Here is a 55879-nt window from a genome sequence, read left to right on the forward strand (position 1 = left end):
GTTTTTAACAAACTTGACTGATTTACTGCGCAGATAAAAACTGTATGAAAACTCATTCTGAATGTGTGTGTATACCGTAGAATCGCGCGACCGGTTATTGCTGTAATAATAATCGGGGAATACGTTATAGGTATCAACACCGCTCTCGATATAGTTATACCTGCCATTTTTGATGTTCAGCGTATGTGCCACGCGCTGTGTAGGTAAAACCTTGGAGTTTTCCTTACCCTTATTTAGGCTATCAATACGGCCCAGGTAGTAAAACTGCTTAATGTATATGCCCTTATCGTTCCAGTTTTCGTAACTGTTGGGTAAACGGACAGGAGCGTTTGCTTTAAAAAATACGGTGCCTTTAGCGCTGGTGAAAACAGAATCGGTCAATATTGATCCGGTTTCAGGGGCTTTCAGGTTGTTAAACGTGGCATTTGCCAGCAGGTTATAACGTTTGCTTTTCGACTCGTACCAGGTAAATATAGCCGCGTTTAAACCGCTTACGTTTTGCCCCAATACACTGCTGCTACTATAATAGCCTTTGGAGCCATTAAAATTTAAATTAAAACCAACGTTCCAGTTGGGCTTAATGTTTTGGGTATGGATCACCTTAAATAGCTGCTCTGCCGAACTGCCAAAACCATTGAAAAGCGACAGGTTGGAGTAGGCTACCCGCGTATTATAATAATTAATATCCTGTGGTTGAATGGTGTAAATGTCCAGAGCATGCAGGCCCATGTCAAAACCAATAGTTTTAACAGGCTCAAACAGCAGGCTTCTTTGCGAAACCCCGGTATAGCCCAGGTGTATGCGTGGATTGCGGGGATCAAGCAGCGGGCTGTAGTTTTCAAAACGGCTTATACCGGTATCAATAGCAAATGTTTGGGTACTGTCGTTAAGCAACTGCTCGTTGGTTACGCGGATGAATTTTGAATTGTAAATTACAGAATCGTGCTTATTCTCTTCCTTTTTACGCAGGCTGTCCAGTAATTCGTCATCACTCACCTGCCTGGTTTGTTTGAGTGTATCCCGGGTAGGTAAGGGACGTTGCCGGCCGGTTTGGTTATATTGCGCAAAAGCGCTATGTGCCGATATGAACAGCAGGAACAATAAAATATATTTAAATGGCTTACGTCGCTCAAGAGTCAGGATGTTAGAGTCAGGAGTCAAGATAAAAGCGCGCTCATTTAAACTATGGTGCTGTAATGGCTTGCCGAAATATTTTCTTTTACAGGATTTATTCACTTTGAAACTCTTTTCTTGACTCTAATATCTTGCCTCTTGGACCTGGTTTCTAACTACCAGCTATCAGCTCTTTAAGTATTAATGTTAGTTTAGGTTCTGCTTCTTCGGCAATTTTTATAATATCTTCAACAACTACCGGTTCAAGCACATCAGTAAAACCTTCGTCGGTTAATACCGATATCGCGAATACGGGCAAACCCATGTGGTTTGCCACTATAACTTCGGGCACGGTACTCATGCCAACGGCATCGCCACCAATAATTTGTAAATACTTGTATTCTGCCTTGGTTTCCAGATTTGGCCCGGTAACAGCTACATAAACTCCTTTATGGCAAATAATATTGTTTGCTTTGGCTATTGTTAATGCTTTATCAATCAATGTACGCTGATAAGGCTGACTCATATCCGGAAAACGTGGTCCCAGTTCATTATCATTACGCCCCACCAATGGGTTTTGCGGCTGCAGGTTAATATGATCGGCAATGATCATCAGTTCGCCTTTTTTAAATTTTGGATTAAGCGACCCGCTGGCATTGGATACAAACAACGATTTAATACCCAGGTACTTCATCACCCTTACCGGGAAAGTGATCTGCTGCATGCTATAGCCTTCGTAATAGTGCAAACGGCCCTGCATGGCCACAACCTTTTTACCGGCCAGTGTGCCAAAAATTAATTTTCCGGAGTGAAATTCCAGCGTGGAGATCGGAAAATCGGGGATGTTGGAGTACATCAATTGTTTTTCGACCTCTATTTCTTTTACCAAGCCGCCAAGACCAGTACCTAAAATAATACCTATTTCAGGTTCAAAATCGCCAATGCGGCTTTTAATGTATTGGGCTGTGCTTTGAATATTTTCTAACATAATCTGTTACTAATTTATCAAACTGTTTTTGTTGGTTATTTAAAAACTCAACACCAATGGGCAATACCAAAATATTAAGTTTTTTCACCACCTGCTGCAGATCCTGTTCCCCTAAACGCTGTGCGTCCTTTTCTGTTGTGATGATCAGTTTTTTTTGTGCAGTGCAGGCCACAAAATCATCGGCAAGTTTACTGATATTTTTTAAGCTAAACTGGTGATGATCGGGATATTTATGATGGATGATGTGCGGTGTTTGCTTTTTTAGATGCTCCAGTAAAGGATGGGCATTGGCTATTCCCGTAAGCAGGAATACTGTTGTAGCATCATCCGTCATGGTATTGGTAGCCTTCCCGGCCAGATCCTGCAAAGGTAAATAGCTTATCGATGTAAAAAATACGGCCTGATGTGGTAGTGGATTTATCCGCATGATAACAGCTGCCTGTTGTTCTGAATCCAGCGTTGCAGGGCATTTACTGATCACCAAAATATCGGCACGTTTGCGCCCTGTAAAAGGTTCGCGCAGGTTGCCGGCGGGTAATAGCAAGCGTGGTTCATTAACCCGGTTATAGTCAAAAAGTAAAATGCTGAATCCCGGTTTCACGGCCCGGTGCTGGTAGGCATCATCCAGAATAATGAGATCATGTGATGTCTGTAATTGTTCAATGCCTTCTACCCGTTTTTCGGCTACGGCCACGGTAACGTTAGGGAATTTGTTTTTGAATTGTGCCGGTTCATCGCCTATCATTACAGCATCTGCCGGACTATTTGCCAGTAGGAACCCTTTTGTTTTACGACCGTAGCCCCGGCTTAAGGTGGCCAGTTTATAATTCCCTTTCAGTAAACGGATCAAATATTCAGTCATCGGGCTTTTACCCGCGCCACCTACATCCAGGTTGCCTACCGCGATCACGGGAATGTTAAACACCCTGCTCTTAAATAACCCCGTATTATAAAACCAATTACGGACAACCACCACCAGGCCATACAGCAACGAGAAGGGAAATAAAAGCCAGCGGAGGTATATCATAGGTAGATAAATGTCGACGTGATTTGGGAACTTGAAAAAACGAGTGTCATGCTGAGCTTGTCGAAGCATGGCGGGCAGGCCTCTCCGCACGATCCTTCGACAAGCTCAGGATGACAGGCCTTTCCCTTGTACGCGGTGACATTTTTATTCATTTATCCCAATAGTATCAAAAAAACAAATCTAAATATTTTTGAGCCCATTTTTATAACTTAGTGTTCCAACCATTATTTCCAATGAAGTTCAAACTACTTATACTTTTACTCGCCATTAAATCCTCTGCCTTCGCCCAAACCGACCATAAGCTTACACAACAACTCACCGACGCGGTGAAGGGATTTCACGGCCAGGTAGGCATCTATGTACAAAGCCTTAAAACAGGCAAAACGGCGGCCATTAATGCCGATACCCTGTTCCCGACGGCCAGTATGATCAAGGTGAGTATTCAATGCGGTTTGATGGATAAAATTGAAAAAGGCGAGCTGCAATACAACCAGAAGTTAGTTTACCGCGATTCGCTCTTGTATAAGGGAGAAGATATCTTGGGTTCCTTTAAAGATAAGGATACTATACAGCTCAGCAAAGTAGCCCTGCTCATGATCACTATGAGCGATAATACGGCAAGTACCTGGTTGCAAAAGCTGATAGGCGGCGAGTATATCAATAATTGGCTGCAGCAAAACGGATTTAAGGTAATGCGTGTAAACTCCCGTGTGCCCGGCCGTGAAGCCATTCGTGGTATTTATGGCTGGGGTGTAAGCACACCGTTTGAAATGTGCCGTCTGTTCACCATGATCAGGCAGGGTAAGGCGGTTAGCGCTGCCGCCAGCGAGCGTATGAGCCGTAATATGGCACGTATTTATTGGGACGAAAAAGCCCTGTCGCAAATACCGCCTTATGTGCAAACCATATCTAAACAGGGGGCTGTTGATGCCGCTAAATCAGAAACCGTGCTGGTGAGCGCTCCTCACGGCGATTATGTATTTTCTATCATGACCAATCATAACACCGATCAGCGCTGGGTGCCCGACAATGAAGCCAGCGTGCTCATCAAAAAAGTATCGGCCCTGCTATGGCACTACTTTGAACCAGGCAGCGATTGGAAGCCCGCCGAAGGGATAGATAAGTATATGAAGAATGAATAATCGTTAAGCCGAAAGTCACGGTTGAAAATCTTAAGTCTCGCTTTCTCCAGGAGCGTCAGTCTTTACAAGAGATAACCCTTGATGAAATATATTGCGAAATTCGGCAGCAAAACCCAGATAGGGAGTGTAGCCCAATCCCGAAGCGACGTATTATCTGCTTGACCAAGAACTTGGTAGCAGGGTGATCGAGATTTGCGAGACACTGCTGCAATTACAAACCAATGATGCACATGCCATTTTTGGAGCCCTTGACGACTTGAAACTCCGTTCTTCTATGACGCTGTTCGAAGCCGTACCGGCAGCCTATCCTATTATTCGTCAGGGTGATTGATAAATTTTATAACCGCCAGCGGGACGCTCGCACGCTGGAATTATTGAAACAACAAGCATGAAAAGTAAAAGTTCGGAATAGTCCTGTCATTATGCGATTTGCAGGTAGTGAAAATACGTAGTTCGGGGTAAACTACCCGTTCTGAAAATACTGAAAACCGTAAGCACCTAACACCTTGTTATTCTTTTATATGATAACATCAGCCATGAAAATAAAAGAACAAGCCATCTTTTTGTTGCTGGCCGGTCTGCTGACCGCCTGCGGTACCACTACAATGATCACCGGTTCCTGGCGTAAGGACAACGCCACTGCCAACGGCTACCAAAATATTTTTGTAGCGGCGATGACAAGCAATATCCCGGTTAAGCAAGCGGTAGAGAACGGACTCGAGCAGCAACTCCGCGAAAAGGGTTTAACCATTGAAAAAAGCGTAGATGTATTTCCGCCAAGCTTTAGTACGCAAACTGGCGCCAAACGGGAACTCGTGTTGAGCAAGATACAGAAAACCGGCGCTGATGGTATTCTGACCATAGCCCTGTTGCGTAAGGAAACTGAAAGCCGCTATATACCGGGTGGGGCCTACTATAATCCGGGCTTGCGTTTTGGGTATTACCACCGTTTTTGGAACTATTACAGCAATTGGAGTCCATATATCTATGCTCCTGGTTATTATGACCAGCAAAAGGTTTATTATTTAGAAACAAACCTCTATGACGCGAAGACCGAAGAACTGATCTGGGCAGCCCAGTCAAAAACTTATGATCCCACAAACCTGGATAGCTTTCTGAAAGGCTATATCAAGGCCATTGAAACGCAAATGATTAAAGACGGCCTGATCAACGCTAACCAAAAAACTCAATAATGAACATCCAGGAAATAGAACCCACGCCCTTATGGCTGCTGCAGAATATAACGGGCCGTCGACTGTTAGTCGGTTTATTAAAACTGGAACCGGAGGCCTTGATGGGCACCCGGTTCCAATTCCTGCGCAACAATCCACTGATACGGAGTGAAATGGAGTGTCCTTCATTACCCCGAACTAAAGCTTTCGAGGGTTCAGACCGCAGTCGGTGCCAGCGGCAGGCCATATTGGAATTTTTAAAATATCTGTTGCATAAAAAAAGCCACCCTGAAAGGTGGTCAAAACAATAGAACAACTTTTTAAATCATACTAACCAACATCGCGCATCGATAGTCAATATTATTTGCTTGAATAAATGTTATAAATCGAATTGCCACTGATGATCACCGTCTTCATTCTGAAATAACAGTGAAATATCTTCAGGTCGGTTAGGAAAGGCTTCGTCAACAATAAGCGAAACCTGTTGGCGAATTTGAGTGAAGTGTTTTTTAAAATCATCATCATGAAGTGCGATCAACACATGGCCGTCACCGCCGGTCACGCTGGCCCTTCCATTAAGACTAACACTCAGCACAGCTGCTACTTTTTCTGCCAATGAATTTTCTCCAGTCATATTGAGGTTTCTCCGGGGATTTTTAAAAGACCCTGCAGCATAGCCACTTTAATCAATTCTAACCCGTTCCGGGTACCAGTCTTTTGTAGCAGGGACAGCCGGTGCCCTTCCACCGTCCGCTTACTGGTAAACAGGCGATTGGCGACCTCGACATTGGTCATTCCATCGGCCAAAAGGCGCAGAACCTCTGATTCCCGTTCGGAAAGTTCCACTGATGGCTGCTTAGCACTTTCATCATTTTGCCGGATCAGCCGTGCCTGCAATTGTCTTGCCAATCCGGTGCAAATGAAATATTTTCCTTGCAGTACCTTTCTGACCGCATGGACAAGTTCATCGCTATCCGCTTCTTTTAAAAGATAACCCTTGACACCAGCCTGGAATGCTTCTGAAATATAGTATTCGCTGGTTTCTACGGTCAGCATGATCACACCGGCTTCCGGCACCAGTTGCTGAAATTCGCGCACAACATCAATGCCGCACATATCTCCCAAGTGTAGATCGCACAGTACAACATCAGGTTTCAGGCCCTTCCTGACCAATTCCAGCGCCTCTTTTCCGTTCTTTGCCAACCCGGTAATTACCAGTCCCGCTTCTTGTTCCAGGATATGACTTATGCCGGCGCGGACCACGCCATGATCTTCGATTATCAGAACTTTCTCCATAATCCATTACTTCTTTGAGTTTTAACAAAATAACGTGAGGGCAAGTTTGTGAGATAACTACGCAATATGAATGCGTAAAATACGTATAAAGCCGAAATAACTACGTCTGCCGTAAACGAATCAATTCGCCAGTGCAGGCCAATAGCTCCCATACATCGAAAGGTTTACTGACCAGGACTTGACACAACTTGCTTTCCCAAGCCGATTTGGCTTTAGGCCAGGCCGATAACATTATGATCGGCAGCTCTGCAAAATGCGCGAGTCTCCTGATCTGACAGCACAAATCGCGACCGTTACAATCGTTTTTCAAATAATAATCCGTAATGATCAGATCTGGCCGGCTGCTTTCCAACAGCCCGGCCAGATCTCTTACTTCTGCTACAGCAGTTACATGATAGCCTTCCGTTTCGAAAACCTCGGTCAGCAGATCTAACAACGCCGCGTCATCATCGATCAGCAGCAAACGCATATTCATCGGTAATTAGTTTCTGGACAAAATTACCGGTCACAGCGTCTTTTTGCGCCAGTATCGATGTTAACTGTAGACAGCCGGCCATTTCCAGCAGGATAAATAGCGTTTTCATACCATTAGCGTTTAGTACTGTCTTTTCTGGTACTATCGCTTTGGTGGGCAGTGTCGGCAGCCATTCCTGAACCCGTACCGCCATTGGCGCTGTCGGCATTTCCGCTGCTCATGGACGAAGTACTATCCGTACTGCTGTTATTATTCGTTTTACTTTGACAAGCTGTCAAACCGACACTCAACAATGCCACCAAAACTAAAATGTGCGTGAAGTTTTTCATATTATTATTTTTAAGTAAACTAATGGTAGAATAACATACTGTTTATCTGGGCGGTTTGGTGTTTAATTACGCATTCATAGCGGGTGAACTACCCGTTTCGGCAGTTTGCCCCATGTATTTACCGCCACAATTATTATTCATTTTCTCAAAATCTTCACTTAATAATTCTAATAAGGATAATTATTTACTTTTAAATTAAAACCATCCATATTATTACTTGTTTATCAGATACATCTAAAATAAATCTATGAGCACCAGAGGAGCAAAAGTGGAAAGAAACTCTGTATCGGAGCAACCACATGAATTGAAATATGAAGCACGCAAAAAAGGAACAACGGCAAAGAATGTAGCAGCAGCCAAGAAAGCAACAGGCTCTAACCAGCGAAGCGTGGTAGAGAAGAAACTGAATAAGTAAATAAGCGCCTGTGGGAGCTTTAGGCTAAACCGTAAATACCATGAAGAAAAAAAGAATAACTGATGACTCGCTTCATCCGGTAGGTAGCTTTGACCTGCCCAATCCAAAAGACATACTAAGCCAGTCGGACGTAAATAAAGGAATCAATACTATAAATTCAACCGACAAGCCGCATGCCGCGCTCGAAACTCCCGAAGGGAAGAACAATGGCGCCGAACCAGCTATTTTCAAAAATCAGCGCAAGGCGCACACTTGAACTAATAGGCTTTGGCTAACAGATCATTTTTCTTTGCTGTTGGGTTAGATAAGCAGATATAAAATTTATAGAAGTAATCAAACCCCGCTTTAGTCAAATCCTATATATTAACCATATGGTTACCGGTGCTTTCATGTGAGGCCGGCAGCTCATTCAGCTAATGTAATATCGGTCCGGGCACCAGCCAAATAAGAGCTGTTGAAGATGCGAGAATAAATGCAGCGGAGCTACCGGCGGTCACAGAATGTAATATCCTGCTTTCAAGATAAAAGAATCTCAAATAATTAATTAATTAATAAGAAATATTTTTAATTAATCACAACCTTGAAAGGTCTTCTTTGTTAATTGATTAATAGTTCTGCAAATTGAACGTGATTGAATTTATGACGTTATACATCATGATTCTACTCGGCGACAAAGCCACTTCAATTTTGCAGGATTAAGCAATAATTTATTAAACTGAAAAAAATGGAAATTGATAGGGCACGCGGAGTTTACACATCATATATCTTAAACGGGAACAAATATTCCTCATACATATTGGGTAACAGTATTAAGCAAATAAAATATATTTCTAACTTAAGAAACATAGGCGAAAAAATTGAAACTAAATTGCAACACATAAATACAATTGAAGATTATAGCAGTTTAAGCGATAAAGCTTTTTTGGAGAATTTACCTGTTATAACTCACCTGGCTTGTTACCTTTCTTTTATTGCACTTAAATCTAAAACGATATCGATTGAAGAGGTTGTTGGTGATGAGGGAATAATTCATGAACTGGCTCATTTAATGACTGATTCCATTCAAAAAGACAAGGCAACTATCAAAAGAATAAAGATAAATCTGCGTAATTTACAAAAATGCGCAATCGGGATATTCCCCTCGCATTAATCGCTGCAATGGCAGTTCTCATATTGCTTTAAAAAATCCAGAAGTCTTATATTATTGGGTATTGCCGCTATATTGAGTGTTCATCAAGCACATTATCCTGTATCATTCAATCAATCCGATTACAAGCAATACTGTTAAATCGTTAAATATCAAACTTGATCCATACTTTAAAAGTGATGGGCTGATTATACTGCCACTATAAACGACGAAATAATTCTTTACTGTCTCAAAATTACCATCGAATTTGACACTTAAAATAACATAGGCAATTTAGCGTACTGAATTTTCCTTGACTTTCGGATTTTCATGCGCTATGCATATATTAAATTTGTGAATTTGCCTTAAACTCCTGTTAATGGCAAGTGTAATGAACTTAAATTACCTTAAAATGATTATTATCATAAAAAAGTATAAAATTTTAAACCATAAACCATTAAATTATTACGATTATCATAAAAATGATAAAAAATTCAATTTTTATAGTGCTTAAAAATTGAAATATTGAATTAATTAGTTAATATTGTTATCATAATGCTTTAAGGTCGCAACTATAACGCGTTATAAATACAGTTTTTGCTTTAACATTTAAAAAAATCGTTATGTTTCAACCAACCATCGTAGTTGTTGGCAATGGAATGGTGGGTTATAAGTTTTGTGAAAAACTATTAGCCCGGTCATCACATTTCAATATCATTGTTTTTGGCGAAGAATCCCGAATTGCTTATGACAGGGTTCACCTCAGCGAATATTTTAACGGAAAAACAGCAAGCGACCTATCGTTATCTACCGACACATGGTATGCTGATAATGGCATAAAGTTATATCTTAACGATCCTGTTCAGGAGATAAACCGGGCAGAAAAAACTATTCATTCCCTGAAAGGGCTTACCATTAAATATGATTACCTGGTGCTGGCCACCGGATCATCGGCTTTTGTACCCGATATTCCGGGCGTTGAAAAAGAAGGCGTATTTGTTTACCGCACCATTGATGATCTGGAACTGATCAAAACTTATGCCGTCAATGCTAAAGTTGGCGCTGTAATGGGTGGCGGTCTTTTAGGTCTTGAGGCTGCAAAAGCACTGATAGATCTGGGTATTGAAGAAACGCACGTTATAGAGTTTGCCCCCCGTTTAATGCCGCGGCAAATAGATTCTGCAGGCAGTGGCATGTTGCTATCTAAATTAAAAAGCCTCGGTTTAAATATTCATCTCAATAAAAATACTGCAGCCTTTGTTGGCGATCACAAAATTGAAGCGTTAAAGTTTAATGATGATACCAGTTTGCCTATCGATATGATGGTAATATCTGCCGGCATCCGCCCGCGCGATGAACTGGCAAAACTGGCGGGACTGCATACCGGCACCCGCGGCGGCATCGTTGTTAACGAAAAAATGCAAACCAGCGATGAGTGCATTTTTGCCATAGGCGAGTGCGCACTTTACGAAGGCATGATATACGGTCTGGTAGCTCCAGGCTATGAAATGGCTGATGTTGTTGCCAGCTATTTATCGGGCAACGAGAAAGGGTTTTACGGGTACGACATGAGCACTAAGCTTAAATTGATTGGTGTTGATGTAGCCAGCTTTGGTGATGCTTTTGTCACTGAGCCAGATTGCCGCACCATTGTATTTGAGGATACCCATAAAGGAATATACAAACGCATCAACATTAGTAATGATGGCAAGTACCTGCTTGGCGGCATTTTAATTGGAGACGCTGATGCCTATAACATGCTCCTGCAAACGGTTAATAACAAAATTGCACTGCCGCCAAACCCGGAGGATCTGATACTGGGCCTACGCGGCGGCGAAGCTAATGAAGGTGCAGGTGTAATGAGTTTGCCTGATGATGCATTAATCTGCTCATGCGAGGCGGTAAGCAAATCAGCTATATGCTCGGCGGTAAACAGCGGCGCCTGCAGTGTTGATGATATTAAAAAATGCACCAAAGCAGGCACTGGTTGTGGCGGTTGTGTACCATTGGTAAAAGACCTGGTTACAGGCACCATGAAAGCCAATGGCCAATATGTTAAAAATGTAATATGCGAGCATTTTGAATATTCGCGCCAGGAACTGTTTGACCTGGTAAAAATAAACCAGGTTAAAAATTACGATCTGGTATTGGATCATTTTGGAAAGGGCGATGGCTGCGAGGTTTGCAAGCCTGTGGTAGCCAGCATCCTATCGAGTCTGTGGAATGATGTGATTGTAAAACAAGATACCATTCAGGATAGCAACGACCGCTACCTGGCTAACATACAAAAAGGCGGTACTTACTCGGTTGTTCCACGCATTCCCGGCGGCGAGATCACTCCTGATAAATTGATCGTGATTGGACAGGTGGCTAAAAAATATGGTCTTTATACCAAAATAACGGGTGGGCAGCGTATAGATATGTTTGGCGCGCATATTAATGATCTGCCAGAGATCTGGGAGGAATTAATTGATGCCGGTTTTGAGAGCGGGCATGCTTATGGCAAAGCGTTGCGTACGGTTAAGAGTTGTGTAGGTAGTACATGGTGCCGGTTTGGATTGCATGATAGTGTATCCTTTGCTATTGAAGTTGAAGAAAGATATAAAGGCATCCGTGCGCCGCACAAAATAAAAGGAGGCGTTAGCGGCTGTATTCGTGAATGCGCAGAAGCTCAGTCAAAAGACTTTGGCATAATTGCCACCGAAAAAGGCTGGAATCTGTATGTGTGCGGCAATGGAGGCTCAAAACCGCAACATGCGCAATTGCTGGCTACGGATGTTGATAATGCAACCTGCATCAAATACATCGATAGGTTCCTGATGTTTTACATTAAAACCGCCGACCCGCTTACCCGTACTGCAACCTGGCTTAATAAAATGGATGGCGGTATGAGTTACCTGAAAAATGTAGTAATTAACGATAGCCTGGGTATTGCCGAAAAGCTGGACGAGGAAATGCAGCAGCTGGTGGATACCTATCATTGCGAATGGAAAGAGGTTGTAGAAAATCCCGCTCTGCGTAAACGTTTCGCTCATTTTATTAATGCTCCGGAGGAGAAGGATCCTTCAGTAAAATTTGAAGCCATGCGCGAACAGGTAAAAGCAAAATGGTAATTATCATAAACTAAAAACATAACTATGGAAACAGTAGTAGATATTGAATGGGTTTTAGCTTGTTACACAGATGACGTTCCGGAGAACGGAGGTGCCTGTGTAAAACATGGCGATGAACAAATAGCGTTGTATAATTTTTCGCGCCGTGGTGAATGGTATGCCACACAAAATCTTTGCCCGCACAAACAGCAGATGGCGCTTTCGCGTGGCATGATAGGCAGTACTGGCGATGATTGTACTCCAAAAGTAGCTTGCCCGTTTCATAAAAAAGCTTTTTCATTAATCAGCGGCGAATGTCTTACAGGTGAAGAATATCAAATAAAAACCTACCCTGTAAAAGTTATTGATGGTAAGGTTTATATAGGGATCACCTAATTGAGTTTACGAAAAACCATACATTTCGGTATTTTTGCAAATAAAAATCCTTCAAAAGCTAAAAATTTTGGAGGATTTTTTATTTTAATCAAATTTATCTGATGCGAATACTTAGTTAAATGATATCAATTAATAATTGACGTAAATTTTTCGCATTTATATTATAACGAGTGATAAATTTTTTGATATCTCTATTAATTTATCGGTAATTAAATAAAAAAACCAATAAATAATTCAATAAAAATTAAAATACAGGTAATCTAAATAAATCAAATGTAAAATTTTCATTATAAAAATGTTATTTACGCTGTTTTTAAGATGTTATAAATTGATAATTTGATAAAAAAATGAATTTTTATGATTTAAATCATAAAAATTAGAAAATAACATTGTAAAAATTGATACATAGCATCAATTTGGATATATTTATGACAATAAAAAACGTAAAATAAAGGAATCATAAAATTTAAATGCCTATGGATATAAACATTTAAATACAAAACATAAAAAAGCCCTGCCGGGAGGTCGCATTCCCAGACAGGGTTAAACAGTTTTCATTGCTTTAACAAATAAAAAACTATCTCAAATGTACAAAAATGTATTAAACCAATACACTATTCCGACTATTGCATTTATTATTGTTTGCTTATCCTCTTTAAATGCAAATGCACAGCTCTCTTTTTCGGGACAATTACGAACAAGGGGCGAATTGAGGGATGGTTATGGTACCCTGCAAACCATAGGGTACAAAGATGCAGCGTTCATTTCGCAGCGAACGCGTTTAACGCTTGATTATAAATCGAGCAAGCTTATTTTCCATACCTCGGTTCAGGATGTCAGGCTATGGGGGCAGGATGCATCGACCATAACTGCTGCTGACGGCAATAAACTGAGTCTGCATGAAGCCTGGGCCGAAATTATTTTATCAAACAAAAAAGATACTTCCTTTAAAGTTTCTCCTGTTGATTATTTTGCTATCAAAGTCGGTCGGCAGGAGTTGGTTTATGACGATGAACGCCTGCTGGGTAACCTGGATTGGACACAACAGGGACGACGCCACGATGCCATTGTGTTAAAATTATTACAAAATGGCTGGCAGCTTGATCTCGGCGCGGCATTTAACCAAAACTCCGACGCTATTAATTATAATGGCACCTTTTATACTCCCGCAAATATCCCCGCTACAGTAAAAGACAGTAAAGGCAACCTGGTAAATACCCCTGCAAACCTGATCCCGTTTGTCAACAGTGCCGGACTGAGTGCTAAAAATGGCAACCCCGCTTATTTAAACTCTCCAGGCAGTAATGCAGCCACTCAAAACTACAAAGCTTTGGAGTATTTGTATGTGGCCAAAAAGTTTAGTAAAACCAAGATATCAGGCTTGTTCCTGGCCGATCAGTTTAGTAAATACATACTGGATTCGGTTAAAAATACTTCGGGCACCGATGTGGGCTACGTATATGGCAAACGCTTTAACCAAACAGGTGTCAATACCCGTTATACTACCGGGTTGTTAATCAATCCGGCTTTTGGCGATAAAAATCAGCTGGCATTAACCGGCGGGTTTTACTACCAGGGTGGTCATGACCGTGATGGATTGGAATTAAGCGCCTATACTATTACAACATCAATCACCTATAAGCCAAATCAGCTAAGCTATACTGCCGGCTGGGATTACCTTTCGGGCAATGATGCTTTCTCTACCTCAAAAACCAATCACCGTTTTGACCCATTGTATGGCACGCCACATAAGTTTTGGGGATACATGGATTATTTTTATGCGGTAAGCGGTTCGCCAACAGGGGGCTTGAGTAACCCGTACTTAAAAATAAAGTATACCTCATCAAACAGCAGGTTTACAACGGAGCTGGCCAACCACTATTTTATGCTGGCTAAAGATCAGAAAGACGTTAATGGCCAGCCGGTAAGTAAATACCTCGGCACCGAATTCGACCTTACCACCGGCTATAAATTAAATAAGTTTACAGGTATTGATTTGGGCCTCTCCTACATGGCGGCTACTCGTAGCATGGAATACGCTAAAAATATAACGCCCGGGACCGCCAATTTGAAGCCGGTATGGGCCTACCTGCAGATTAACATTAAACCCGAATTTTTAAATAAATAAACCCTGCTATTAAATTCAAAAATTATGGAAAATCAACTGACTAAACTCAATATATTCTCGCTCAAAGGTGTGCAAATGCGCACATTCCACATTACCTGGCTGATGTTTTTTGTGTGCTTTTTTGGCTGGTTTGGCCTGGCTCCGCTAATGCCAACCATTCGTACCGAGCTGCATTTAACTAAGGGTCAGGTGGGTAATATCATCATCGCTTCGGTGTCGGCAACTATTATAGCACGCCTTATTATCGGTAAACTTTGCGATACCTGGGGACCGCGCAAAACAGCAATCCGGCTATTGTTAGTGGGTTCGCTCCCGGTATTTTTTGTGGGCCTGGCGCATGATTATACTACCTTTTTATTATTCAGACTATCTATCGGTATTATCGGTGCTTCGTTTGTGATCACACAGTTCCATACCTCTATGATGTTTGCACCGCAGTTAAAAGGAACGGCAAACGCGGTAACCGGCGGCTGGGGCAATCTGGGCGGTGGCGTAACCAATATGGTAATGCCTTTAATATTTGCGGCCATAGTTGGTTTTGGTCATACTAAGGCCGAGGCCTGGCGTTATGCCATGATCGTGCCAGGAGTAATGATGCTGATCATCGCTTATCTATATTATAAATACACTAAGGATACGCCCAACGGCAACTACGATGAAGTTGGTTACACACAAGGCAAATCATCCAAAACCGACTGGAGTGTACTGGCTGACTGGCGTATCTGGGCCCTGACTATGGCCTACGCCATGTGTTTTGGCATGGAGATCACTTTCGATAACGTGGCCTCCCTGCATTTTGTCGATTCATTTCATCTGTCGCAAAGTCAGGCTGGTTTTTGGGCGGGCATATTCGGTTTTATGAACTTGTTTGCCCGTGCATTGGGCGGTATCGTATCAGACAGGGTTGGTCGCAAGTTTGGTATGCGTGGCAAGGGTTTGCTATTGGCAGGTGTGCTATTATTTGAGGGCCTCGGGCTGATATTGTTCGCGCAATCAGGCACCTTGCTGGCGGCTATTGTTTCCATGTTATCATTCGCGCTTTTCCTAAAAATGGCTAATGGCGCTACTTATGGCATTGTGCCATTTGTAAACACCAAGAATGTGGGTTTAGTAAGCGGCATAGTTGGCGCAGGTGGAAATTTCGGCGGGATGTTGTTCGGCTTCCTGTTCAAGTCAAATTCCATTACTTATGTACAGGCATTTACCTATATCGGCTATACGGTTATTGCTGTGGCCTTAGTTGTTTTCATTACCCGTTTTTATAAACAAACAGTTCCCAGTACAGAAACTGACCCGGTAATAGCGGGCAGTATCGCATAAACATATGAGCTTAAAGGCATCATCATCAAAAAACAGGTTAACCGCCAATGCCGTAACCTCTACCTGCTGCTATTGCGGGGTGGGTTGCGGCGTTGTGCTGAATAAGGATAAAAACGGCAGTGTTACACTACAGGGCGATAAAGATCACCCGGTAAATAAAGGTATGCTGTGCAGCAAAGGCATGAACCTGCATTATACCGTGAATGATAAAAGCGACCGCCTGCTTTACCCGCAAATGCGCTACAACAAAAGTATGCCCATGCAGCAGGTGAGCTGGGATGAGGCACTTGACCGTACCGCCGCTGTTTTTAAAACTTTCATCGAAAAATACGGCCCCGATTCTGTGGCATTTTATGCTTCAGGTCAGTGTTTAACCGAGGAGTATTATGTAGTTAATAAACTGATGAAGGGTTTTATCGGCAGTAATAACCTGGATACTAATTCCCGTTTATGCATGAGCAGCGCAGTGGTTGCCTATAAAATTGCGTTAGGGGAGGATAGTGTGCCGCTTTGTTATGATGATATTGAACTGGCTGATTGCTTTTACATTATGGGAGGCAACCCGGCCTGGTGCCATCCTATTTTATGGCGTAGGGTAGAAGCCCACAAAGCCGCCAATCCCGACACAAAAATTATTGTGGTTGATCCGCGGGCTACGGATACCTGTGCCATTGCTGATCTGCATTTGCAGATAAATCCGGGTACTGATATTACGCTGAACCATGCTATCGGTCGCTTGCTGATCGAGAATGGCGATATCGATATCAACTTTATAAATAATCATGCCGAAGGCTTTGAACAATACAGCGCTATTGTTTTTGAAAAAACGCTGACTGAGGCATCTCAAATTTGCGGACTGAGTGAAAGTAGCATTCGCCTGGCTGCAAAATATATTGGGGAAGCCAAAGGCTTTATTACCATGTGGACAATGGGGCTTAACCAAAGCGCCATAGGAGTAAACAAAAATCTGAGCCTTATTAATCTCAACCTCATCACCGGGCATATTGGTAAACCCGGCTCTGGCCCTTTATCATTAACGGGACAGCCCAATGCTATGGGCGGCAGGGAAGTTGGTGGATTGTCCAACATGCTCCCGGCTCATCGCAACCTGGGTAATCCGCTGCACCGGGAAGAGGTGCAAAAATTCTGGGGTGGTACTACCATTCAATCCAAGCCCGGATTAACTGCTACAGAGATGTTTGAGGCCTTGAATGATGGCCGATTAAAAGCGATTTGGATCATATGCACCAATCCGCTTACCAGCCTTCCCAACGTTCGCCTGGCCGAAGAAGCTTTAAAGAAAGCGAAGTTTGTGGTAGTACAGGAGATCAGCAACAAGCCCGAAACTTTAGCTTATGCCGATGTGATACTTCCGGCAGCAGCCTGGGCCGAAAAGGAGGGCACCATGACCAATTCTGAACGGCGCATCAGTTATTTAAACAAACTGATTGACCCTCCCGGCGAGGCCCTGCCCGATGCCGAGATTATTTGCTGCTTTGCCCGCAAAATGGGCTATAAAGGTTTTAATTTTGAAAGCCCGGCAGACATTTATGCCGAACACGTAAAGCTTACCGCCAAAACCAATATCGATATCAGCGGCCTGAGTTATGCCGTTTTGAAAGAGCAAAAAACGGTGCAATGGCCCTATAAAAAGAAAAGCCCGGCCAAAGGCACACCGCGCTTATTTACAGACCATATTTTTTATACTCCATCAACAAAAGCGGTGATCAGTCCGGTTGCGGATACTTTAACCAGCGAGGCGCCGGATGATGATTACCCATTCATCCTCACTACGGGCCGCATCCGCGACCAATGGCATACCATGAGTAAAACGGGTAAGGTAAATAAGCTCAATCAGCATTATAAACAAGCCTTTTTAGAGATCCACCCAGATGATGCTGCCGCTTTAAAGCTCAATGAGGGTGATATTACCGTTATTACCTCACGCCGGGGCGAAGTGCGTGTGCAGGCTAAGCTAAGCACCCAAATAAAACAGGGCGTGGTGTTTTTGCCGATGCACTGGGGAAAAATTTTAAATAACGACCTGAACCGGGCCAATAATGTGACCAGCGACAGGGTGGATCCGATATCCAAAGAGCCCGATTTTAAGTTTTGTGCCGTAAATCTTAAAAAATATAAAAAACCTTTTCAGCGTATTGTGGTGGTGGGCGCAGGCGCGGGGGCCTATGGCTTTGTAAAATCATACCGGGAATTAAACCCCGATGATGAGATCACGATATTCAGCAAAGAGAACCATCCATTTTATAACCGCGTTATGCTACCCGACTATATCAGTGGCGAACAATCATGGGAGCAGCTAGTGAAGATGAAGGATTCGGAAGAGCCTGCCTACAACATCAAAATGCTGCGGGGCGTAAGTATCGAAAAGGTGGACCGTACTAACAAACAGGTTACGGATTCGCGTGGTATTAAAACCTCATATGATATACTATTGCTGGCTACAGGTAGCAGGGCATCGGTACCTAAAAATGTGCCATCGTTGCCGGGTATATTCACCATGCGCAGCCGTAACGATGCCGATGGTTTCATCAAACATGTGCCACAGGGTGGTCATGTGGTTATTGTAGGCGGGGGTTTGCTGGGGCTCGAAATGGCTGCGTCGCTAAGAGAAATTGGGATGCGCATCACCATTGTACAACGTGTTTCGCGCTTTTTAAATAGGCAACTGGATGTGCTGGGCAGTCAGCTTTTGGCTGAGGAAATGGCCGACCAGGGCTGCGATATTTATTATGACGATGAGGTGCAGCTGTTTTATGGCAGATCAAAATTAACCGGGGTGGGCTTAAAAAGTGGTAACAAAATAGACTGTGATGCCATGATCCTGGCTATAGGAACCACGCCCAACCTGGAAATAGCTAAAGACTGCGGTCTGGAATGTAAACGCGGCGTTATTGTGAATGAACGCATGCAAACCAGCGACCCCGACATTTATGCCATTGGCGAAATTGCCGAGTTTGAAGGCACCATGTACGGCATCACCGCCGCCGCCGAGCAACAGGCCGAAGTGATGGCCAAATATATGAATGGCGATATTGCCAGTTATTACAAAGGCACACTGTTCATGAATATCATTAAAATTCATGGGTTCGATCTGTGCAGCATTGGTTTGTCTGAATGCCCGGATAACCAGCATTATGAAGAGATCGTTTTTATCGACAAGGCCAAACGCTATTATAAAAAATGCATCATTCATCAGGATCGGCTGGTTGGCACCATACTTATTGGCGACAAAAGTGAGTTCCTGGAATTTAAAGAGCTGATAGCCAATAAAACTGAGTTAAGCGAAAAACGCATACAGCTTTTACGTAGCGGTAATAAAACCGAACCGGTGCTGGGCAAGCTGGTATGCAGCTGTAACAATGTAGGCAGCGAAAATATCCAGAACAAAATAGCATCAGGCTGCAATAACCTGAAAGATCTGTGCAGCGCTACGGGCGCGGGTACCGGTTGCGGATCATGTCGTCCGGAAGTAAAACGATTATTAGAAGAAATGCTTAAAGCTGAGGTAGTCATAAAATGAGGAAGTAAAGCAGTTAGAGTCAGGATTTTTGAAATCACTAATTCAGTAAATCACTAATTCAATAATTATTCCCTATGGATAAAAAAGAAACCTGTTGTATCAAAGTAAACCTGCCCGGTGGCGTTATATCCGCGGGTGACCTGTATGAGTTATTGCTCATTGCCGAAAATGCAGGGGCGCAGGTTATCCGTATCGGAAACCGGCAGCAATTATTTTTTTGCATCGATGCCGACCAATTAGAGGACATGGAAATGGATATGCTGCGGGCCGAGATCAGTTATGAAATAAATGAAGATGAATTTCCAAACATCATTAGCTCCTATGTTACAGATGCCATTTTTAACACAGAAAGCTGGATAAAGGAGGGTGTTTATAAAGACATATTTGATCTGTTTAATTTTAAGCCCAAGTTAAAGATCAACCTGGTTGATCAGCATCAAACCTTTGTGCCTTTTTTTAGCGGTAACTTCAATTTCATTACCTCTAACATTAGCAATTACTGGTATCTGTATGTCCGTTTTCCGAAAACAACCGATATTTATTGCTGGCCATCGATGGTTTACTCAGATGATATTCCTTTGCTAAGCCAAACGGCCGAAAAGATGATCATGGCCCATAAAGCCCAGTTTTATGACCGGCAAAAGATCAATCATCAAAAATTCCATGATCTGGTTATGGCCCAAAATGATTTTGTTACACAGCCCATAACAGAACCGTTAAAACTTCCCGATTTTCAACTCCCCTATTACGAAGGCATTAACCGGTATGTGAATAATAAATACTGGCTGGGTATTTACAGGCGAAATGAACTATTTCCACTTGAGTTTATGAAGGACATTTGCACCATATGCCTAAAAAACCGCATTGGTCAGCTATATACCACCCCCTGGAAATCATTGCTTATTAAAGGCATCAGCGAAGACGACCGCAAAGAATGGGGGAGCATCCTGAATAAGCACCTGATCAACGTAAGACATGCCTCCAATGAACTGAACTGGCAGCTGGAAAACCTGAACAGCGAAAGTCTGGAGTTAAAACAGCAGCTGGTACGGATATTTGAGGAATACGACCTGCGAACTTACCGGCTCTGCTTCGCCATAAAAATGCAGCCCAAAACGGGGCTGCCGGGCTCTATCATCATTAAAAAACAATTGCCAGATGTGTTTGATATTTTGCATACCAGCGATTTTAATCCAAACTCAAAAGATTATGTAACCTACCGGGAAAAAGTGCCAAAAGTTGATCTTGCCAGGTGTTTGATAGGGCTTTGTAATCACTTTTACAGCATTCTGATTGATGATAGTATATCCCCGTCTGTACTACCCAATGAAACAGATGAAAAAGAAACGCATTATATTTATCGATGCCAAAGCTGTTTCAGCATTTATGATCAAACTTTTGGCGATATAGTTAATGACATTATCCCCGGTATCGATTTTCAAATATTAGATGAATATACCTGCCCGATTTGTGATTCACCAAAGAGTAGTTTCATTCGTATTGAAAACAGTATGGATAATATTGGATGGAGAGGAAATTTGTAATATTTCTTTTTGTCCCTTTAAAAAAGAAGTGATGGAATTTTGGTCTTTCTCTGCAAATTTCCTGCAATAAAAAAACCCACTCGCCAGAGTGGGTTTTTTTATTGATTTTCAGGCTCCTGAGGCTGGGCTCGAACCAGCGACCCTCTGATTAACAGTCAGATGCTCTAACCGGCTGAGCTACTCAGGAGTATTTTCCGATTGGAGTGGTGCAAAAGTATGATTTCTGAGGTAATTTCACAATATTTGCGCAAAAAATTTTTAAAAATATTTTACATGAGCTTGTTAGTTATTGGTACTGTGGCATTTGACGCTATCGAAACCCCCTTCGGAAAGACGGATAAAATTGTCGGTGGGTCGGCAACCTTTGCCAGTTTAGGCGCATCTTACTTTTACAACCGTATAAAAATTGTTGCTGTTGTAGGCGACGATTTCCCACAGAATGAGATCGAAGATCTTCAAAAACATCATATAAACACCGAAGGCCTGCAGATAAAGCAAGGTGGAAAATCATTTTTTTGGAGCGGAAGATACCATAACGACATGAACAGCCGTGATACTTTGGCTACCGAGCTCAATGTTTTAGAGGCTTTTGATCCTATTATTCCCGATTCCTATCAGGATTGTGAATACCTGATGCTGGGTAATTTATCCCCACAGGTACAACAAACGGTTATTAAACGGTTAAATAAACGCCCCAAGCTCATTGTGATGGATACCATGAACTTTTGGATGGACATTGCTCTTGATGAATTATTGAATACCATTAAACTGGTAGACGTTATCACTATTAATGATGCCGAAGCTCGTCAACTATCAGGCGAGTTCTCCCTGGTGAAGGCAGCACGCAAGATATTAACCATGGGACCAAAATATGTAATCATTAAAAAAGGTGAGCATGGCGCATTGCTTTTCCATGAAGATAAAATATTTAGCGCCCCCGCTCTGCCATTGGCCGAAGTATTTGACCCTACCGGGGCAGGCGACACTTTTGCAGGTGGCTTTATTGGCTATTTGGCTAAAGTAGGTTCGGTAAATTTTGATTACATGAAAAATGCTATCATATACGGGTCGGCGCTGGCATCTTTCTGCGTTGAAAAATTCGGCTCAGAGCGATTGCGAAACCTATCTCAGGAAGAAATTACTACCCGCATACAAGAATTTGTTGGCTTGGCTAAATTTGAAATATAAACCCCTTTCAGATGTGCGGATATGCAAATGTGAAGATGTTAAATAGTGTGCATAATGCTAAACATTTGCTCATCTAAAATCTGCATATCCGACATCAGGAAGTCCCTTTAGTGGGCCGGTGGGCTTAACCGCCCTATCTTCTCAAACTTTTCAAATACGCTTTCGGTATGAGGCGCATCGGGCAGTTCATCAGTCAGATCCTGTCCGGCCCAATGTTCATAATGCTTGCCGTTTTTCCATAGCCGACTTTCGCTCACATCATAGATCACCCCTTTATAGGCTACCCATATCTGAGGCTTGTCCTGCCCGTTTCGCAGGGCCAGTTGTGATCTGGTATATTCCGGAAGCTGACTCAAGATAATTGATTTTTAGTTTTAAAGTACTCAAAAAATCCAACGTTCATCAACAGCAGAATGATTAAGTAAAAATGATCTTCTACCGGAATGGTACCTACGCGTTTTCCCATATTTTCATTGTTATTATAGATGACTACAGGTATAGATGTTAGTATGCCATTTACTATATAAAAAGGAATAAGCGCTACCAGATAAGCTAAATAAAACCGGTTAAGCCATTTTGCCTTAAACATGTATTGCAGCAAAGGCATCAACACCAACAACAGGCCAAAAGTCACGATAGTATACAATCGATCATGATAAAAAATGGTCCCTAATACACTCAATATGATGATCAAACTATTGATCATAAGTGTGAGCCTGTTATTCATCTGCCATTTGACATAATAATTTAAACAGGCATATATAAAGATACAGGCAAATGGCACGGTTATAAAAAACAATACCTCCTCCAACGGTAGGCCCCAGAGCGTTATCCCTATAATATAATGTGGATTAAAGGACCATACCCCCTTTACGGTAAAAAGCACATCCCAAAACAAAAAGAAAAGCGCGGTTATGGTCATCCCGGGCCCGATAAATTTCCAGCTTTTATAAAAATTCACCCTCTTATCAAACGATAATACCACCGGGAAAAACACGGTTAATACATTGATCAATAAGTAGGTATATTTCACTTTAAAGAGGCTAAGAGCTTGTTTAACTCATCAATTTGAGCTGGGGTACACCTGCGGGAATTCACCAAAAACTTAATGATCTCCACGGTAAGTTCTTTATCGGCTGTACCATAATTTTTTTTACCCAACTGGGTTATGATCTCTTTACTATCGGTTGCTATGTTTTTATTATAACCTAAAAAACCGGGTACACTATCCTCCACAGAAAACCGCATAAACCTGATCTCAATATTATGCGGATCGACCTCTATCGCTTTTTCAAATGTTTTTTCGCAATTTTTGATGTACTTTATCTTGGAGTATGGGTTCCAGGCGTGCTTGGCCTTCAGTGCCTGCACGCCAGCTATAAAGCCATCAATAATTCCTGTACGATTTTTTATACTGTTCAGACTTTTATAAAGAGAATCAGTGGTTTTACTATCATTAATGGCCTCCCTCAATTGCCTGCGTATATTTTTAAGGTTGGGCTCATCGGCCTTTACCCCTTGTATCATGAACAAAAACGAAAACATTCCGGCTATAAAAAAAATACTTCTCCTCATTCTCTTAAATCACATTCAGTTTTTGTTGTAAAACAGCTTTAACGTACAAACCCATCTTCCGTACATCAGAAATACGTATCCTTTTTTGCAGGATAACGTTTGCTGGCGTATAACTTATTTTTTTAAACAGTTTCAAATAATAGGTGTAAGCTATGTAAACCCCTAAACGTGTACCTGGCGGTAATTGTTTTACTCCCTCAAAGGCATTGTCAAAGTCATTTTTAATCTCAGCTTCAATACGATGCTTATCCTGCTCGGTAAAATTATTAAAGTCAATACCGGGGAAATAGGTACGGCCACGCTCCTGATAATCAGCCTGTATATCGCGCAAAAAATTTACTTTTTGAAAAGCAGCGCCCAGGCTGCGGGCCTGGGATAAAAGTGACTGATATTGTGCCTCATTATTATTTGTAAAAACACGCAGGCACATAAGCCCTACCGTCTCGGCCGAACCATAGATGTAGGTTTCATAACAAGCCGGGTCATACACTTTTTTATCCAGATCCATTTCCATAGAACGCAAAAAAGCGTCAATAAGCCTGGTTTCGATACCATACCGGTTTACCACCTGTTGAAATGAGTGTATAACCGGGTTTAAACTGATCTTTTCCTGGATGGCTTTAAACGTTTCCTTTCTGAAATCGTTAAGCAGCGTTAGCTTGTCATGCTCGTGAAAGGTATCCACTATTTCATCAGCATATCTTACAAAACCATAAATAGCGTAAATAGGGTAGCGGAGTTCCTTATCAAAAGCCTTTATTCCCAAGCTGAATGATGTGCTATACTTATTGGTTATTAATTTACTGCATTCAAAACTGGTCTCGTCGTACAGATTCATCATTTACACTTGGGCTGATTCCCAAATGTACAAATTCAAACCGTTATTGTTTTTTATGACCTCAAAACAATTTGTTTAACTTGGACCCCAACAGGTATATGAACAGCGGAAGGCATATTATCATCATCGGAGCAGGTTTCGCGGGCTTATCAGCAGCCTGTGTACTGGCCAAAGAGGGCTTTAAAGTCACCATATTGGAAAAGAACGATCAGCCCGGCGGCCGGGCACGGGTTTGGGAAAAAGATGGTTTTAAATTTGATATGGGGCCCAGTTGGTATTGGATGCCTGATGTGTTCGAGAACTTTTTTGCCTTGTTTGATAAAAAACCTGCTGACTACTATCAACTCGAACGCTTAGACCCCGGATACCGCATCTATTACGGCCCCAATGATATAATGGATATACCCGCCAGTATGACCGAACTGGAAGCTCTTTTTGAGCAAACAGAACCGGGTAGCAGCATTGGCTTAAAAGATTTTTTAAAACAGGCTGCCTACAAATATAAAGTTGGCATGGGCGAATATGTATTCCGTCCCTCCCATTCTATCACCGAATTTATTGACTTTAACCTCATCAAAAAAAGCCTGAACATACAGCTGCTAAGCAGTATGAGCAAGCATGTACGCCGGTATTTTAAAAATCCCCGGCTGATAAAACTATTGGAGTTTCCGGTTTTATTTTTGGGTGCAACACCGCAAAATACGCCTGCCATGTACAGCATGATGAACTATGCCGATCTGGCCCTGGGTACCTGGTACCCGCAAGGGGGAATGAACCAGATTGTAAAGGCCATGATGAATTTAGCCGAAGAGTTAGGCGTCGAACTTAAATTAAATACCGAAGTTGTTAACATCGAAATAAAGGATAATAGCGTCAATAATATAGATACCAGCCAAGGCACATTCCAGGCTGATTTTGTGATAGCCGGGGCTGATTATGAGCATGTTGACCAGCACCTGTTACCCAAATCGCATCGAAATTATACCGAAAAATACTGGAATAGCCGTACCATGTCGCCATCCAGCCTATTATTTTACATCGGCACAAACAAAAAGGTAGCAGGTATAAAACACCACAATTTATTTTTTGACGAAGACTTTGAACTACATGCCAGGGAGATATACACTTCGCCGCAATGGCCTACTAACCCGCTGTTTTATGTTTCCTGCACCTCTAAAACCGACCCTGGTGTAGCGCCCGAAGGCGGTGAAAACCTCTTTTTCCTGATGCCTATAGCACCTGGTTTACTCGATGATGAAAGTATCCGTGAAAAATATTTTGACCTGATGCTCAACCGGTTTAAGCACATTACCGGGCAGGATATCCGCGACGCCATCGTAGTAAAACGCAGCTATGCCTTGAATGATTTTAAAGCTGATTACCACTCTTTTAAAGGCAATGCCTACGGCTTAGCCAATACCCTGGCGCAAACCGCTTTTTTTAAACCAGCTATGCGGGCTAAACACATTACAAACATGTTGTATACCGGCCAGCTAACCGTCCCTGGACCAGGAGTGCCACCAGCCATCATATCCGGCCAGATAGCAGCTCAGGAAGCAATGATAAGCTTTAAGAAAGTATCAAGTAGTTAGTATCAAGTATCAAGATTTTTGGGGTAAACCGTAAGTAGCCTTCTCATTACCTATTCCCGAAGTAAGAAGTCTTGATACTAACTACTTGATACTAAAGTCTAACTATCATACATCAGCGAGTAGATCTCCTGCATATAAATGGCTTCGGCCATGGCAGCATGAAAATCTTCCCACTCTTCAGTAGTAAAAGTTAGTTGTACATCATTAACAGGGGTGCGCATCACCAGCCTTTCCTGTCCGTCGGGAAAGGGATGGGTGTGTTCGGCAAAATCAAGATCGACCGTAAAATCCCTGAACTGTATAAACTGTTCGGGCGAGAAGCTCAGGATCAGGTTGTTATTCCAAATAAATATACAGCGGCACTCTGAGTACCGGCTAATTACCGATGCTCCAACCTGGCTTATGACTTTTGAATCGCACATATACATTGTTAATTAAGTTGGTGCCTGCCCAGCCCGCAAAGCTATCGCATCGCAGCATTTGCTCAAGAGCAGGACTTTATATTTTAACTGTTTTTTACAGGCATGTCCTTTTTCAATAAAAACAAAGTAATACCTTATTTAGAATAAATCCAAATAAAAATAAAAAAGGCTTATTTACAATAACTTAGCAACAGGCAGTTATTTTATGGGGATGATTTTGGTTTTGGTTACGATCTCTTCCTTTTCAAATGCACTGTAGCGGATTACCACATAACCTTTTTTACCGGGAGCTTTTTCAATAGGTTTAACGTCGGCTTCCCATTGGTTGCAGTGCGTTGAGAACGAAGGCACAACCTCCTGCCAGTGCTTGTGGGCCAGTGTGTACACGTAATAAGGGCTCCAGCAACTGGTGAACCACTCGGGCAGGATGCCTATTTCATCAGTACCGTTATTGTTCAGATCGCCGAGATTAGTAATAGTTCCGCCAATTGCATTTGATATTACCAGGGCAGGTATTTCGGGATTAGACGATACAACCTTAATCGTACATCCGTTAACACAATTCTCGCCGCTATCGGCTATTTTGGGTCTAACTACCCAAACATATTCGGGTTTGCCGTCACCATCAAAGTCGCCCTTTATAGCGTCTTTAGGTATATCGTTATTTTTTTGCGCGAGACAAACATGAGTTATAAAAACTAAACTTGATAAGAGTACTGTTTTAAACGGTAGCATAGGAAAATAACGTATGATGAACTTACTGTAGTATTTCTGTTAAGGTGTTAAACCAGGCCTTATCATGGGTATATATGCCGTTATAATCAATAATAAGGTATAAGTATTGTGTTTCGGTGGCAGAGAAATAGTACTCTATTCTTAAAGGCTGCCAAAGCATTCCCAGGCTTTTTTCGGCTGTTACGGGGAACAAATCATCAAAACCCAGGTATACCTGTTTAATATTATCCAGTGGGATAATCAAATCTTCATCCCCCTCAATACCCTCAATGATCAATTCGGCAGTAGTTAATGCGATATAGCCATTATGGCTTAGCAGCACCGGTGTTGAGGTTACTAAACCTGCCAGTATCTTTTTGCTCCGGGATATGCCTGCCAGTTCATGATCATAGCTCCACTTAACATTGCCCTGCAGTAAGAATTTTTCGGCCATACCGATTTGTTTTTTTTAGAATTAGACGTTTACGAGTAAGTTAATATTGTTAAAAGTTGGGGGTTTTATCCAGCAAAAACTTTTTAAACTTATTATTTTAACACTTTTCTGCTCAAAAACGCATCAAAACAGGTCCAAAATCATTCGAAAAACATCGATTTTAACACTTTTTAACAAATTTCAACGCGCTTTTAATACGTTTTTGAAACTTTAAAAAGTATTAATTTATTAGTTGTCAAATAACTACACCAAACAGCCTATTTTTGGGCCTTTTTTTCCTTTACCTCAACGGCCCGACTTTCTGTAAGAAAGCCGGGCCGTTGGAGTAATATAAATATACGAATTTTTAGAGTAAGGAACAAGGGCTTTGCGTCGACTCACCCCGTCTACGCTTCGCTGGACGCCCCTCTCTCCCGCTTCGCGGCAAAGAGGGTAAAAACAGATTTGTCATGCTGAACGGTTGAAGCATCTATTGTACGTCAGGCATGCTGAAGAAGATCCTTCGCTATCGCTCAGGATGACAACGATAAAAAATGAGGTACCCCTCTTTGCGCCGCAGGCGGAGAGAGGGGTGTCGAGCGCAGCGATGACAGGGTGAGTCGTCTACGATAGCGCCTTAATAATTCCCCAAAACAAAAAAGCCTTCCAAGCTAAACTTGAAAGGCTTTTTATATCATCTGCACATCCGCACATCTGAAATCTGCACATCGTTAAGACATCAGTTTGATAAAATCATCAAACAAATACCTTGAATCGTGCGGGCCGGGAGATGATTCCGGGTGATATTGTACCGAGAATGCTTTTTTATCTTTTACACGGATCCCTTCGATAGATTGGTCGTTTAGGTTCACATGAGTGATCTCTACTTTGTCAGATGCACGCACAGCCTCGGGCACTACGCCAAAACCGTGATTTTGTGAAGTTACCTCGCAGTGGTTGATAATAATATTTTTTACCGGGTGATTTAAACCGCGGTGACCATTAAACATTTTTTTGGTTGGGATATCATTTGCCAAAGCCAGCAACTGGTGACCTAAACAGATCCCAAACATCGGTTTTTCGGAAGCCAGGATTGATTTTACTGTTTCAATAGCATAAGGCATCGCAGCCGGATCGCCGGGGCCGTTTGATATAAAGTATCCTGTTGGGGCAAAATCTTGCTCCATTTCGGCAAAGGTGGTTTTTGCAGGGAACACCTTGGCGTAAACATCACGGTCGTCAAAATTACGCAGGATGTTTTTCTTAACACCCAAGTCGAGCACGGCAACACGGTATTTCGCGCTCTCGTCACCAAAAGTATAGGTTTCTGTGGTAGATACTTTTGATGACAGCTCCAGCCCGTCCATAGAAGGTACTTCGGCAAGTTTGGCTTTTAGCTCATCAATATCCAGTATCTCCGAAGATATAATCGCGTTCATAGCGCCTTTGTCGCGGATATGACGCACCAGCTGGCGGGTATCTACATCAGATATGCCTACCAGGTTTTGCGACTGGAAGTAATCCTGTATCGATTCATCGGCCTGTTTACGGCTGTAAGCAATGTTATAGTTTTTACAAACCAAACCCGCTATCTGGATATTTCCAGATTCAACCTCCTCGTTGGTAATACCATAGTTACCAATATGCGCGTTGGTAGCCACCATGATCTGGCCAAAGTACGATGGATCTGTAAAAACTTCCTGGTAACCGGTCATTCCGGTATTAAAGCATATTTCGCCGGTAGTAGTACCGATCTTCCCTGCGGCTTTACCGTGAAAAACGGTTCCATCATCCAATAATAGTATAGCCGGTAATTTGGTGAAGTAGGTCATTTATCAAAAAAATTGAAAGGATTAATAAATCGGATCGCCTGGTTCAAAGCCCCGTGAAAACTGATAGAAATATTGAAGTAAGGAACTTCCTGATTCACGCCGCAAAAATACAGTTTTATTTCGGATTTCGGATGTGGCATTTGGGATTTTTTTTGATTTTGGATTGCCTATATTGGGAATTTCAGATTTTCGTTCCTTCAGGACTGCTGGAAGTAACCCTGAGTGTGCATAAGTGGCTAAAGCCTCAGGGGCCTCTGCGAGAGACCCTGAGGGGACAAAATCTGTTTAAATCGCGGTTCAGACAAAATCAAAACTTCCGAATTCTCCAAATCCGAAATCGAAATTCCGAATTCCGAAATTAATAGTAACCTTTGCATAGCGGAAACATAAATCCGATAGCGAATATCCGAAACCCGAAATAAAACATGTCAATACATAAAGAAGTTAAAAGGATCACTACACATATTGTGCAGGAAATGAAGAACCGTGGCGAGAAAATCGCGATGCTTACCGCGTATGATTACTCCATGGCAACTATTGTTGACGATGCAGGAATGGACATTATCCTGGTAGGCGATTCGGCCTCAAACGTGATGGCCGGTCATGAAACTACCCTGCCTATAACGCTCGATCAGATGATCTATCACGCCTCATCAGTAGTGCGTGCTGCCAAACGCGCGCTGGTGATTGTCGATCTTCCTTTTGGCTCCTACCAAGGTAACTCTAAAGAAGCCCTGAATTCGGCCATCCGTATCATGAAAGAATCAGGCGCCCATGGCGTTAAAATGGAAGGCGGCATTGAAATAGCCGAATCGGTAACCCGTATACTCACCGCCGGCATACCGGTGATGGGTCACCTGGGACTAACACCCCAATCTATTTATAAGTTTGGCACCTACACCGTACGCGCGAAGCAAGAGGCCGAAGCACAGAAATTACGCGAAGATGCCCGCACCTTACAGGAGCTTGGCTGCTTTGCCATTGTAGTTGAAAAGATACCTGCAAAACTGGCCAAAGAGGTAGCCGAAAGCGTACAAATACCTATTATAGGCATAGGGGCCGGGCAGCATTGCGATGGCCAGGTATTGGTGATACATGACATGCTGGGGATTAACAAAGGGTTTAAACCCCGTTTTTTACGCCAGTACGCCAATTTATACGAGCAAATGAACGGTGCCATCAAAAATTACGTAAGCGATATTAAATCAAAAGATTTCCCGAACGAACAGGAACAATATTAAGTTGATTTCGGATTTTGGATGTTCGATTTCGGATTTATGGAAATTTCGAATTTTTTGATGTTTGAATAAATATTTAAATCCGAAATCCCACATCCGAAATCCGAATTAATAATAAATCTCAAATAAAAAGATGCGTCCCGAATTTAATTATACCAGTTATGATATTACCGATAAGGACATCCTTTATGAGGACAATCACCTTATTGCCGTAAACAAACGCGCCGGTGATATTGTACAGGTTGATGAAACAGGCGATGAACCGCTGGATGAAAAGGTTAAAAAATACATCGCCCAAAAATATAACAAACCCAACGGCGCGTTTTTAGGTGTGGTGCACCGGCTGGACCGCCCCGTAAGCGGCGTTATCCTGTTTGCCAAAACCAGCAAAGCTTTGGACCGCATCAACAAGATGTTCAAGGCCCGCGACATGCACAAAACTTACTACGCCGTGGTACGCAAACGCCCGCAACCAGAAGCGGGTACCCTGGTGCATTGGCTGGTAAAAAACTCACAGAAAAATGTAACCAAAGCGCATGATAAAGAAGTGCAGGGCAGTTTACGATCCGAACTACATTACAAACTGGTTGCCGAACTTAACGGTTATTACCTGATTGAGGTTGACCCGATAACCGGCAGACCTCACCAGATCAGGGTGCAGCTATCTACCCTGGGCACACCTATCGTAGGCGATAATAAATATGGCTATCCCCGCGGCAGTCTGCGTAAAAGTATTTGCCTGCATGCCCGCAAGCTAACCTTCGTTCACCCCGTTAAAAATGAACCAGTGACTATCATAGCCCCAGTTCCGCACGATGGTTTCTGGGAAAAGTTTGAAGGAATGATGGTGGGGGCGTAGGGGATAGAGCAGGAAGTGGTGCGGTGATAACACCGACCACAGGCTAAAAATTATAACTGCTTGGCCAACTAAATAAAAATCGATGAATGCCATTTTAAATCAATATAAAGTGCAATTTTTCACTCTGGTAGGATTTGCCTTAGGGAACAATATCACTTCGATAAATGATTTGTTGTCTCAAATTATAGGAGATCATTACACAATTTACGATGCTAACTCTTTGCTAAATGGAATTGACCAAGTGTTAAATAATACAATTCCTATCATTGAATTTGATACACCAAGTTTGCAAGTAGCGGTCGTAAATAGCAATATAACAAAACTCTATGAAGACTTTTACAGTTATGAAAATGATAATACAATAGTACCTTACTATAGTTTACCAACTCAGGATTTTCAAATAATAGTACAAGCGTGGAGGAATTATTTGGTTCAATCCCCAATTAAAAATAAGGAATAAATATATTTTCGATACCTCAAGGTCCTCTACGAGAGACCCTGAGGTATCGGTGGTTTCCAGCTTGTGGTCGGTGTTATCACCGCACCACTATCACCGCATCATTACCCTGCATTTCCAGCCTATGGTCGGTGTTATCACCGCACCATCACCATGCACAGCTTAAATGTGATCCATATAGTGTGTCAGCAATTCATTATCTTCATTCAATAGGTAATATCGGGCCGATGAGTAAGTATAATCCTCAGGCAAGTCACAAAGCCCAGCCTTAACCGGGTTATCGTGTACATAATCCAATTTTTGCTCCAATACATTTCTGTTATATAACGTTGCTTTATGCGGCCTGCGTTCCCAAAATTGGTAATCCCTGTCATTTTGGGTGCTCTTGTAGTTTTTAAGATCCGCTGAATTATTTATTAAATTAAACTTAAGTTGTTGAGCAGTAAATTTACTAAAGTGTTGCTGCACATTCTTATTTAGCCATTCAGGTTGTTTACACCAGATGATGTGTACATGATTTGGCATTATTACATAACCATACAGCCATATCCTTTTATCTTTAACTAAAAAGTTAAGGCTATCTACTATAATTTGTTTGCGATCATGTGATTGCAGTAAAGGCTGCCAGTTAAGACACGTAGCCGTAAAAAATTCAATACCTTGATGCATGAACTAAGATAAAAAAAAAGTGGTGTAGTGATAACACCGACCACAGGCTGCAACTCAATTGGTGGTACGGTGATAACACCGACCACGGGCTGGATAAAAAAGTGGTGCGGTGATAACACTGACCACAGGCTGGAAAAATAACAAATTAAGTTATATAGTGGTACGGTGATAGCACCGACCACGGGCTGGGAAGCAGGGATATCTAAATACGACATAAAGCTTGTGGTCGGTGTTATCACCGCACCACAAATTTTTGATTTTTAACCCCGCCTACAGCCCCAGTACGGTGTTCCAGATTTTTTCATCCACCAAAACACCTTCTTTTAAATTCTGAGCGCGTGTTTTTAGGGTGTTTTCGCCGGGATATGATATGGTTGATCCGGCATGTTCCGGCCTGCTGGTTTTGGTATAAGCGATGACCTCTTCAATTAACGCGGTGGTTTGCTCATCACCTTTTGGCTTTATGCAGATAAACACCTGCGAAATACCTGCCTCTGTTTTCTCTTTGCTGATCCGTGCGGTAGAGTTGCCGCCGCTTAAAACGGTTGCAAGCAGATCAAGCACCAGCGAAAGCCCCGAGCCTTTCCAAAAACCAATAGGCAGCACCCGTTCTGATTGCAGGATAGCCGCGGCATCGGTACTTAAATGTCCTTCACTATCATAACCACCGGGCAGCGGCAGTTCCTCCCCACTTGCTTCGTACTGTTTTAATTTACCAACCGCATATTGCGATATGGCCATATCCAGCACCACATGCCCATTTTTACGGGGCACAGCTATAACTAACGGATTATTACCCAAACGCGGATCAAGGCCGCCCCAGGGTGGTAGGTTGGCAATAGTATTGGTAAAGCAAATGCCAATGTAGCCGGCTTCGGCAGCTTGCCAGCCATAAGTACCGCCACGCATCCAGTGATTAGTATTTTTAATGGCCACACAGCCTATACCGTTTTGGTTGGCCAGTTCCATGGCGCGGTTCATACATATGCCGGCGTTGAGCATTCCGGGGCCATAATTACCGCTCCATTGCTCAATAGCGCCCAGGTCGCCTTCCTTTACTGGTTCGGCGTTGGGCTTAACCCAGCCATCTTTTACAAATTGTACAAAAACCGGAAAACGGTTTAGGCCATGGGTATACACACCATCCCGGCTGTTTTCGGCAAAAATGGAGGCACATTTTTCGGCTTTTTCAATAGTAAAATCAAGGTTGAGTAATATCCGGTTAAACTCAGCTTTAAGTTTTTCAAAAGGTACACGCATGGTAGATATGTAAAAAGTCAAAAGTAAAAATAAAACAACGGGATCGGTTTTTGTTTTCCCGAGATAAAACACCTAAATAGCATATTAAAATAATTTCGGTGTAAAAGAGTTATAATTACATCCTGGTTGCCAACTAATAACCGGGAATATTTATTTTTGCCTGCATCATTTCTATGAAAAATAAAACCCCCTTAGTTTTTGTTTTAGGCTTAGTTATCATTAACCTGCTGAGTAACTCCTGTAAAAAAGATGCCGACAGCAATATACCACATTTGCTCACCGCAGGTACCTGGCTACTGGCTACCGTACAGGTTAACAATTATGTTGGTGATGCACAGATTGGCACCACGGACACTTTATATGTTGGCTGCGATTCGACCCAGACATTTACTTTCAATACCAATAATACTTGCACATTTGTGAATTTTGCCTGTTTGGCCCAAAAAACAACGGGCAACTGGTCGCTTACTCAGAATCGACTTTATTTAGTATCAGACATGACGTGCAAGGATACTACGGGCAACGCAGGAGCAGCTATAAAAGATACACAGCCTTTTACCAATGCGCAGATATCTACATTGGGGGTTTATTCCCTGGTATTGCAAACCGGCGATGTGCAGCCAAATTACTCAGCAACCTCCAGGCGAAGGATTGTGCGGTATGGATTTATCAAGCAAAAAGCGGTAACACAATAAGTAAACTTTTATATTTGGATTATGATACCAATGATTTGTTATAATAAAATTACCTGCAGCCTAAAACAAATCCCTATATATAAACATTTACAGGTAACATCATCACCTTTGAAAAGCCCCAAATTTTAATGAAGAAACGAATTGCCATTTTTGCTTCAGGTTCAGGGTCAAATGCCCAAAAGTTAATGGAGCATTTTAAACGCAATGCCGATGCCGAAGTAGTGCTGATACTCACCAACAATCCCCAGGCCTATGTATTGCAACGGGCCGATAATTTTGAGGTACCATCGCACATATTTACCAGACATGAATTTTTTGAAACCGACGATGTGATCAGGCTGCTTAAAAATCTGCAGGTTGATTTGATAGTACTGGCAGGCTTTTTATGGCTGGTGCCCGCATCGTTATTAAAAGCCTTCCCCAACAAGATCATTAATCTTCACCCTGCCTTGTTACCCAAATATGGTGGCAAAGGCATGTATGGCGACAATGTGCACAAAGCCATCCTGGAAGCCGGGGAAGAGGAAAGCGGTATTACCATACATTTTGTAAATGAGCAGTTTGATGAAGGCGAGATCATCCATCAATCCAAATTCAGGATTGAGTCTGGTGATAACCTGGAAATGATCAAATTTAAAGGTCAGCAACTGGAGCATCATCATTTTCCAAAAGTTGTAGAAGCTTTATTGAAGAAGATGAAGAGTTAAGCATGCCGAAGTGGCTGTAATTTTATACATTAGTCACTTATTAGTTGTATGCCTAACCATAAAAATGCCTTCGACCTGCTTCGTGTAATTTTTGCCATCATGGTATTGGTTTCGCATGGTTATATGATTACCGGTGCCGGTACCGAACCGCTACAATTATTTTCAAAAGGCCAGATCGTTCTGTCGGAAATTGGGGTGATGGGCTTTTTTTCGTTAAGCGGTTATTTAATAGCTGCCAGTTTTGACAGGTCGCCCAACATTGTAAGATTCATTAGGAACAGGTTCCTCAGATTGTTTCCCGGCTATTGGGTTTGCCTCATCGTTACCGCCTTTGTAATTGCCCCAGCTATTTTTTACATCAACAATAAAAACATTGCCGGTTTCAATTTCTGGAACGTAAACGGATCCTTTTCGTTTGTTTATCAAAATGCTTTTTTAACTATGCGGCAATGGAGTGTTGGTAACGTTTTGCAAAATTCATTATACAAAGATTCCCTTAACGGTAGCCTATGGAGTTTGTTTCCGGAAGCATTATGTTATGGACTTACCTTGTTTTTAGGATTGTTTGGCTTGTTAAATAAAAATAAGCAAGCGCTTCTTTTGCTGTTTATTTTAGTGTATGCCATCTACGTGGTTAATCTGTATCCCGGAGCACCATTTGGCCCAACATTTTTAACCCTGTCAAACGCCCGGAAATTATATACCTGTTATGTATGCGGCACCTGTTTATACGTTTTCAGAAACGAAATTTTTATTGATGCAAAAGGGCAGCTATTTATTTTTTTGGCATCCCTTGCCCTTATTAAATTTGGCGGTTTTTTAATGATAGCTCCAGTAAGCATTGCTATTTTAGGAGTTAAAGGGTTCTCGAACTTCCAGGTTTCGTTAAAGTACGATATTTCATACGGCCTGTATATTTACGCCTTCCCGATACAGCAGCTGTTGTTTAGGGTTTTCAATCCGGCAATACCTGTTATATGGTATTTGACCGCTTGTATTGCCTTAACGGGTATTGTCGCATTAATAAGTTTCATTTGGGTTGAACGCCCGTTTTTGCGACTCAAACAACCGCAAACCATTAAGCCGGAAGTCATAAAAACTGGTGCCTAACGATATACCGTAAGTACGTAGATTACCTAAGTGCGATGCGCCAAAGTCATAGGCATAATCAATATATTTTTTATTTGCGATATTGCTTTCCCAGAAAACAGACTGAAGTTTTTGGTCTTGTAAGGTTATATTCCTTTTATTTTTTTGTCGCTAATAACAAGCATAGCTTCGTTTGCATCCAGTTGATTCAATATGCGAAATTGCTTGCCGTCCTGTTCATTGTAATTCTTAAAAAATGCTTCCAACTGACTTATCATATTTTCCGGCAAGTCGCCTATATCGATAATATTAGCATATACTGATGATTTTTCAGCAACGCCGAGGTACCTGTCATTGCGTAAAGTTTTGCCATTCTTTTCAGTTTGTTCGCATTGCAGTACGCCAATAATACGACATTCCATTTCCAGGCCAGGGAAGCCGCTGATCTCTGAAAGGACAATGACGTCGAGCGGGTCGCCGTCCTCACCTTTAGTTCCGGGAATCATTCCGAAGTCATAAGGGAAGACCAATCCTGACGGTAAGACTCTGTTTAACTTAAAAGAGTGTTTTTCTTGGTCGTATTTGAGTTTATAGTTGATACCCTTTGGGCATTCAATCATAGCAGTTATAGTTTGCATAGCTGGTTGCTTATCCGGTTGATCTCTATTGTTTTCATCAGAGTTAATTCTGTCAGGCACCCTTTTTTGCAGTCAGGCTGCTCATCAATTGGTCATAAAGATCATTGCTTTTTGCAGCTTTCGGTTTCAGCTTTTTAATGGTTGGACGTTTGCCTTTGGCTTTCGCTTCAATCAATCTGAGCAATTCAGAATGGTATTCATCTTTGTATCCGGATAGATCCAGCGGCGCTGCATATTGGTTGATCAGCGCCAGTCCCATATCCAGCTCTTTTTTACTCACCGTCACCTTATCGTCCAGTTTGAGCTCGTCCTGATCACGGATCTGCTGTTCAAAACGGATGCGGGTCACTACAATGGATTTTTTAACAGGGTGGATAATGCACAAATTTTCTGTACTTCGTAAAACAAATCGCGCTAATCCTGCCTTACCGGATTTCTTCAGCGCTTCCAGCAGCAAGGCATAGGCTTTGTTATTCTTTGTTTCCGGTTCTGTATAGTACGAAGTTTCGTAAAGCATAGGATTCACCTCGTCCATATCCACAAAATTTTCGATCTCGATCACCCTGCTTTTTTCAGGTGCCGCTGCTTCAAAGTCGGATTCCTCCACAATGATATAGTCATCATCATATTTATATCCTTTTACAATCTTGTCATAAGGGACTTCCTTTTTGGTGTTTTCATTCACCCGCTGGAACTTGATATGCGCATGATCGCGGCTGTCCAGCATGTCCAGATCCAGTGACGAAGTTTGAACTGCCGAGTATAATTTGACCGGGATGCTGACAAGGCCAAATCCGATCGAACCTTTCCAGATACTTCTCATAGCTTTAATTTTCGAATATTATCATTGATTCCATGAGGATGGTGAGCCTCAATCTGATCTGCCAGCAGATGCAGAACATGCTCATCTACCCGACCAGGATTCTGGCATATATGCAGGAATTGATGATCATCAGGTTCAAAACTGGCCACATAAACCCCATTCTCAAATACGCGGAACTTACACTTTTCATCGTGATAATGAACATATTCACCTACTTCAAAATGATGTACTTTTTTGTTTGTACTGATGGTGATGGGATAATTTTCCATACGTTAAGGCTTTTTATTACAACTATTTCAGCAAGATTTTGTTTAGCTATTATATAAAACCAAAAGAAGAAAAGTAACAATAGATTTTGCTGTTTGCCAAAATCTATTGATAAACATTTGTTGACGACCTGGGGCAAATCGATGTATTTTTCCGCTCATGATCTTTGTCTTATAATGGATACAAGATTATTTCAAATCACTGTTCAGGGTGTTATCGCCGGAAGCCGCCAGGGTATACCGATAAATACGGCAATCCTACACCTACACCATCCATGGTAAATGCTGAAAGTTTAACACAGCCAGTTTATCATGAAGATCTGAGCTTAATTTCGAGGTTCATTATAAGCTGATATCTAAACGTACTACCATCGATGAAGGCGTTATTGCAACCCGCTATTAAAGTGCATGTTGTTTTATTAAATAATTAATTATTAATACAAAAACAATAGTTTAAGGAAAATGTACTTATTATATATCATCAACAAAACCTATTATGAAAATCAAGACCCAAATTATACTATTGGCACTTTCCAAAAGTTTGGCAGCGTGCAAGAGTGAAAAAAATAACTCAACGCAAGACAGTAGTTTCACAAGTATCGGAGTAAGGAGCGGGGGAGGTGCATCTGCTGTTACTGACTGTTACAACCAAACGCATACAGTCACTGATCACCAACTATAACTGATAATTTACTTTTAAACTTTTTCAATATGTTATTACCATTCGCATTTGTATTTATTGGCGTATTTATTATTGTCGCCATTTTTCTCATTATCAGGAGAACAAAGCGTAAAGATTAGTAAACAGGAGGGGCTAAGCATATTGTAATAATTGCTTAATGGACACTTCTATTTCGTTAACAAATTTAATTTCCCTAATATGAGCTTTATAAGAACACAAGTAATATTTGCGAAAAAAGCCATTTTGCTACTTCCTTTCATAACTTTGGTTGCAAGTTGTAAAAGCAATTCTTCGGATAAGAAAACAGGTGGAACTGATAGTTCCGCTTCTGTAAAACAGACTGCAAAGGCAAGAAACTCTGAAGCCGATACGAGTGCGATGAAAATAGGGACGGAGCCTACCGGGGGCGGAGCTGGCTCTAACATAGGTAAAGACCTGATCGCTAAAGCGGATTGTAATACCTGTCATAAGCTGGATACAAAGCTGATAGGACCCGCATTTCAGGATATAGCAGCTAAATATCCCGCCTCTGAAACAAACATTGAAATGCTTTCAAAAAAAATCATCACGGGCGGAAAAGGAAATTGGGGAGATATTGCAATGACACCGCATCCTTCTTTATCTGAAAGCGATGCTAAAGAAATGGCTAAATATGTTTTATCGTTGAAAAAATAAATTTACTTGTCTGCAAAGATACCGGTAAGTCCTCGGGCTATAAAAACTGAAATAAACCCGATGCTGGAAAGCATGGCTGGAGTAAAACAGGATGTTGGCTCTGAACAATGTGCTACAAATATTCGTCATCTTTCCTGCTCAAGCAGAAGAGACGTGTCTTAATATACCACTAAAGGAGTAATGACTCGCTTTGATTTAAATATCATTAATCCTGACCAACGAAGGCGACCAGGAAAATGTCGAAGCTAACAAAGCTAACGAGTTGCCTTAATTTGATGAAAAATCATCAACCATATTAAATGTGGGTACAAAAAACAGGCTCCCGGTTTTGGCTGTGCTGAAATCTAATATCCTGTCATAATTCCCTTCGGGCGAACCTATGAACATGTTACTCAGCATCTGCTGCACCGTGCTGAATGTGCTCGCATAAGCTATAAAATAGGTACCCATTTCATTGGTTGACATACTGCCAAAAGGCATATTATCCCGAACAATTTTAAGTTCGTCGCCAACATTGGCTAAAGCTATATGAGAATTGGATGGTTTTACGTCATCACCCATTTCTATGTCATTCGCTTTGTACCGTCCTATTACCTTCTCCTGTTGCTCTGTAGAAAGTCCTTTCCATGCAGTTAAATCATGGATATATTTTTGTGTGAAAAGATAGCTCCCGCCTTCATAAACAGGATCTTCATCAGCCACCATGCTAAAAAACTCCCTGTCTTGTCCATGTGGGTTTTCGGTACCATCAACAAAACCCAAAATAGAGCGGCTGTCCCAATACCTGAAACCATGAATTTCTTCTGTACTGATAGCCACAGGACTTAAAAGATCCGTAATGGCAGATGCCATATCATAACAAATACTGGTAGTATCGGCCCTGATATGAAAGTGCAGATCTCCTTTGGTAGAAACCGCTGTGTGTTTATCGCCTGCGATGGGCGCAAAATTCGTTAATTCTTTAGGTAATGGAAGAGGGAGCCCAAGCCTGAGCCAGGCATCGTGTCCAATGCCCATCACACAGCTTGCCCGGGAAACAGGGAAACGGATATTCGCAGAATTATTAAGGTTGATGATCAGCTTACAAAGTTGACTGAAAGTATTTTTAACCTCCAGGCCATCCTTAAAGCTCCAAACCATAAATATAGTGTTGTTATTGGTGTAGTCTGTTACATTCTGCGAATCCGGCTTCATAAGTTATACTATATATCTGTTGTGTGGTACGAAAATAAGTAAAATCGTCAACAGCATTAAATTATAAAAACCATTAATTCTGATCCTGAAAATCGGCGCCTATAGTAGTTGCTTTCCACGCTTCCAGTTCATTAGCCATAGCGGCCAGTTTTTCTGATGCACGATTATAGGCATCCTGACCGAGGTACAGATGTAATGGGGGGTGCTGATCTTCAGAGATCCGGATCAATATATCGGCAGCCTTATCCGGATCGCCTGGTTGTTTACCGTTGGCTGCCAGGTAACGCTCCTGTGTATCTTTAACCGCCTGGTAACCTTCAATTTTGCTTTCTGTATAAGCCAGTGAATTTTGAGTGAGAAAACCAGTGCGGAAGCTGGATGGTTCAACCACCGTTACCTTAATACTAAACTCCTTAACATCAAGCGCTAAAACTTCAGAAAAGGCTGTTACGGCGGCTTTGGTAGCCGAATATATTGACCACCCAGGTGCACCTGCAAAACCGGCAACAGAACTCATATTAATGATAAAGCCGGCTTTTTGCCTGCGCATAACGGGCAGTACGCTCCGGGTAACATTAATGGTAGCCAGAACATTCACATCAAAAATGTTTTTGATATCCTGCTCCACTATCTCTTCTGCGGTACCGGCCATGCCGTAGCCGGCATTATTAACCAGCACATCAATTTTCCCGAAAGCGGTGATGGTTTGCCTGATCGATTCTTCTATGCAATCCAGGTTATTCAAGTCCACCGCCAGCGGAAGAAAGCGATCTGTATCTATCACGCCAACAGCATCTTTAAGAGTCTGCGCATTGCGCGAGGTAGCGGCTACCCGGTGGCCATTGTGCAATAGCTTTTTTACCAGGTTAAGCCCCAACCCTTGTGAGGCCCCGGTTACGTACCATACTTTTGACGAGTTCATAGCTTGTTTGTTTTAAATCAGCATTGATTTTAGGCTACCATGATCTTTGATGTCTCCTCGATTAAAGATTGCATCAAAATCGCGGCCTTGGTATGTTTAAGAATAGGGGCGATTTGCCCGCCCCAGAACAGTACCATATCCCATTTTTGTTGCTCAAGCGCCGCTTTTCTTAACGATGACATGAAAGTAGTTTGCAAGGGGAAGGGCAAAAATTGTTTCTCTTTTCCCACTAAATCTTTAGCAACCCTGCTGGTAATACCACGACCAAGCCGACCTGTAAAGGCGCGTGATAGTGTGGTATATTTAGCCGCATCAGAAAATAACATTTGCCGGTGAATGGGTAAGGCTCCCGATTCATCACAGGCCAGGAATGCGGTACCAATTTGCGCGGCATCTGCGCCCAAAGTGAGGGCTGCCGCTATACCGCGACCGCTTGCGATACCACCCGCGGCTATGATAGGTGTTTTTACTTTCTCTTTGATCAATTGGATCAGTACAAAAGTTCCGGTGATTGATTGTTCGGCAGAGGCTAAAAATGAAGGACGGTGACCGCCGGATTCAAAACCCGAGGCGATGATCATATCTACACCTGCCGCTTCCAGTGCAATTGCTTCATCAAGCGTTGTGGCAGCGCCAACCGTTTTAATGCCCTGTTTACGGCATTGTTCCAGGATATCTGCAGAGGGTATGCCAAACATAAAACTGAATACTTTTGGACGGGTGCTCAGTATTACTTCAACCTGGTTTTCAAAGCGGGGTTTAAAAACTGCTGGCTTTTGGGGCAAGGGGATTCCGGCTTCATCAAAATAGGGTTTGAATAAAGCTTTAGCCTGCTCAAAATGCTCATCCGAAATAGTACCGTCCACCGCATCAGTATCAGAAACCCACAGGTTGATATTGTAGGGTTTGTTGGTGGCCGCCTTTATCTGTTTATCCTTTTCATAAATCTCTTGCGGACTCAAAGTATAAGCTCCAAATCCACCTAAACCACCCGCGTTGGATACCGTAGCTACCAGTTCAACCGATGATAGTCCGCCGCCGAATGGCCCCTGCATAATGGGATATTCAATGCCTAATATTTCCGTTGCTTTTGTGTTATACCACATGATTTTATAATTTTTTATTGCTTTATACTGTAATTATTTTGAAGGATTAGCTGCTTAACCCCGACAAATGGATTACCTCAATCTTATCGTTTTTTATCTTCCCTTTCACGTAATCAAAGAACGCAGCGGCATAGGCATAAGTTTTATGTAACTCAAAAGCTTCCTGGTTTTTATACACCTCATAATTGACCATCATTTGCGGTGAATCATCCCTGGTGTTCACCTGAAATAATTCGCAACCTGTTTCCTTGCGGGTTTCCGCAGCCATGGCAATCATTGCATGCTTTACCTCTGCCTCAAACCCTGGGAGTATATCTATGTTGGCGATCAACGTAATCTTGTTATCCATGACCAAAATATTTATTGTTTATTGAGCGATATCGCTGATCATTTTATTAACGATGAGCCATTTGCCCTCAATCTGGTGGAATGACAGGAACTCATGATAATTGAAATCATACATTTTTACCTTTACTTCGGCAACGGCTATGGAATTTACTACCCTGACATCAATAATTTCACCTTTAAACGGTTTGCCGGAGTCTTTAGGGCTTTGGCGGTTTGCCACACCATCCAGATATTGCGCCAGTGTTTTGGCATAAGGCTGGCCTTTTACATCACCAAATAATAAGGTGCCGTTATAATAAATTTTGCTTAATGAGTTAACATCCCCTTCGTATATTCCTTTGAAGTAAGTGTCTTCGAGTACCTCGGTAATGGCAGCTCTGCTATCCTGATTATTTTCCATTTTCTTAAAGTTTTGTACTTTAATGTTCTGTAAGGTACAGAACATTAAAGCGGTTAATAAAAGGGTTTTCATATCAATTTAAATTATGCCCGGCAGCCATACCACCATCTACATTGATGATAGCGCCGGTAATAAACTTACTTTTGGCAACGGTATAAACCATTTCGGCAATGTCTTCTACTTCGCCCACACGGTTCAGCAGATGCAATCCCGCGCTTTGATCGGCATTGTCACCATGCATAGGAGTGCGGATGGTGCCGGGCGCGATGGTATTCACCCGGATGTTATCCTTACCAAACTCGCTTGCCAGTTGTATAGTAAGCGCTTGTATGGCCCCCTTTGATGCCATTTGCGCCGTAATAGGCACCCCGGTAAGCGAGTGGTTAACCAAGGGTGTACCAATATTGATCACTACACCATCGTGCTGTTTCAACATTTGTGGTATAACCGCCTGGGTGGTAAAGTAAGTGCCCTTCAGATTTGTATTCAGAAAGCGGTCGAGGTAAGCTTCGTCTACTTCCAGGAAAGGCCTGGTTTCAAATATACCGGCATTGTTCACCAGCACATCTGCCGAACCAAATTTTTCAATAGCCTTGGCTACCAGCTGTTCGCCGGTTTGTTTATGGCTTACATTGCCTGCTACCATGGCCAGGTTATCTCCTGCACCAAGTTCCTGATAAACTTTTTCGAGTTTATGAGCAGTGGAGGAATTGATCACTACATTATCGCCCTTTTCTAAAAAATAACGGGCTATTTCTTTACCGATACCGGATGATGCTCCGGTAACGATGACGGTTTGTTTTTTCATGGTCTTTATTTTTTATCGGCTGTGATGCCTTTTTCTCTTAGTACAGATACTTGTTCGCCGGCATAGCCCCAATCGTCCAGGTCAACTTCCTGTATCACCACATGGGTTAAATGCGGGTCTTTATTTAAGGTGCTGGTCAGCAGGTCGGTTACACCTTTTATTAGGGTTTGTTTTTGTTCACGGGTGACTCCCTCACGGGTGAGCTCGATTTTTACAAATGGCATGGCTGTAGGTTTTTTAGGCTGCAGCTGTTTCGGCAACAGCGTTAGCGGTGATGGTTACATGTAGTTCAAACTCGTTGTAGATCAGGGTGTCGCCCAGATCTTTGAAGAAATTACCTGAACGGAATTTCATACCGTATTTGGTACGATCGATCACGATTTTACCAGATGCAGTAACTACATCACCAGCATGATCAATCTGCGCGTCAAACGCTACCGGATGGGTAAGGTCTTTAATGGTCAGGTCGCCATCAATATGATAAACGCCATTACCCTTAGGGGCAGATGCGGTGATCACGAACAATGCTTCGGGATATTGTTTGGAATTGAAGAAATCCTCAGAAGCCAGGTGACCGGCAAATTGGGCGTTGGTGGCAGGATCGGTTATATCCAGGATGTTGATCGATGTAGTATCGATAATAAAGCGGCCGCCTGTAAGCTGGCCATCGTTTAAAGTTAAGGAACCTTCTTTAACAGAGATAGTTCCGTTATGTGCGCCGGTTACTTTGCGCCCGGTCCAGTCGATGTTACTTTTAGCGCTTGCGATTTTAAAATTTTGTGTTTTCATGTTTGTATGTCTTTAATGACAATACAAATGTGGGGAGGAATGAAGAGGAACTTACGTGACCTACATCACATTTAAAGAAACGGGTAAATTACGTGATGTAGGTCACATTTTCAGTGCTGATAGAGCCTGCTCAGAGTTTCCCGCGAAACCCCCAAATAGGCGGCAATTAAGTGTTTGGGGACGATATTGTATAGGGCAGGATATAGGGCCAGCAGCTCCTCATAGCGATGTTTGGCATCATTATTCATAAATGATAGTAACCTTTTTTGAGATGCAACATAACCCCTGTTGGTACGCCAGCGAAAAAAATGCTCCACCTGATGGATCTCGTTACAGAGTTTTTCCCGGTCCTCGTTTGACAGGTAAAGCACTTCGGCGTCTGTAATACAATCCAAATTGATCGTAGCTTTCGCGTTGCTGTAAAGCGCGTTATAATCTGATGCCCACCAGGTGGGCATGGCAAATTGGAGGATGAACATTTTCAGGTCATCGTTTATATAAAATGATTTGAGGCAGCCATCCAGCACAAAATATTCATAATCTACCGTATCACCAGCGGCAATAATAACCTGCCCCTTCTTAAAAGACCGCTGTTTGAAATGCGAAAAGAGATAATCGAACTGTTTATCTGTTAACGATATAGTTTTAGCGATATGCGCCTGGAGTATTTCTTTTGCTTGCATCAAATCAAAAATACTTAATGCATTTAACATTTTAAAAATTCGAGTTTTAAAATGACCAGTTCGGGATGGGCTTTGTCTACTTGCCATATATAGTGATAGGGTTGGGATCAGGGTAAGGATACTTTTGAGGACACAATAACAAAAACTCAAAAAATTTAAATCATGAAAACGAATAAACACATCCTTATCAGTAAAGTTATTGCCGGTGCATTTGCCCTGTTTACAGCAACCACCAGCTTTGCTCAAACCAACACATCTGTCAGCACTCAGCAGCCTGATGCTATCCGCCCTTTTCAGGCTCACGTTTCAGATGAGGCACTTGCCAGCCTGCGTCAACGTGTGCAATCAACCCGCTGGGCCGAAAAAGAAACGGTTACTGATCGCTCACAAGGCGCTCAACTGGAAAAAATACAAGCCCTGGTAAAATATTGGGGAACAGGGTACGACTGGCGCAAAGCAGAAGACAAACTGAATGCCCTGCCACAGTTCATCACTAATATTGATGGGTTGGATATCCACTTTATTCATGTGCGTTCAAAAAATCCAAATGCCCTACCGGTGATCATCACCCACGGCTGGCCAGGTTCAGTTTTTGAATTGCTGAAAGTTGTTGGTCCGCTCACCGATCCCGAAGCTTACGGTGGTCGCAAAGAAGATTCATTTGATGTGATCATCCCTTCTATGCCAGGTTATGGTTTCTCTGGTAAACCTACCACAACCGGTTGGAACGCCGATCACATAGCCCGTGCCTGGGATATATTGATGAAGCGTTTAGGATATAAAAATTATGTATCGCAGGGCGGCGACTGGGGTTCGGTAGTTGCAGATAAGATGGCGGCTCAAAAACCGGATGGCTTATTAGGTATCCATGTTAATATGCCAGCTACTGTGCCTGCCGATATTGCCAAATTACTGGCCAGCAGCAGTCCTGCTCCAGACAACCTTTCTGCCAAAGAAAAAGCTGCTTATCAATCGTTGAATAATTTGTATACCAGGGGTGGCGGATATGCCGGTATCATGGTAACCCGCCCACAAACCATTGGTTACAGTTTGTCTGATTCACCAGTAGGTTTAGCCGCATGGTTTTATGATAAGTTTGCCGACTGGACCTACAGCGGTGGCGATCCTGAAAAATCATTAACCAAGGATGAGATGCTGGATGATATTACCTTATACTGGTTGACCAACACAGCTACATCTGGAGCACAACTATACTGGGAAAACAATGCCAATAACTTTAACGCGGTTAATATTTCGATCCCTGCCGCGATAACAGTTTTCCCGGGAGAGATCTATCAGGCACCAAAAAGCTGGGCCGAAAAAAGCTATCACAACCTTATTTATTTCCACGAGGTAAATAAGGGCGGTCACTTTGCTGCCTGGGAAGAGCCACAACTTTTTGCAGAAGAGCTTCGTGCAGCATTCAAATCATTACGTAAATAACTGATCGAGTATATAGTGTTACCGGCCGCAGGCCAATGTATTAAATTGACCTGCGGGCTCCCGGTAATTATCATTCAGCCCATACCATTAAATAAAAGGAGAAATTAAGATGTCAAACGAAATCCAAAACAGTCGCCGTCGTTTTTTAAGTACCGCGGCAATCACTATCGCAGCAACTCAACTCGGAATATTCAGCCCGGCAAAAGCACAATCTGAAAAAGCAAATTCAACAGGTAAAACCCTATTCAAGCCCAGTTCAAATAAGGTATTTGATAATGTTAAACAAATTAACGCCGGCGTATTGAATATGGGATATGTTGAGGTAGGGCCCGCTAATGGTAAAGTAGTTGTTTTGCTACATGGCTGGCCTTACGATATCAACAGCTTTGTTGATGTAGCTCCACTGTTGGTATCTGCAGGTTACCGGGTAATTATTCCGCATTTACGCGGTCATGGTACTACCCGTTTCCTTTCGGACAATACACCCAGAAACGGCCAGCAATCTGCTGTAGCGGTGGACATTATTGCATTGATAGACGCGCTTCAGATCAAAAAAGCCATATTTGCCGGTTATGATTGGGGAGGACGGACAGCCTGTATTATCGCAGCCCTGTGGCCAGAGCGTTGTGAAGCCTTGGTTTCGGTGAGCGGTTACCTGATGACCAACCTGGAGGCCAGCAAACATCCGCTGCCACCAAAAGCCGAGTTCAGCTGGTGGTACCAGTATTACTTTGCTACAGAACGCGGTCGCGAAGGTTATAACCAATACAGAAAAGAGTTTGCAAAATTGATCTGGGAAACTGCATCACCAAAATGGAATTTCGACGAAGCTACCTTTAACCGTACCGCCGCTTCTTTTGACAATCCGGACTATGTGAATATTGTGATCCATAACTACCGCTGGAGATTGGGCCTGGCCGAAGGCGAAGCGAAATATGATGATGTGGAGAAACAATTGGCCAAAAGCCCGGTGATCACTGTGCCAACCATAACTCTTGAAGGCGATGCCAATGGCGCGCCGCATGCGGAACCTGCATCTTATCGTAACAAATTCTCCGGTAAATATGCGCACCATACTATCACCGGTGGTGTAGGGCATAACCTGCCGCAGGAGGCTCCAAAGGCTTTTGCCGACGCGATCATCGAAGTAGATAGTTATACTAAATAAGCTATAAAATATTCAAACTTAAAAATGTCTGCTTCAGCATGCCCGTTGTCCGCTTGCTGTATTTAATGATAGGGCACCGCCCAATATGAGGGTATATTTGAGCAACAATAACAAATAACAATTTAAAAAAACAAAACAATGGAAACCAATAAAATAGATTCACCAGTGAATTCAATCAAAATCATCGAAAATATTACCGATAATAAAATCGAAAAAGTATTATACACCGCCAAAGTACGCACCACAGGTGCCCGTGAAGGTTTTTCCCGCAGCAATGATGGCCGTTTAGATATCAGGCATGCTACTCCTGGCACATCGGCTCCGGGTACTAATCCAGAGCAATTATTCGCTGCCGGCTGGTCGGCATGTTTTGAAGGAGCTATGGGTATTGCCGCTGCTAAAATGAGGGTAACCCTACCTGCCGAACTGGCTATTGATGCAGAAGTAGATCTGGGTATTACTTCCGGCGCTTACTTCCTGCAAGCCCGTCTTAATGTAAGTCTGCCAGGTTTAGATCGTGAAATAGCACAAGCTTTGATAGAAGCTGCTCACCAAACCTGTCCATATTCTAAACTAACCAAAGGTAATATCAACGTAGTGATCAATCTCGTTTAATACCCCTTTCTAAATAAAAAAAGCCTGCCCGAGATAATCGGGCAGGCTTTTTTTTTGGATAAATTTGAGGCTGATCAGATATCAATACTTTCACCTATCGCTGGCAGATGTAGCTCTATTCCTGCTGTTTTAAATTGCTTAATGGCACCGGCTTTATCGATCTTAATAAAGCCGAAGGTATCATAATGAACACCCAATACTTTATTGGTTTTAACAAATTGCGCGGCTTCAATCGCTTCTTCTATACCCATGGTTAAGGCGTCTCCAATTGGAAACACAGCGAAGTCGAGATCTGCCCATTTGGGGATTAGCGTCATATCCAAAGTAAGTCCGGTATCACCGCTGTAATAAAAATTACCCTCAGCGGTTTTTAAAACAAATCCGCAGGCTACACCGGCATAAGTTCCATCCGGCAGGCTGCTGGAATGCTGAGCTATAACTGATTTTGCCGTGCCAAAATCAAAAGCAACTTTGCCACCCGGATTTAATGGATGTACATTTTTTACTCCTTGTTTGCTAAAATAAGAGTAAAGCTCCCAGATGCTCACCACCATAGCTCCCGTGCGGTTGGCAATGGCTACCACATCAAGCATGTGGTCAAAATGTCCGTGTGATACAAAAATGTAATCAGCTGGTATGGTATCAATATCGATGTCCTTCGCTAATTCGTTTCCGGTAATAAAGGGGTCAAATAAAATGTGTTTGCTACCAGCAACTACCGAGAAGCAGGAGTGGCCGTAATATGTAATTTTCATAGCGTGTTTTTTATGTAATGATAATTAATTTAAAGTAATGATCCCGGCGCTTGCCTGTGGCAAAATCTTGCTGTAATCGTAAATAGTATAAGCGTGGTTGATAGCCGTTTCGTCTATCTGGAATAAATTATGTATCGTTTTTTGAAGAAGCAAATTGTTTTTTTGAGGAGATGAGGCTCCGGGTGTAAATGCTTTTTCGAAATTGGCCGGTAGGGGTGCTTCCGGGATAGCATTTTTGCTGATGTAAAGGTTTGAAGAGCTTAATTTAGGTGTTGGTTTATGCATATCCGCATAACCTATGTGAGGCGAGTATAGGTGCAAACCCGATCGTATGTTCGTGCTGAATGTCACCGCCTCTTCTGTGCACTTCAGTTCCAGTGCAGAGCCGTATTGCGTTTGCGCATAAGCACCGATACTCAGAAACGATGCCATTGCTATCAAGAATGATTTTTTCATGGATTAGATATTTTACTTTACCGCTGTATAAAAATACCAGCCCTCTTTGGAAAGGCTGGTATGGTTTATTTATAAATGCATCTGATCTTCATTGGTAGGATGTTTGCCCTTATGCTTCTTTTCGGCAACGCTGATCATGGCGCAATCTTGTGGATTGTTTTCAAAGGGCGCCCTTGTGAGCAATGACATAGAAAATAACGATATAATACCGAGTAATAATCTGCTTTGTCTATACTTTCCGGCATTGTTCATAATGCGTTACTTTTAAGGTTGCTATTGCTGTTCAGGTTGGCCCGGCTGGCAGATAAAACTTCGCCGGTAGTGGTATTCTGGATAAAGCCAACTACCTCCCATCCTTGAGGATTAAAACCATGAGGAGCTTTAATATAGCTTGTCCCTTTTTTATCTGAATTTAAATTAACGGTTTGCAGCTGTCGTACTATTTGTGCGTGTACTAAGGTACGGCCGCTGTTTTCGCCGGCTGCCACTTTACTAATGGCCGATTTTTGTACAAGGGCAATTAATAATCGGTCTGTTGCCGAGCCGCCGGTTACCTGGTAATTGACGGCCAGCTTATCATTATCCTGCTGAACCTGTAAAGCAATACCTGCCGATGCTGTGCCTGCCAATGCCCCGGAAATGGCATTACGAAGAGCCGGTTCATCTGATCCTACACACTCTGCTTTGCCATTGATCACTACCTGTGGGGTGTAAATTTGCGGATTGTTAAGCCATTGTCCGTAGGCAACCTGCCGTTTGGAAAATTCTTGATTACTGAACACATCTTTCCAGCCCAGGCGGTTCCAGTAATCAACATGATACGCCAGTACATAAACGGGTTTGTCTTTTGATTCTTTTTGAATTTTGGCCAAGAGGTCATCAGCTGCAGGGCAGCTTGAACAGCCTTCTGAGGTAAATAGTTCCAGTAATGCAAACCCTTTTCCTGTAGCCGGATGATTATCTTTTTTAGGAGAAGCCGTGGTAGGATCTATCAATGAGGTTGCTACCAATAAGGATGCTATCGCACCTGCGCAAAAAACTAAGATTTTAAGAGTTTTCATATCTTCTGATTTTTTTAATTACTCAAAAGTATTCTCCTAATAGGTGCTTATTTAGTCGAAAAAGGCTCAGTTAGTCATAATCCCCGGCTGACCGGACATTTATGAACTCCAAAATATTGACGTTACCTTTGTGTTTTATCTGTTCTCGAGCCAGTTTAAAAAAACAGGTGCTTTCTCTTTATTAATCAATAATTTTTCGGGCGTGGGGATAGTGAGTTTTACAAATAACTTGCGCATAAAATAATGTTCCACCTCTTTTATCGCGCTAAAATTTACGATATACTGCCTGTTTAACCTGAAGAATTGTACAGGAGATAGTAAGCTTATAAGCTGGTCAAGCGACTGGTTTAACGCATACTCCTGCTGATCAAAACACATGATGGATGTTGCCTCGTTCCGGATATAAAAGAAAGCAATACTATCGGTAGATACGGTGGTATATTTGTTATGTTTAAATACCAGGAAACTCTTCTTCCCGGCAGGTGGCGCAATTTGCGACAACAGGCTACCCAGATCGGGCATAATGCTTTGCTGAAAAAAGTTTTTGAGCTCATCGACCTTCTTAAAAGCGTCGGCGATATCGGTTTTTGAAAATGGCTTCAATACATAGTCTACACTATTGGCCTTAAATGCCTCCAGTGAATACTCATCAAACGCGGTACAAAAAATAATGGGGCAGGTAATTTTAACAGATTTAAAGATCTCAAAACATAAGCCATCAGAAAGCTGTATGTCCATGAATATGAGGTCGGGCTGTTTGTTCTCCGTCAGGTATTTTACTGAACTTTCGATGCTCTGCAGTTGAGCTATTACTTTTGCCTGGGGCCTAACTTCGGCTATCATGTTTTCGAGTGATCGGGCTGCTTTTAATTCGTCTTCAATGATGATAATGTTCATGTATTACCGGGAGTTTTATTTTGAATATTTTATTGTCATTAATGATCTCGATCTTTTTGTCTAACAAATGGCTATAGCGCAGGCTGATGTTTTTTAACCCCACGCCCAATGATGATTCCTCATTTCTTTTCGGTTGTACCTGATTTTCCATCACTAAGCTATCGTTTTCCTCATAAAACTTTATATGCAGTGGGCGCTCCAATGATACTACGTTATGTTTGATACAATTTTCTATCAGCAGTTGCAAGGTAAACGGCGGAATAAGCGTGCCAAGGCATTTTTCGCTGATGGTATTGGTAAAAGTAAAGCCATCCTCAAACCGGGCCTTTAGTAAAAAATTATAGGCTTCAACTATTTCCAATTCTTCTGATAGATGGATCAGATCCAGCTTGCGGCTTTCCAGTGTGAAACGATAAAAATTGGATAGTTTCAGAATAAAATCTACTGAATTTTTGTCGTTGGTTTCCACCATGGCCTTCAGTGTATTTAAGCTGTTGAATAGGAAATGGGGATTAATCTGTTGTTTCAGTAATTCATATTGCGCTTCCAGGTTGTCGGATTTGGTGCGCTCCAGCTCGATACTAACCTGCTGGTTTTTGTAGTTTTGATACATGAGGTGTATGAACATGTAAAAAACCAAATTAATGAGTATGCCCCGCACCTCAACCATCAACATTACCGGCCCGAAGTTGATGTGCGATAAGATGAGTTGCTGTATAGAAGCTAAAGCCAGCATAACCCCAATACCGATTAATAGACTGCTCATGAGCCGGTAATAAGAAAAGCTTCTGTTTGAACGGTTGGTAACCGGGTTTCCGCGCAGCGTGTATATATTATAATACCATACAAACAGGGCAAATAAGCCAGTGATCGCCGAGTTTACAGCGGCCTCTGCCGGGTTAAAATGCCGCTCCGCAATTTGAGGGACAGATGATAATAAACCCAGAAAGATTGAACTGACCCATATAATCCCCGGAGATATTTTAAAGTTTGTATTTTTCATTCAGCATAAATTGTTTTACGGGAATACAGATGGTCGTAAGGCAAAGATAAAGTAAATTATCGCCTTCATTATCCCGGTTATGTTGCTAAACTATAACCAAAAGCCAGGATCGCTTACCTGTTTAGGGTTCAATCAGACATTTTGCATCTTGAATCGGACTATTCATGCCGTGAATATCTACAAGCTTTTAAACTCACATAGTTTATATGGATCATTCGCCTGGCCATGTATACAACTGAGCCAACTTTGTAATGCTACCGCTTTGGAACATGGGCCGTAAGTGAAAATTCTGATGATTCTTTTTAAAGACTCTTTTTGCAATATTTCCAGCACAGTTTGTAGTATCTCTCCTTCAAAAGGAGTGTACAGGAAGAATACCGTACCCTGGGAATAGTCTGCCTGGCGGGCGTCTATATTGATGAATTCAACATGGGGTAAGTTGAGTTGCGACGCACAGGCTTTAGCGTAATGGAAGTAAGCCGGTTCATATTCAATTCCTTTTGTCGGAGCTTCGCTGATCAGATTCATCAGGATAGTCACCTGGCCCAGGCCCGAGCCCAGGTCGAAAAAGACATCGCCCGGCCTGAATGCTGCCAGCTCCGCTAACTCAAATATTATTCTGGCAGGTGTTTTTTGATAAAATACCATTTCGGGTTCCCGCTCCATGGTGGCTTCGGGAATGGCCGGGTCGGATAGGAGTCCGTTGATAAAATCATCCAGGTTGTCATAACCGATCTTATCTGGCTCATAAACATTATATCCACAATATTTATCGATCATTTCCCTGAAAGATGCCCCGGAGTAAACACCTGTTCTTATCTTTTCTTTGAGGTGAGTAAACAGGTTACTATCTATATTTTCAAGATCGGATTTTACTCTTTCTGCGCGTTGTTGCAGTATAGTTAATACTTCCTTGTGCTCAGAGTTTTGCAAGAGTCCTTCAATCCGGTCAATGATATGAAAATCAATAAAATCGATAGCATTTGTCCGGTGGTTAAAATTGATTTCCTGATAGATCGTCCGGTCTTCTTCTATTGCCTGTATGTCGGTTTGTATTTCTGCTAAAACCATGGTTCAACTACCTAAAAACTGGTATAAATAATTCCAAAAATACTGGTATTTCCATTGACATATTTATGAAATAGTTTTGTATAGTAATTATTATGTACGAGATATCCCTATAACCTCTATACATCTAAGAGAATAAAGTAAAGTTTCCATCATCTATCAAATAATCTATACAAGCATTAACCAAATCAATCCGTCATGAAAAATCTTATCGTTTTAATTTTGTTCTCCGTACTTACAGGGATATCTACGGTAAAAGCTCAAGGTATTATCGACAAAGCAAATAGCTTACTTAACAAGGCCGATAACGCGACAAATACCGCGGGTAGAGCCGGTTCCACAACCGACAAAGTTTTCGGGATCTTCAAAAAGAAAAAGAAAGTTGATGCAGCTGCACCCGCTCCTGCTAATGCTCTTTCGGGATATAAAACGGTTATCACCATTAAAGGCATCACTATGGAAAACCTTCGGAAACTGAATACCAATGTAAAAGCCTGCGCCGGGGTTGATAGCACCAAAATGAAATTTAGCGGTACTGGTTCTATTATTTTAGTGGCTCATGCCAAAGGTAGTACAGAAGAGCTATTAACTGCCCTGGAGAAAACTTCCAAAACCATATTTACTGACAAGAATATAGAAGGTATGGAAGATGGAAAGATAGATATTACCCTTGCTAAACCGTAAGTGATTGATTTTGTCGGGACGTAAATAATAGGGGTATTTTTATTTGTCGGTTTTTATAGAAAAGCTCTGCGTGTTGCAGAGCTTTTTGATTTGATGATACCGGTATATTCCTATTTTTTTGAGCCAGGTTTTAAAATATTTGGCCATTCCTGCTCCTGAGAACTTTTAATTCATTAAACGGTATTCACTGGGCGATTTACCCGTTTTTGTTTTAAATATTTTGGTAAAGTGGGATGGGTGCTCAAATCCAAGTCCGTAAGCAATTTCGCTGATGGACTGATTGGTACCCCACAGCATGGTTTTCGCTTTATCTATCAGTTCCAGGTGGATATGCTCCTGTGTGGTTTTGCCTGTAAATTTACCCAGCAGATCTGACAAATAATTGGGCGAAAGGTTGAGCCTGGAGGCAAAATAACCTACGCTGGGCAAGCCGGTTTCTATAAGGGTGCTTTGCGAAAAATAATCTTTTAGCAATTTTTCAAACTGCTGTACCACGTCTGAATTGACTTTGGCCCGGGTATAAAACTGGCGGTCATAAAATCTGTTGCAGTAATTTAATAACAATTCAATATTGCTCACAATAAGGCCCTGCGAATGCTTGTCGATATTTAGCGCGTACTCTTTTTCGATCTTCGCTACACAATCTTTGATGATCAGTTTTTCCTCCTCCGAGATATGCAGTGCCTCATTTATCTCGTAATTAAAAAATGAATACTGGTGTAT

General features: G+C 42.2%; 62 protein-coding genes, 1 tRNA gene and 1 pseudogene (2 of these 64 only partly in view). 26 read left to right on the forward strand and 38 right to left on the reverse strand.

Translation table 11 applies throughout. The annotated features are described in order from the left end of the window. From ACNURT_RS05775 to lpxK, 3 genes are all read right to left on the reverse strand, one after another. A protein-coding gene (locus ACNURT_RS05775) for a putative porin (RefSeq protein ID WP_419700927.1) crosses the window boundary here: on the reverse strand, window positions 1–1101 show its 5' portion. The gene continues 966 nt to the left of window position 1, outside the view; only the first 1101 of its 2067 coding nucleotides appear in the window; it begins with the start codon at window positions 1099–1101; the stop codon falls past the left edge of the window. Window positions 1102–1285: 184 nt separating this feature from the next. Continuing rightward, on the reverse strand, window positions 1286–2101 hold the full coding sequence (locus ACNURT_RS05780; protein ID WP_419700928.1) for a purine-nucleoside phosphorylase: 816 nt from the start codon (window positions 2099–2101) through the stop codon (window positions 1286–1288). Further along, window positions 2064–3128, reverse strand: a complete 1065-nt coding sequence (gene lpxK, locus ACNURT_RS05785; protein ID WP_419700929.1) for a tetraacyldisaccharide 4'-kinase — start codon at window positions 3126–3128, stop codon at window positions 2064–2066. The genes ACNURT_RS05780 and lpxK overlap by 38 nt, the downstream gene beginning before the upstream one ends. A gap of 233 nt (window positions 3129–3361) precedes the next feature. Here lpxK and ACNURT_RS05790 point away from each other — a divergent pair, with 233 nt between their 5' ends. The 4 genes and pseudogenes from ACNURT_RS05790 to ACNURT_RS05805 all read left to right on the forward strand — a co-directional run bounded on the left by ACNURT_RS05790 (window position 3362) and on the right by ACNURT_RS05805 (window position 5753). Beyond that, window positions 3362–4270 carry a serine hydrolase gene (locus ACNURT_RS05790; protein WP_419700930.1) on the forward strand — a complete coding sequence of 303 codons (909 nt, stop codon included), beginning with the start codon at window positions 3362–3364 and terminating at the stop codon, window positions 4268–4270. Between the two features lie 151 nt (window positions 4271–4421). Next, window positions 4422–4601 (forward strand): annotated as a pseudogene (locus ACNURT_RS05795) (DUF1810 family protein); the annotation flags it as partial. A 205-nt stretch (window positions 4602–4806) separates the two neighbouring features. Next, window positions 4807–5463, forward strand: coding sequence for a hypothetical protein (locus ACNURT_RS05800; protein WP_419700931.1), 657 nt, complete (start codon window positions 4807–4809; stop codon window positions 5461–5463). Continuing rightward, entirely contained in the window at window positions 5463–5753 is a 291-nt protein-coding gene (locus tag ACNURT_RS05805; RefSeq protein WP_419700932.1) for a hypothetical protein, read from the forward strand. Before ACNURT_RS05800 ends, ACNURT_RS05805 begins: the two co-directional genes overlap by 1 nt. A 68-nt stretch (window positions 5754–5821) precedes the next feature. Here the strand turns inward: ACNURT_RS05805 and ACNURT_RS05810 are convergent, their stop codons facing one another. The 5 genes from ACNURT_RS05810 to ACNURT_RS05830 form a co-directional block, all read right to left on the reverse strand. Then, window positions 5822–6076: a hypothetical protein gene (locus ACNURT_RS05810; protein ID WP_419700933.1), complete on the reverse strand. Its 255-nt coding sequence runs from the start codon at window positions 6074–6076 to the stop codon at window positions 5822–5824. Next, the gene (locus ACNURT_RS05815; RefSeq protein ID WP_419700934.1) at window positions 6073–6738 is read right to left on the reverse strand and encodes a response regulator; all 666 of its coding nucleotides are present in this window, start codon (window positions 6736–6738) and stop codon (window positions 6073–6075) included. Before ACNURT_RS05815 ends, ACNURT_RS05810 begins: the two co-directional genes overlap by 4 nt. Window positions 6739–6838: 100 nt before the next feature. Next, window positions 6839–7207 (reverse strand): response regulator, encoded by a 369-nt coding sequence (locus tag ACNURT_RS05820; RefSeq protein ID WP_419700935.1) that lies wholly within the window; start codon window positions 7205–7207, stop codon window positions 6839–6841. Beyond that, window positions 7185–7322: a hypothetical protein gene (locus ACNURT_RS05825; RefSeq protein WP_419700936.1), complete on the reverse strand. Its 138-nt coding sequence runs from the start codon at window positions 7320–7322 to the stop codon at window positions 7185–7187. The genes ACNURT_RS05820 and ACNURT_RS05825 overlap by 23 nt, the downstream gene beginning before the upstream one ends. Window positions 7323–7326: 4 nt before the next feature. Continuing rightward, entirely contained in the window at window positions 7327–7542 is a 216-nt protein-coding gene (locus ACNURT_RS05830) for a hypothetical protein (RefSeq protein ID WP_419700937.1), read from the reverse strand. Between the two features lie 247 nt (window positions 7543–7789). Between ACNURT_RS05830 and ACNURT_RS05835 the strand changes: the two genes are divergently transcribed. The 9 genes from ACNURT_RS05835 to ACNURT_RS05875 all read left to right on the forward strand — a co-directional run bounded on the left by ACNURT_RS05835 (window position 7790) and on the right by ACNURT_RS05875 (window position 21104). Next, window positions 7790–7957, forward strand: a complete 168-nt coding sequence (locus tag ACNURT_RS05835) for a hypothetical protein (RefSeq protein ID WP_419700938.1) — start codon at window positions 7790–7792, stop codon at window positions 7955–7957. A gap of 40 nt (window positions 7958–7997) precedes the next feature. Continuing rightward, on the forward strand, window positions 7998–8213 hold the full coding sequence (locus ACNURT_RS05840; RefSeq protein ID WP_419700939.1) for a hypothetical protein: 216 nt from the start codon (window positions 7998–8000) through the stop codon (window positions 8211–8213). A gap of 468 nt (window positions 8214–8681) precedes the next feature. Continuing rightward, complete coding sequence (locus tag ACNURT_RS05845; RefSeq protein WP_419700940.1) at window positions 8682–9107, forward strand: hypothetical protein; 426 nt, start codon at window positions 8682–8684, stop codon at window positions 9105–9107. A gap of 599 nt (window positions 9108–9706) precedes the next feature. After that, complete coding sequence (gene nirB, locus ACNURT_RS05850) at window positions 9707–12196, forward strand: nitrite reductase large subunit NirB (protein WP_419700941.1); 2490 nt, start codon at window positions 9707–9709, stop codon at window positions 12194–12196. Between the two features lie 24 nt (window positions 12197–12220). Next, window positions 12221–12571, forward strand: a complete 351-nt coding sequence (nirD, locus tag ACNURT_RS05855; RefSeq protein WP_370998968.1) for a nitrite reductase small subunit NirD — start codon at window positions 12221–12223, stop codon at window positions 12569–12571. 586 nt (window positions 12572–13157) lie between these two features. Then, window positions 13158–14699 carry an alginate export family protein gene (locus ACNURT_RS05860; RefSeq protein ID WP_419700942.1) on the forward strand — a complete coding sequence of 514 codons (1542 nt, stop codon included), beginning with the start codon at window positions 13158–13160 and terminating at the stop codon, window positions 14697–14699. A 24-nt stretch (window positions 14700–14723) separates the two neighbouring features. Further along, on the forward strand, window positions 14724–16019 hold the full coding sequence (locus ACNURT_RS05865; RefSeq protein ID WP_419700943.1) for an MFS transporter: 1296 nt from the start codon (window positions 14724–14726) through the stop codon (window positions 16017–16019). Window positions 16020–16023: 4 nt separating this feature from the next. Continuing rightward, entirely contained in the window at window positions 16024–19560 is a 3537-nt protein-coding gene (locus ACNURT_RS05870; RefSeq protein ID WP_419700944.1) for a molybdopterin-dependent oxidoreductase, read from the forward strand. A 74-nt stretch (window positions 19561–19634) separates the two neighbouring features. Then, window positions 19635–21104, forward strand: a complete 1470-nt coding sequence (locus ACNURT_RS05875) for a rubredoxin (protein WP_419700945.1) — start codon at window positions 19635–19637, stop codon at window positions 21102–21104. A gap of 113 nt (window positions 21105–21217) precedes the next feature. Here the strand turns inward: ACNURT_RS05875 and ACNURT_RS05880 are convergent. After that, window positions 21218–21291 (reverse strand) — tRNA-Asn (locus ACNURT_RS05880). Between the two features lie 86 nt (window positions 21292–21377). Here ACNURT_RS05880 and ACNURT_RS05885 point away from each other — a divergent pair. Beyond that, window positions 21378–22292, forward strand: a complete 915-nt coding sequence (locus ACNURT_RS05885; RefSeq protein ID WP_419700946.1) for a PfkB family carbohydrate kinase — start codon at window positions 21378–21380, stop codon at window positions 22290–22292. Window positions 22293–22399: 107 nt separating this feature from the next. Here the strand turns inward: ACNURT_RS05885 and ACNURT_RS05890 are convergent, their stop codons facing one another. From ACNURT_RS05890 to ACNURT_RS05905, 4 genes are read right to left on the reverse strand one after another with little or no spacing between them, the layout of a single operon-like run. After that, window positions 22400–22648: a cytochrome b5 domain-containing protein gene (locus ACNURT_RS05890; RefSeq protein WP_419700947.1), complete on the reverse strand. Its 249-nt coding sequence runs from the start codon at window positions 22646–22648 to the stop codon at window positions 22400–22402. Beyond that, the gene (locus ACNURT_RS05895; protein WP_419700948.1) at window positions 22645–23325 is read right to left on the reverse strand and encodes a lycopene cyclase domain-containing protein; all 681 of its coding nucleotides are present in this window, start codon (window positions 23323–23325) and stop codon (window positions 22645–22647) included. Before ACNURT_RS05895 ends, ACNURT_RS05890 begins: the two co-directional genes overlap by 4 nt. Then, a complete protein-coding gene (locus ACNURT_RS05900; protein ID WP_419700949.1) occupies window positions 23322–23867 on the reverse strand; it encodes a hypothetical protein in 546 nt (181 codons plus the stop codon). The genes ACNURT_RS05895 and ACNURT_RS05900 overlap by 4 nt, the downstream gene beginning before the upstream one ends. Window positions 23868–23871: 4 nt before the next feature. Further along, the gene (locus ACNURT_RS05905) at window positions 23872–24708 is read right to left on the reverse strand and encodes a phytoene/squalene synthase family protein (protein WP_419700950.1); all 837 of its coding nucleotides are present in this window, start codon (window positions 24706–24708) and stop codon (window positions 23872–23874) included. Window positions 24709–24803: 95 nt separating this feature from the next. Here ACNURT_RS05905 and ACNURT_RS05910 point away from each other — a divergent pair, with 95 nt between their 5' ends. Further along, window positions 24804–26297: a phytoene desaturase family protein gene (locus ACNURT_RS05910; protein ID WP_419700951.1), complete on the forward strand. Its 1494-nt coding sequence runs from the start codon at window positions 24804–24806 to the stop codon at window positions 26295–26297. 98 nt (window positions 26298–26395) lie between these two features. Here the strand turns inward: ACNURT_RS05910 and ACNURT_RS05915 are convergent, their stop codons facing one another. The 4 genes from ACNURT_RS05915 to carA all read right to left on the reverse strand — a co-directional run bounded on the left by ACNURT_RS05915 (window position 26396) and on the right by carA (window position 29698). Further along, on the reverse strand, window positions 26396–26719 hold the full coding sequence (locus ACNURT_RS05915; protein ID WP_419700952.1) for a DUF6686 family protein: 324 nt from the start codon (window positions 26717–26719) through the stop codon (window positions 26396–26398). A gap of 198 nt (window positions 26720–26917) precedes the next feature. Beyond that, window positions 26918–27454, reverse strand: coding sequence for a hypothetical protein (locus ACNURT_RS05920; RefSeq protein WP_419700953.1), 537 nt, complete (start codon window positions 27452–27454; stop codon window positions 26918–26920). A gap of 22 nt (window positions 27455–27476) precedes the next feature. Further along, on the reverse strand, window positions 27477–27887 hold the full coding sequence (locus ACNURT_RS05925) for a hypothetical protein (RefSeq protein WP_419700954.1): 411 nt from the start codon (window positions 27885–27887) through the stop codon (window positions 27477–27479). A gap of 710 nt (window positions 27888–28597) precedes the next feature. Next, entirely contained in the window at window positions 28598–29698 is a 1101-nt protein-coding gene (carA, locus tag ACNURT_RS05930) for a glutamine-hydrolyzing carbamoyl-phosphate synthase small subunit (RefSeq protein ID WP_370998983.1), read from the reverse strand. Between the two features lie 425 nt (window positions 29699–30123). On the opposite strand from carA, the gene panB reads away from it, so the two are divergent. The 3 genes from panB (at window position 30124) to ACNURT_RS05945 (ending at window position 32255) form a co-directional block, all read left to right on the forward strand. After that, window positions 30124–30939 (forward strand): 3-methyl-2-oxobutanoate hydroxymethyltransferase, encoded by an 816-nt coding sequence (gene panB, locus ACNURT_RS05935; RefSeq protein WP_370998984.1) that lies wholly within the window; start codon window positions 30124–30126, stop codon window positions 30937–30939. Between the two features lie 130 nt (window positions 30940–31069). Continuing rightward, entirely contained in the window at window positions 31070–31795 is a 726-nt protein-coding gene (locus ACNURT_RS05940) for an RluA family pseudouridine synthase (protein ID WP_370998985.1), read from the forward strand. A gap of 82 nt (window positions 31796–31877) precedes the next feature. After that, entirely contained in the window at window positions 31878–32255 is a 378-nt protein-coding gene (locus tag ACNURT_RS05945) for a hypothetical protein (RefSeq protein ID WP_419700955.1), read from the forward strand. A 159-nt stretch (window positions 32256–32414) separates the two neighbouring features. Here the strand turns inward: ACNURT_RS05945 and ACNURT_RS05950 are convergent, their stop codons facing one another. After that, entirely contained in the window at window positions 32415–32921 is a 507-nt protein-coding gene (locus tag ACNURT_RS05950) for an REP-associated tyrosine transposase (RefSeq protein ID WP_419700956.1), read from the reverse strand. Between the two features lie 270 nt (window positions 32922–33191). Then, the gene (gene yiaK, locus ACNURT_RS05955) at window positions 33192–34181 is read right to left on the reverse strand and encodes a 3-dehydro-L-gulonate 2-dehydrogenase (protein WP_419700957.1); all 990 of its coding nucleotides are present in this window, start codon (window positions 34179–34181) and stop codon (window positions 33192–33194) included. Between the two features lie 173 nt (window positions 34182–34354). Between yiaK and ACNURT_RS05960 the strand changes: the two genes are divergently transcribed. From ACNURT_RS05960 to ACNURT_RS05970, 3 genes are all read left to right on the forward strand, one after another. Next, a complete protein-coding gene (locus ACNURT_RS05960) occupies window positions 34355–34876 on the forward strand; it encodes a hypothetical protein (RefSeq protein WP_419700958.1) in 522 nt (173 codons plus the stop codon). A 128-nt stretch (window positions 34877–35004) separates the two neighbouring features. After that, window positions 35005–35583, forward strand: a complete 579-nt coding sequence (gene purN / locus ACNURT_RS05965) for a phosphoribosylglycinamide formyltransferase (RefSeq protein ID WP_419700959.1) — start codon at window positions 35005–35007, stop codon at window positions 35581–35583. A gap of 48 nt (window positions 35584–35631) precedes the next feature. Then, window positions 35632–36693: an acyltransferase family protein gene (locus ACNURT_RS05970; protein WP_419700960.1), complete on the forward strand. Its 1062-nt coding sequence runs from the start codon at window positions 35632–35634 to the stop codon at window positions 36691–36693. 125 nt (window positions 36694–36818) lie between these two features. Here ACNURT_RS05970 and ACNURT_RS05975 read toward each other — a convergent pair whose 3' ends face one another. From ACNURT_RS05975 to ACNURT_RS05985, 3 genes are read right to left on the reverse strand one after another with little or no spacing between them, the layout of a single operon-like run. Then, window positions 36819–37310 (reverse strand): inorganic diphosphatase, encoded by a 492-nt coding sequence (locus tag ACNURT_RS05975; protein WP_419700961.1) that lies wholly within the window; start codon window positions 37308–37310, stop codon window positions 36819–36821. Between the two features lie 52 nt (window positions 37311–37362). Beyond that, window positions 37363–38133, reverse strand: coding sequence for a Ku protein (locus tag ACNURT_RS05980; protein WP_419700962.1), 771 nt, complete (start codon window positions 38131–38133; stop codon window positions 37363–37365). Continuing rightward, complete coding sequence (locus tag ACNURT_RS05985) at window positions 38130–38402, reverse strand: hypothetical protein (protein ID WP_419700963.1); 273 nt, start codon at window positions 38400–38402, stop codon at window positions 38130–38132. Before ACNURT_RS05985 ends, ACNURT_RS05980 begins: the two co-directional genes overlap by 4 nt. 877 nt (window positions 38403–39279) lie before the next feature. Between ACNURT_RS05985 and ACNURT_RS05990 the strand changes: the two genes are divergently transcribed. After that, window positions 39280–39756, forward strand: a complete 477-nt coding sequence (locus ACNURT_RS05990) for a c-type cytochrome (RefSeq protein ID WP_419700964.1) — start codon at window positions 39280–39282, stop codon at window positions 39754–39756. A 267-nt stretch (window positions 39757–40023) separates the two neighbouring features. Here ACNURT_RS05990 and ACNURT_RS05995 read toward each other — a convergent pair whose 3' ends face one another. The 9 genes from ACNURT_RS05995 to ACNURT_RS06035 form a co-directional block, all read right to left on the reverse strand. Beyond that, window positions 40024–40950: a Dyp-type peroxidase gene (locus tag ACNURT_RS05995; RefSeq protein WP_419700965.1), complete on the reverse strand. Its 927-nt coding sequence runs from the start codon at window positions 40948–40950 to the stop codon at window positions 40024–40026. A 73-nt stretch (window positions 40951–41023) separates the two neighbouring features. Beyond that, the gene (locus tag ACNURT_RS06000) at window positions 41024–41872 is read right to left on the reverse strand and encodes an SDR family NAD(P)-dependent oxidoreductase (protein WP_419700966.1); all 849 of its coding nucleotides are present in this window, start codon (window positions 41870–41872) and stop codon (window positions 41024–41026) included. Window positions 41873–41901: 29 nt separating this feature from the next. After that, complete coding sequence (locus tag ACNURT_RS06005) at window positions 41902–42978, reverse strand: NAD(P)H-dependent flavin oxidoreductase (protein ID WP_419700967.1); 1077 nt, start codon at window positions 42976–42978, stop codon at window positions 41902–41904. A 46-nt stretch (window positions 42979–43024) separates the two neighbouring features. Further along, complete coding sequence (locus tag ACNURT_RS06010; RefSeq protein ID WP_370998998.1) at window positions 43025–43327, reverse strand: putative quinol monooxygenase; 303 nt, start codon at window positions 43325–43327, stop codon at window positions 43025–43027. An 18-nt stretch (window positions 43328–43345) separates the two neighbouring features. Next, on the reverse strand, window positions 43346–43798 hold the full coding sequence (locus ACNURT_RS06015) for a nuclear transport factor 2 family protein (protein WP_419700968.1): 453 nt from the start codon (window positions 43796–43798) through the stop codon (window positions 43346–43348). Window position 43799: 1 nt separating this feature from the next. Beyond that, the gene (locus ACNURT_RS06020) at window positions 43800–44534 is read right to left on the reverse strand and encodes an SDR family NAD(P)-dependent oxidoreductase (RefSeq protein WP_419700969.1); all 735 of its coding nucleotides are present in this window, start codon (window positions 44532–44534) and stop codon (window positions 43800–43802) included. Between the two features lie 5 nt (window positions 44535–44539). Next, window positions 44540–44758 (reverse strand): tautomerase family protein, encoded by a 219-nt coding sequence (locus ACNURT_RS06025; protein ID WP_419700970.1) that lies wholly within the window; start codon window positions 44756–44758, stop codon window positions 44540–44542. 13 nt (window positions 44759–44771) lie between these two features. Next, the gene (locus ACNURT_RS06030) at window positions 44772–45323 is read right to left on the reverse strand and encodes a YceI family protein (RefSeq protein WP_419700971.1); all 552 of its coding nucleotides are present in this window, start codon (window positions 45321–45323) and stop codon (window positions 44772–44774) included. Window positions 45324–45433: 110 nt separating this feature from the next. After that, window positions 45434–46036: a Crp/Fnr family transcriptional regulator gene (locus ACNURT_RS06035; protein WP_419700972.1), complete on the reverse strand. Its 603-nt coding sequence runs from the start codon at window positions 46034–46036 to the stop codon at window positions 45434–45436. A 132-nt stretch (window positions 46037–46168) separates the two neighbouring features. On the opposite strand from ACNURT_RS06035, the gene ACNURT_RS06040 reads away from it, so the two are divergent. The 3 genes from ACNURT_RS06040 to ACNURT_RS06050 all read left to right on the forward strand — a co-directional run bounded on the left by ACNURT_RS06040 (window position 46169) and on the right by ACNURT_RS06050 (window position 49232). Beyond that, window positions 46169–47449 carry an epoxide hydrolase family protein gene (locus ACNURT_RS06040; RefSeq protein ID WP_419700973.1) on the forward strand — a complete coding sequence of 427 codons (1281 nt, stop codon included), beginning with the start codon at window positions 46169–46171 and terminating at the stop codon, window positions 47447–47449. 109 nt (window positions 47450–47558) lie between these two features. Further along, window positions 47559–48617 (forward strand): alpha/beta fold hydrolase, encoded by a 1059-nt coding sequence (locus ACNURT_RS06045; RefSeq protein ID WP_419700974.1) that lies wholly within the window; start codon window positions 47559–47561, stop codon window positions 48615–48617. Window positions 48618–48755: 138 nt separating this feature from the next. Continuing rightward, window positions 48756–49232 carry an organic hydroperoxide resistance protein gene (locus tag ACNURT_RS06050; RefSeq protein ID WP_419700975.1) on the forward strand — a complete coding sequence of 159 codons (477 nt, stop codon included), beginning with the start codon at window positions 48756–48758 and terminating at the stop codon, window positions 49230–49232. A 74-nt stretch (window positions 49233–49306) separates the two neighbouring features. On the opposite strand, the gene ACNURT_RS06055 is transcribed toward ACNURT_RS06050, so the two are convergent. From ACNURT_RS06055 to ACNURT_RS06080, 6 genes are all read right to left on the reverse strand, one after another. Then, window positions 49307–49987 (reverse strand): metal-dependent hydrolase, encoded by a 681-nt coding sequence (locus ACNURT_RS06055; RefSeq protein ID WP_370994035.1) that lies wholly within the window; start codon window positions 49985–49987, stop codon window positions 49307–49309. 24 nt (window positions 49988–50011) lie between these two features. Next, the gene (locus ACNURT_RS06060; RefSeq protein ID WP_419700976.1) at window positions 50012–50443 is read right to left on the reverse strand and encodes a hypothetical protein; all 432 of its coding nucleotides are present in this window, start codon (window positions 50441–50443) and stop codon (window positions 50012–50014) included. Window positions 50444–50691: 248 nt separating this feature from the next. Beyond that, complete coding sequence (locus tag ACNURT_RS06065; protein ID WP_419700977.1) at window positions 50692–51504, reverse strand: DUF1223 domain-containing protein; 813 nt, start codon at window positions 51502–51504, stop codon at window positions 50692–50694. A 135-nt stretch (window positions 51505–51639) separates the two neighbouring features. Further along, complete coding sequence (locus tag ACNURT_RS06070; protein WP_419700978.1) at window positions 51640–52401, reverse strand: LytR/AlgR family response regulator transcription factor; 762 nt, start codon at window positions 52399–52401, stop codon at window positions 51640–51642. Then, the gene (locus ACNURT_RS06075) at window positions 52382–53404 is read right to left on the reverse strand and encodes a sensor histidine kinase (protein WP_419700979.1); all 1023 of its coding nucleotides are present in this window, start codon (window positions 53402–53404) and stop codon (window positions 52382–52384) included. The genes ACNURT_RS06070 and ACNURT_RS06075 overlap by 20 nt, the downstream gene beginning before the upstream one ends. 177 nt (window positions 53405–53581) lie before the next feature. After that, window positions 53582–54475, reverse strand: coding sequence for a hypothetical protein (locus tag ACNURT_RS06080; RefSeq protein WP_419700980.1), 894 nt, complete (start codon window positions 54473–54475; stop codon window positions 53582–53584). A 195-nt stretch (window positions 54476–54670) separates the two neighbouring features. On the opposite strand from ACNURT_RS06080, the gene ACNURT_RS06085 reads away from it, so the two are divergent. Continuing rightward, window positions 54671–55156: a hypothetical protein gene (locus ACNURT_RS06085; RefSeq protein ID WP_419700981.1), complete on the forward strand. Its 486-nt coding sequence runs from the start codon at window positions 54671–54673 to the stop codon at window positions 55154–55156. 165 nt (window positions 55157–55321) lie between these two features. Here the strand turns inward: ACNURT_RS06085 and ACNURT_RS06090 are convergent, their stop codons facing one another. Next, a protein-coding gene (locus ACNURT_RS06090; protein WP_419700982.1) for a helix-turn-helix domain-containing protein crosses the window boundary here: on the reverse strand, window positions 55322–55879 show its 3' portion. 348 nt of this gene lie beyond the right edge of the window; the window shows 558 of its 906 coding nt (coding positions 349–906); its start codon lies beyond the right edge, outside the window — the gene reads right to left on this strand; it ends in the stop codon at window positions 55322–55324.

This window comes from Mucilaginibacter sp. NFX135 (genome assembly GCF_048565145.1).
Taxonomy (GTDB): Bacteria; Bacteroidota; Bacteroidia; order Sphingobacteriales; family Sphingobacteriaceae; genus Mucilaginibacter.

What these genes read in the sequence shown, in the direction of transcription:
- ACNURT_RS05780 (WP_419700928.1), bottom strand. Translation starts at nt 2,101, where the DNA reads ATGTTAGAAAATATTCAAAGCACAGCCCAATACATTAAAAGCCGCATT.
- lpxK (WP_419700929.1), bottom strand. Translation starts at nt 3,128, where the DNA reads ATGATATACCTCCGCTGGCTTTTATTTCCCTTCTCGTTGCTGTATGGC.
- ACNURT_RS05790 (WP_419700930.1), top strand. Translation starts at nt 3,362, where the DNA reads ATGAAGTTCAAACTACTTATACTTTTACTCGCCATTAAATCCTCTGCC.
- ACNURT_RS05800 (WP_419700931.1), top strand. Translation starts at nt 4,807, where the DNA reads ATGAAAATAAAAGAACAAGCCATCTTTTTGTTGCTGGCCGGTCTGCTG.
- ACNURT_RS05805 (WP_419700932.1), top strand. Translation starts at nt 5,463, where the DNA reads ATGAACATCCAGGAAATAGAACCCACGCCCTTATGGCTGCTGCAGAAT.
- ACNURT_RS05810 (WP_419700933.1), bottom strand. Translation starts at nt 6,076, where the DNA reads ATGACTGGAGAAAATTCATTGGCAGAAAAAGTAGCAGCTGTGCTGAGT.
- ACNURT_RS05815 (WP_419700934.1), bottom strand. Translation starts at nt 6,738, where the DNA reads ATGGAGAAAGTTCTGATAATCGAAGATCATGGCGTGGTCCGCGCCGGC.
- ACNURT_RS05820 (WP_419700935.1), bottom strand. Translation starts at nt 7,207, where the DNA reads ATGCGTTTGCTGCTGATCGATGATGACGCGGCGTTGTTAGATCTGCTG.
- ACNURT_RS05825 (WP_419700936.1), bottom strand. Translation starts at nt 7,322, where the DNA reads ATGAAAACGCTATTTATCCTGCTGGAAATGGCCGGCTGTCTACAGTTA.
- ACNURT_RS05830 (WP_419700937.1), bottom strand. Translation starts at nt 7,542, where the DNA reads ATGAAAAACTTCACGCACATTTTAGTTTTGGTGGCATTGTTGAGTGTC.
- ACNURT_RS05835 (WP_419700938.1), top strand. Translation starts at nt 7,790, where the DNA reads ATGAGCACCAGAGGAGCAAAAGTGGAAAGAAACTCTGTATCGGAGCAA.
- ACNURT_RS05840 (WP_419700939.1), top strand. Translation starts at nt 7,998, where the DNA reads ATGAAGAAAAAAAGAATAACTGATGACTCGCTTCATCCGGTAGGTAGC.
- ACNURT_RS05845 (WP_419700940.1), top strand. Translation starts at nt 8,682, where the DNA reads ATGGAAATTGATAGGGCACGCGGAGTTTACACATCATATATCTTAAAC.
- nirB (WP_419700941.1), top strand. Translation starts at nt 9,707, where the DNA reads ATGTTTCAACCAACCATCGTAGTTGTTGGCAATGGAATGGTGGGTTAT.
- nirD (WP_370998968.1), top strand. Translation starts at nt 12,221, where the DNA reads ATGGAAACAGTAGTAGATATTGAATGGGTTTTAGCTTGTTACACAGAT.
- ACNURT_RS05860 (WP_419700942.1), top strand. Translation starts at nt 13,158, where the DNA reads ATGTACAAAAATGTATTAAACCAATACACTATTCCGACTATTGCATTT.
- ACNURT_RS05865 (WP_419700943.1), top strand. Translation starts at nt 14,724, where the DNA reads ATGGAAAATCAACTGACTAAACTCAATATATTCTCGCTCAAAGGTGTG.
- ACNURT_RS05870 (WP_419700944.1), top strand. Translation starts at nt 16,024, where the DNA reads ATGAGCTTAAAGGCATCATCATCAAAAAACAGGTTAACCGCCAATGCC.
- ACNURT_RS05875 (WP_419700945.1), top strand. Translation starts at nt 19,635, where the DNA reads ATGGATAAAAAAGAAACCTGTTGTATCAAAGTAAACCTGCCCGGTGGC.
- ACNURT_RS05885 (WP_419700946.1), top strand. Translation starts at nt 21,378, where the DNA reads ATGAGCTTGTTAGTTATTGGTACTGTGGCATTTGACGCTATCGAAACC.
- ACNURT_RS05900 (WP_419700949.1), bottom strand. Translation starts at nt 23,867, where the DNA reads ATGAGGAGAAGTATTTTTTTTATAGCCGGAATGTTTTCGTTTTTGTTC.
- ACNURT_RS05905 (WP_419700950.1), bottom strand. Translation starts at nt 24,708, where the DNA reads ATGATGAATCTGTACGACGAGACCAGTTTTGAATGCAGTAAATTAATA.
- ACNURT_RS05910 (WP_419700951.1), top strand. Translation starts at nt 24,804, where the DNA reads ATGAACAGCGGAAGGCATATTATCATCATCGGAGCAGGTTTCGCGGGC.
- ACNURT_RS05915 (WP_419700952.1), bottom strand. Translation starts at nt 26,719, where the DNA reads ATGTGCGATTCAAAAGTCATAAGCCAGGTTGGAGCATCGGTAATTAGC.
- ACNURT_RS05920 (WP_419700953.1), bottom strand. Translation starts at nt 27,454, where the DNA reads ATGCTACCGTTTAAAACAGTACTCTTATCAAGTTTAGTTTTTATAACT.
- ACNURT_RS05925 (WP_419700954.1), bottom strand. Translation starts at nt 27,887, where the DNA reads ATGGCCGAAAAATTCTTACTGCAGGGCAATGTTAAGTGGAGCTATGAT.
- carA (WP_370998983.1), bottom strand. Translation starts at nt 29,698, where the DNA reads ATGACCTACTTCACCAAATTACCGGCTATACTATTATTGGATGATGGA.
- panB (WP_370998984.1), top strand. Translation starts at nt 30,124, where the DNA reads ATGTCAATACATAAAGAAGTTAAAAGGATCACTACACATATTGTGCAG.
- ACNURT_RS05940 (WP_370998985.1), top strand. Translation starts at nt 31,070, where the DNA reads ATGCGTCCCGAATTTAATTATACCAGTTATGATATTACCGATAAGGAC.
- ACNURT_RS05945 (WP_419700955.1), top strand. Translation starts at nt 31,878, where the DNA reads ATGAATGCCATTTTAAATCAATATAAAGTGCAATTTTTCACTCTGGTA.
- ACNURT_RS05950 (WP_419700956.1), bottom strand. Translation starts at nt 32,921, where the DNA reads ATGCATCAAGGTATTGAATTTTTTACGGCTACGTGTCTTAACTGGCAG.
- yiaK (WP_419700957.1), bottom strand. Translation starts at nt 34,181, where the DNA reads ATGCGTGTACCTTTTGAAAAACTTAAAGCTGAGTTTAACCGGATATTA.
- ACNURT_RS05960 (WP_419700958.1), top strand. Translation starts at nt 34,355, where the DNA reads ATGAAAAATAAAACCCCCTTAGTTTTTGTTTTAGGCTTAGTTATCATT.
- purN (WP_419700959.1), top strand. Translation starts at nt 35,005, where the DNA reads ATGAAGAAACGAATTGCCATTTTTGCTTCAGGTTCAGGGTCAAATGCC.
- ACNURT_RS05970 (WP_419700960.1), top strand. Translation starts at nt 35,632, where the DNA reads ATGCCTAACCATAAAAATGCCTTCGACCTGCTTCGTGTAATTTTTGCC.
- ACNURT_RS05975 (WP_419700961.1), bottom strand. Translation starts at nt 37,310, where the DNA reads ATGCAAACTATAACTGCTATGATTGAATGCCCAAAGGGTATCAACTAT.
- ACNURT_RS05980 (WP_419700962.1), bottom strand. Translation starts at nt 38,133, where the DNA reads ATGAGAAGTATCTGGAAAGGTTCGATCGGATTTGGCCTTGTCAGCATC.
- ACNURT_RS05985 (WP_419700963.1), bottom strand. Translation starts at nt 38,402, where the DNA reads ATGGAAAATTATCCCATCACCATCAGTACAAACAAAAAAGTACATCAT.
- ACNURT_RS05990 (WP_419700964.1), top strand. Translation starts at nt 39,280, where the DNA reads ATGAGCTTTATAAGAACACAAGTAATATTTGCGAAAAAAGCCATTTTG.
- ACNURT_RS05995 (WP_419700965.1), bottom strand. Translation starts at nt 40,950, where the DNA reads ATGAAGCCGGATTCGCAGAATGTAACAGACTACACCAATAACAACACT.
- ACNURT_RS06000 (WP_419700966.1), bottom strand. Translation starts at nt 41,872, where the DNA reads ATGAACTCGTCAAAAGTATGGTACGTAACCGGGGCCTCACAAGGGTTG.
- ACNURT_RS06005 (WP_419700967.1), bottom strand. Translation starts at nt 42,978, where the DNA reads ATGTGGTATAACACAAAAGCAACGGAAATATTAGGCATTGAATATCCC.
- ACNURT_RS06010 (WP_370998998.1), bottom strand. Translation starts at nt 43,327, where the DNA reads ATGGATAACAAGATTACGTTGATCGCCAACATAGATATACTCCCAGGG.
- ACNURT_RS06015 (WP_419700968.1), bottom strand. Translation starts at nt 43,798, where the DNA reads ATGAAAACCCTTTTATTAACCGCTTTAATGTTCTGTACCTTACAGAAC.
- ACNURT_RS06020 (WP_419700969.1), bottom strand. Translation starts at nt 44,534, where the DNA reads ATGAAAAAACAAACCGTCATCGTTACCGGAGCATCATCCGGTATCGGT.
- ACNURT_RS06025 (WP_419700970.1), bottom strand. Translation starts at nt 44,758, where the DNA reads ATGCCATTTGTAAAAATCGAGCTCACCCGTGAGGGAGTCACCCGTGAA.
- ACNURT_RS06030 (WP_419700971.1), bottom strand. Translation starts at nt 45,323, where the DNA reads ATGAAAACACAAAATTTTAAAATCGCAAGCGCTAAAAGTAACATCGAC.
- ACNURT_RS06035 (WP_419700972.1), bottom strand. Translation starts at nt 46,036, where the DNA reads ATGTTAAATGCATTAAGTATTTTTGATTTGATGCAAGCAAAAGAAATA.
- ACNURT_RS06040 (WP_419700973.1), top strand. Translation starts at nt 46,169, where the DNA reads ATGAAAACGAATAAACACATCCTTATCAGTAAAGTTATTGCCGGTGCA.
- ACNURT_RS06045 (WP_419700974.1), top strand. Translation starts at nt 47,559, where the DNA reads ATGTCAAACGAAATCCAAAACAGTCGCCGTCGTTTTTTAAGTACCGCG.
- ACNURT_RS06050 (WP_419700975.1), top strand. Translation starts at nt 48,756, where the DNA reads ATGGAAACCAATAAAATAGATTCACCAGTGAATTCAATCAAAATCATC.
- ACNURT_RS06055 (WP_370994035.1), bottom strand. Translation starts at nt 49,987, where the DNA reads ATGAAAATTACATATTACGGCCACTCCTGCTTCTCGGTAGTTGCTGGT.
- ACNURT_RS06060 (WP_419700976.1), bottom strand. Translation starts at nt 50,443, where the DNA reads ATGAAAAAATCATTCTTGATAGCAATGGCATCGTTTCTGAGTATCGGT.
- ACNURT_RS06065 (WP_419700977.1), bottom strand. Translation starts at nt 51,504, where the DNA reads ATGAAAACTCTTAAAATCTTAGTTTTTTGCGCAGGTGCGATAGCATCC.
- ACNURT_RS06070 (WP_419700978.1), bottom strand. Translation starts at nt 52,401, where the DNA reads ATGAACATTATCATCATTGAAGACGAATTAAAAGCAGCCCGATCACTC.
- ACNURT_RS06075 (WP_419700979.1), bottom strand. Translation starts at nt 53,404, where the DNA reads ATGAAAAATACAAACTTTAAAATATCTCCGGGGATTATATGGGTCAGT.
- ACNURT_RS06080 (WP_419700980.1), bottom strand. Translation starts at nt 54,475, where the DNA reads ATGGTTTTAGCAGAAATACAAACCGACATACAGGCAATAGAAGAAGAC.
- ACNURT_RS06085 (WP_419700981.1), top strand. Translation starts at nt 54,671, where the DNA reads ATGAAAAATCTTATCGTTTTAATTTTGTTCTCCGTACTTACAGGGATA.